The following is a 47,999-nucleotide window of genomic DNA, read 5'->3' on the forward strand; positions in this document are numbered from 1 at the left end:
GTACTGGGCGCTGCGGTCGATATGCCTCCCCCAGCGGTAGCTGGGGGAGGCATATCGACCGCAGCGCCCAGTACGAGGGCCCGCGGCGGCAGCCGCTGATGTCGCAGCCTCCGCCCTGCGATGCTCCCCCAGTTACCGCCGGAAGGTGCCCTGCACCGGACGACGCGGGGACGCACCCCACTTCCCCGATCGCCAATCTGCTGGGGTTCGTCGCCGGCCACGTCCTCTACACCGGACAGCAGACCTTGCCGCATCGGCCACACCGGGATGCTGCAACGGGCCTGGGACCGGGTGCTGGAAACCAAGCCGGTGCTGCTGGTCCTCATCGGCTCGGATCTGTCGATGATGGAGGCGCCGCTCACTCTTCGCGTGCCGACTGTTGTGCGGGGCGGCCCGGGCTGAGGGCGGCTGCGGTGGCGGTGACGTGCCCGTTGCCTGGCAGCTGCTCGCCGAGCTGCTTGGCGCTCAGGATCTTCAGCTGTCGGTCGCTTGAGTGATCGATGGGCCATCGTCCGTCCGAATGCCCACCGCCCTATCGGCTGTTTGTCCACAAGGGGTCCGTCTAAATGACCATTGATCTTGGCGGTGGTGGCACTCTGTGATGCATGGCAACTCGCAATGATCTGGTTCGGCGCCATGCCGAGAGCCTTGTCGCGGAAGCGCTCGATGACACACGCGTGGTGCTGGTCAACGGCGCCCGTCAGGCGGGGAAGTCGACCTTGACCCGCCTGACCGCCGCGCGTCGCCGCGACCCCGTCCTGCGTCTGCTCGACGACGCGGCGACCCTGCGTGCCGCGATGGACGATCCCACGGGATTCGTCGAGCACGACTCGATGATGCTCATCGATGAGATCCAGCTTGCGCCGGAACTCCTCCGTGCGATCAAGGTGGCCGTCGACCTCGATCCGACGCCGGGGCGCTTCCTGCTGACCGGATCCTCGCGGATCCTTGCCATGCGGACGCTGCCGGATGCGCTGCCCGGCCGTATGGAGGTCATCGAACTGTGGCCGTTCTCGCAAGGGGAGATCAGCGGCGGTCCGGACCGGTTCGTCGACGCGGCGTTCACTCACGGCCCCGGCCTCAGCTGCACCTCCGCTCTGCGTAAGCGCGACTATCTGGACCGCGCGGTCGTCGGCGGATTCCCCGAGGCCGTCAAGCGCACGCCCCGGCGCCGGACCGCGTTCTTCAACGCCTATCTTTCGACGCTTGTCGAACGTGATGTGCTGGAGCTCGCCAGTATCGAGCGGCACGGCGAGATCCTGAAACTCCTCGGTCTCCTTGCCGGGCGGACTGGAGGGCTGTTGGTCCCTGCGGCGCTCGCCACCGCCTCGGGTATTCCCCGCACCACGCTGGTGCGCTACCTGGAACTGCTTACCTCAGTCTTTCTGATCAAGACCATTCCGGCCTGGACCTCCGGGCTGACGGGAAGGACGGTGGGGACTGGCAAACTCGCCTTCGTCGACACCGGGATCGCCTGCCATCTGACGGGCCAGGACGCCGCCCGGCTCGCTGAGCCCGACGGCGCGGCCGGTGCCATGTTGGAGAACTTCGTCGTCATGGAGCTCGCCCGCCAGCTGACCTGGTCCGAACAGCAAGGCCGCCTCTTCCACTATCGGACCAAGGACAAGGTCGAGGTAGACGCGGTCATCGAGACGCCGCGAGGCGACGTGATCGGCATTGAGGTCAAGGCCGGGGCCACCGTGCGCACCGAGGACCTCTCGGGGCTGCGTAATCTCGCCAACCTGCTCGGGGACCGGTTCGTCGCCGGCTACGTCCTCTATACGGGACAGCAGACCTTGCCGTTCGGCGACCGGATCCGGGCTCTGCCCATGGACGCCCTGTGGCAGCTGAGCCCCTGACGGGCGGTGGGGCCGGTGGGGTGATCCAGCGATTCCATGCTTGTTGCTGGATCGGCCCTGGATGGTCCGGCCGGATTTGCCGTTTCCGCAGGTGACTGCGCTGTTCCCGACGTTCCGCTTCAATGTGTAGCGGCTGACCTATCACCACATCGCTGATCTGGCAAACATGCAGGTCAGAAAGGGTCCGACTCCTCGGAGTCGGGCCCTTAGTTTTCCCGTGCTGGGATCGTGCTGGGATTTTATGGGGACGCCGGTGCTAACCTGCGTGATGCTGCGTGGGCGGCGCCGGGTGGGCAAGTCGCGACTGGTCGAGCGGTTTGCGGAGCGCTCCGGAGCGCCCTTCTTGTTCTATGCGGCGACCGGCGCGTCCCCCAGGGATGATCTGGCACGGCTGGCCCGGGACGCCCAAGTATCGACGCTGCCGTTGGCGGGGCTGGTAGCCGCCGCGCGGCCGGAGAGCTGGGATGCCGCGTTCGACGTGCTGGCCGCGGCGCTGCCCGCCGACCGGGCGAGCGTGCTGGTCATCGACGAAGTGCCGTACCTGATGGACACCGATGGCGCCTTTGAGGGGATGCTGCAACGGGCCTGGGATCGGGTGCTGGAAACCAAACCAGTGCTGCTGGTCCTCATCGGCTCCGATCTGTCGATGATGGAGGCACTGAACAGCTACGGACGACCCTTCCATCAGCGCGGCCGGGAGATGGTGCTGGGACCGCTCAATCCCGCCGAGGTGGGGCAGATGCTCGGGCTGGATCCGGCGGAAGCCTTCGACGCCGCGCTGGTCACCGGCGGGTTGCCGCTGATCTGCGCGGAGTGGCCGCGGGGCGCGGGGCTTTGGGACTTCCTGGGCGAGGCGCTGAGTGACCCGGTCTCGGCCCTGCTGGTGTCGGCCGAGCGCTCGCTGGCTGCCGAGTTCCCTCCGCAGGCTCAGGCGCGTACGGTGCTGGCGGCCATCGGCAGTGGCGAGCGAACCTTTACCAACATCGCCCGTGCGGCCGGCGGTATCGGGGCCACGCCCCTGCAGCGAGCGCTGGAGTTGCTCACGGACAAGCGGATCGTCGCCGCGGAACTGCCCGTGTCGCTGCGTCCGTCGAAGGATCGCCGCTACCGGGTGACAGATCCCTATCTGCGGTTCTGGCTGCATCTGCTCGGCCCGTCCATGGAGGAGATCGAGCGAGGGCGGGGCGATCTGACGTTGGCGCGGATCCGGGAGAGCTGGACCAGCTGGCGTGGCCGAGCCGTCGAGCCCCTTCTCCGCGAGGCCCTGGCGCGGATACTGCCCGATGACGGGCTGCCCGCGGCCCCCGCAGTGGGCGGCTACTGGACCCGCACCAACGGCGTCGAAATCGACATCGTCGGGGCGGACCGCGCCCCTGTTGCCAAGGAGCTGCTCTTCGTCGGCTCCATCAAGTGGTTGGAGCAGTCCCCCTTCGACCGGCATGACCTGGCAGCTCTCCACCGACACCGGGCCGCCCTCACCGGCGAACCCGTTCCAGTCATGGCGGTCTCGCGCAGCGGAGTCGACTGCCCGGGCCTCGATGCCACCTACGGCCCCGGCGATTTGCTGACCGCCTGGCCGCTGTGAGCAGCGGATGGCAGTGTCGCGAATCCCGTGCCGGCTGTTTGCGGCGGCGGCGCCGCGCCGATCGGTTCAGGCCGGCTCGATGGACAGGCGGTGGCGGAAGGCGTTCGTGGGATCGTACTGGGCCTTCACCCGCTGCAGACGCCGGTAGTTGTCCTTGTAGTAGAGGTAATGCCACGGCGTGTCCGAGGTGTTCCAGGCCGGGTCCCGCAGGTCGGCGTCGGGGTAGTTGATGTACGCCCCGTCGTTGATCTCGTTCGGGACGGGGACGCCGCCCGTGTCGGCGTACACAGCCCGGTAGAAGTTCCTGACGCCCGCCTCGTACGCGTCGGCGTCCGAGGGGCTGGGCCAGACCGTCACGTACCCGATCTTGATGCGGGTCCCCCGGTGGGCGTACGCGGTGGCATCCGGGGCGACGTCTCCCACCTTGCCGCCGTACGTCGACAGGGTCATCACGCCCGATACGCGACCCGGGTCGGTCTCAGTCAGGTGCGAGAAGGCCGCCTCGATCTGGGGGCGGCTGAGCGTCTTCTTCGCGTAGGCCGACTTCATCTTCGTATAGCGGCGGCTCACGCCCTCCCCGGTGCCGATCAGCGCGGCCTGGAGCCAGGGCACTTCCTTCCTCAGCCGGGTGAGCGAGTAGGCCGCGGTGCCCGCGCTGATCGCGTCGAGGTGGTCGCGCATCAGCCGCTCGGCGTTCGACTCGGTGGAGACCTGGCCCATGATGTACGGGGCGCCCAGCACGGCCGGCATCAGGAGGAGGTCGGAGTGGAGCGCGGCGGCGGGCGAGCCCGCGTCGCTGTTGGCCTCGGCCCAGGCGCCGTGGTTCTCCATCAGCCGGGTGAACGCCGCTTTGTCGAGGTCTTCCCAGCGCCACGCCGCGCTGAACGTCAACACATGCCGCGGCGGGTTCGGCAGCAGCCGTGCCGGGTCCGAGCCGCCGGCGTCGGGGGAGCGGAACCAGTAGCGGGTCACCACCCCGAAGTTGCCGCCGCCGCCTCCGGTGTGCGCCCACCACAGGTCCCGGTGCGGGTCGCCGTCCTCGCGGGTGGCCACGACCGTGCGCACCCGCCCGCTGCCGTCCACGGTGACGACCTCGACCCCGTACAGATGGTCGACGGTGAGCCCGTGCAGTCTGCTCAGCGTGCCGAAGCCGCCGCCCTGCACATGGCCGCCCGCGCCTACCGAGGGGCACCAGCCGCCGGGGATGGTCACGCCCCAGCCCAGGTACAGCCTGCGGTACACCTCCCCGAGCGTGGCGCCCGCCTCGACCGCGAAGGCGTTCCGCTCCGGGTCGAAGTAGACAGCCGTCATTCCGGACATGTCGATGATCATCCGGATCTCGGGATTGTCGACAAAGTCCTCGAAGCAGTGCCCGCCGCTGCGCACCGCGACGCGCAGACCTCCGTGTACCGCGTCCCGCACCGCCTCCTCTACGTGCTCGGTGCTGCCCACGATGCGCACCTGATCGGGTGATCCGGTGTAGCGCGCGTTGGTGCCACGACGCACCAGCTCGTAGTAGCGCTGATCCTTGCTGCCGACCCGCACGGGGCCGAGTGGCGGCGGGCAGGTGTCCTCCTGTCCCAGCCGGTGGTGCGCCGCGCCCGCTGCCTGCGCCCCCGTCGCCCCCGCGGTCCCGGCGGCCGAGATCCCGATCCCGGTACCGACCGCCGCCGCCGAGCGCAGCACGGAACGTCTGGTCTGCTCCCGCATTGCCCACTCCCCCTTCGTCGCCCGTTTTCCGCGACTCCTATGGATTTGGATAGGGGGCCAAAGGTGCCGGAGCGCCTTTAAGCGGATCTAAAGCGCAACCGTGCAGCCGCTGGACCCCACCTCCAGGCAGCAGTTGGCAAAGTCCCGGACGACCGGATTGTCGTCGTCGGCCGGGGTCCAGGCGACGGCGGCCCGGCTCGGGCTGACTCCGGTGACGGGGCGGTAGACGACGCCGGGGCGGGCGTAAAAGCGGGCGGCGGATTCGGGGGCGAGAGCGATGCCGTAGCCGTTGGCGATGGCGTTGAGCCAGTCGTCGGGCTGGTCGGTGACGGCGCCGATGCGGACCGGGTGCCCTTCGCGTTCGTCGGCGGCCAGCCAGTAGTCGCGCCAGGGGCCCGATTCGGCGGGGGCCGCGACGAAGGGTTCGTCCCAGAGGTCTCGGAAGGGGATCACGTCGCGGGTGGCGAGAGGGTGTGCCGCGGCGAGGGCGACGCAGCGGGGTTCGGTGAACAGGGGCGTCACGCGCAGGGTGTCCTGGCCGGGGAAGGGGAGGCGCACCAGGGCGACGTCGGCCTCTCCGTCGGACAGGCCCGCTGAGGGGTTGGCCCAGGAGGCCTGCCGCATCTGGGCGCGCCAGCCCGGTCGGCGGCGGGAGAACTCGGCGACGATGGGCTGGGTCGCCTCATTGGCTCCGCTGGCCACGAAGCCGACGCGCAGCACACGGGCGGCCCGGCTCGCGGCGGCCTTCGTCTCGCGGAGGATTTGGTCCCAGCCGGCCAGCAGGGCGGGTGCCCGCTCGGCCAGGGCGCGGCCCGGTTCGGTGAGGGTCATACCGGACCGGGAGCGGGTGAACAGCGCCGTGCCGAGCTGGGTCTCCAGCTGCTTGATCTGCTTGGTCAGCGCGGGTTGGGAGACGAACAGCCGCCGGGCCGCATGGGTGAGGTTCCCTTCCTCCGCCACGGCGACGAAGTAGCGCAGCAACCGCGTGTCGATGTCCATGCCGCCAGGTTATGGAGGCGGGTATTGGACGGCGCTCCGAGCCCGGACGAGGCTGGTCGGCGGGGACAGATTGGCAGGGACGGAGAGGAAGGGGCGCGCGTGTTCAGCGTGTACGTGGCCGTCACCGTCGTCGCGATCGTGGCGAATGCCGGGATCGCGGTGGCGGATCTGGCGAAGGCGGAGTTCGTGCTCGCGAACTCGGCGGAAGTGGGTGTTCCGCGGGGCTGGATCCCCTGGCTCGCCGCGCTCAAGGCCGCTGGGGCCGCCGGGCTGCTGCTGGGGCTTGTGGGGGTCCGGTTCATCGGGGTGGCCGCCGCGGTGGGGCTGGTGCTGTTCTTCGTCGGTGCCGTCGGGGCGCATATGCGCAGGCGCGTCTTCCACAACATCGCGTTTCCCGTGGGGTATCTGGGGCTGGCTGTCGCGGCTCTCGTCCTTGGGCTTGTGCGGTAGCAGGCTGTAAGCCGGGCTGGGACAATGACATTGATGCGCGTTTCTCTGGTCCAGCTCTCGGTCTCGGACGCGGAATCAGCCGACGACCGCCGGGCACGCGCCGCCGCATTGGTCCGCGGCCGGGCGGGCGACGACGTCGTGGTACTGCCCGAGCTCTGGACGACGGGCGCCTGGGCCTACGACGACTGGCAGACCGGCGCCGAGCCCATCAGCACCGACGGGCCGACCCTGCGCGCCATGTCGGCCGCGGCCAGGTCCGCGGCCGTGTGGTTGCATGCGGGCACGGTGGTCGAGCGCGACGGCGACGGCGCGCTCTACAACACCGCGCTGGTCTTCGACCGGACGGGGGCGCTGCGCGGTGCGTACCGCAAGATCCACCGCTATGGCTTCGACACCGGCGAGGCCGCCTGGATGGCCGCCGGGCGGGATGTGGTGACGGTTCCCACCGAACTCGGCGAGCTCGGCCTCGCCACCTGCTACGACCTGCGGTTTCCCGAGCTGTTCCGGGCCCTGGTCGATGCCGGGACCGAGATCCTGGCCGTGCCCGCCGCCTGGCCGGCCGGGCGGCGCGAACAATGGCGGATCCTGGTGCGCGCCCGTGCGGTCGAGGAGCAGGCCGTCGTCCTGGCGTGCTGCGCCGCGGGGACCCACGGCGGGATGGAGCAGGCGGGCGGCAGCCTGGTGGTCGATCCATGGGGCACGGTGCTCGCCGAGGCCGGGGCCGACGAGGAGATCCTGACCGCGGAGGTCGAGATGGACGCGGTCGCGGCGATCCGCGCGGAGCTTCCGGTCCTGCGGGACCGCGTGCTCGCCATCGCGGCACCCGGGGCGGGGCGCTGAGGACGCCCTCGCCCAGGCCGCGCCGGGGCGATCGCGTTACGGCCGCTTCGGCTTGCCGTTCGCGTCACGGCTTCTTCGGCTTGCCGTTCGCGTACAGCCAGACGTCGAAGAGGTCCTTGAGGTCCTCGCCAGACTTCTTCTCGCACAGCGCGATGAACTGCGCGGTGTCGGCGTTGCCATGGCGGTGGTCCCGGGTCCAGGCGCGCAGGATGGCGAAGAAGGTCTTGTCGCCGACGGCCTCGCGCACCTTGTGCAGCACCATCGCCCCGCGCCCGTAGACGGGCGGGTCCGAGACCCGGGCGGCGCTGGGCGGGGCGGCGGGTGGGAAGTCCCAGATGCCCTCGCTCTCGTCGTCCGTGCCGTCGTAGAAGTCATCGAAGATCTCCTGGGCGGTGCGGCCGTCGTGGTCCTCCTCCCACAGCCACTCGGCGTAGGTGGCGAACCCTTCGTTGAGCCACATGTCCTTCCAGGTCCGGGGCGTCACGGAGTTGCCGAACCACTGGTGGGCGAGTTCGTGCACGATCAGCGGCTCGCTGGGCGGGGACGGGTAGAGCGGTTTGGTCTGGGTCTCCAGGGCGTAGCCGAGGTCGGGCAGGTCGGCGACGATCGCGCCGGTGGAGGAGAAGGGGTACGGGCCGAAGGTCCGGGTTCCCCAGTCGATGACGTCGGTGACCTGGTCGGGGACGTCGGCGGCCCGGTCGGCCAGTTCGGGTTCGACGGCGACGTACTGGGGGAGCGTGCCGTCGGTGGTCGTGGTGTGGATGTCGAAGTCGTCGATGGCGACGGTGGCCAGATAGCTCGCCATGGGCTCGCCGGTGTGCCAGCGGAAGGTGGTGCGGTCGCCGTGTTCGCTGCGCTGCGCCAACTCGCCGTTGGATACGGCGGTGTAGCCCTGGGGGACGGTGATGGTGATGTCGTACGCGGCCTTGTCGGAGGGATGGTGGTTCCCCGGGAACCAGGACATGGAGCCGGTGGGTTCGCCGACCGCCACGGCCCCGTCGGCCGACTTGATCCAGCCCTCCTCCGAGCCGTCCGGGTCCGTGATGGTCTTCGGCTTGCCGTCGTAGACGACCGTGGCCTTGAACGTACGGCCCTTGGGGAGGGCGGCGGAGGGGGTGAGCGTCAGCTCCGTGCCGCTGCGCGCGGTCTTCGCGGGCCGGCCGTCGACCGTGGCCTCGCGCACCCGCAGTCCGGCGAGGTCCAGGTGGAAGGAGGTCAGGGCGCGGGTGGTGCGGGCGGTGAGTTCGGCGGTGCCCTTGAGGCGGTGGGAGTCGGGGGCGTAGTCGAGGGTGAGGCGGTAACGGGATACGTCGTAGCCGCCGTTGCCGAGCTTGGGGAAGAGCGGATCGCCGACCCCTGCGGTGCCGGGCCGTGCCCCGGGGGCGTCGTCGGCGGTGTCCTTGGCCCCCGCGCCGCCGGTGCACGCGGCGCACAGCAGCAGGGCGAGGGCGGCGGGCAGTGGCCGCGGGGTGGGGCGAGTGCGCACGGCGGGCTCCTGTGGGGGGACCGGCGGATGAACGGCGGTTGACGGGCTACAGGGCTACAGGGCTACGGGGCTACAGAGCTACGGCTACAGGGTGATGAGGTGCGAACGGCGGTGTACGGGCGTGTACGGCTTTGCTCGGTGGTGTTGCGGTGATGAACGGTGGTCTTACGGCGATGCACCGTTGCCTTACGGCGATGCTCAGGCGTTGATCGTCATTGATACCGACCTTATGCGTCGTTGTCGAAGTAAACGTCTCTGAGCTGCAGTTCACCACTTCCGGTGAAGCTCTGGCCCTCAGTTGCGGATGACAACCCTCGGTTGCGAAGCTGTTGCCGATTGTCAACCACTGGGAGCGCTCGTGGCCTTTGGTGATCAGCCCGCATATCTCCGAGTCGCCGACGACCTCCGGAAGAAGATCACCACCGGCGAGCTGCCACCGCACACCCGCCTCCCCTCCCAGGCCCGGATCCGTGAGGAGTACGGGGTCTCCGACACCGTCGCCCTCGAGGCGCGCAAGGTGCTGATGGCCGAGGGACTGGTCGAGGGCCGGTCCGGCTCCGGCACCTATGTGCGCGCGCGGCCCGTCCCGCGCCGTCTGATCCGTACGGGCTTCCGCGACGGCGACCGGTCCAATCCGTTCCGCCAGGAGCAGGCCGACGACCGGATCATCGGCACCTGGGAGTCCAGCAGCGAGCGGGAGGAGGCCGGGCGGGAGATCGCCCTGCGGCTGTGTATCGCGCCCGGTGAGCGGGTCATGCGCACCCGGTATGTGTTCCGGGCCGCGGGGGACGCGGTGATGATCTCCACCTCCTGGGAGCCGCTTGCCGTCACCGGCCGCTCGCCCGTGATGATGCCCGAGGAGGGGCCGCTGGCCGGGCGTGGCGTGGTCGAGCGGATGGCCGCGATCGACATCGTGGTGGACAACGTGACGGAGGAGGTCTCCGCGCGGCCCGGCCGGGCGGAGGAGGTGCTGACGCTGGGCGGGGTGCCGGGCCACTCCGTACTCGTCATCTCCCGTACGTACTTCGCGGGCGGCCGTCCCGTCGAGACGGCCGATGTGGTGGTGCTGGCCGAGCGATACCGCGTCGCGTACCACCTTCCGGTGCGTTGACGGGCCGGGCCCATCCGCTTGCCGGACGCGCCGTTCGCCGCCGTGAGCGCCGCTACCCGCCATTCCTCAACTCCATTATTCACATAAGGATTTGAGCTGAATTTGAGCTCGTCGGAATTTGAGGTAGATTTGAGGTCCGTGCCCACTGCATTAAAACCGGCACATCGTGCTCAACTCGCGTCACTCAGCCATCCGGGCCCATTCGCGGCAGCTGGGCACGAACATTGCGGAAGAGTTGCCGCTTCCCTGGTGAGTTAAAGGCGATTACGGGTGGGATTAATAAGTCCCGTGCCCGGCTCGTAAAGATTCGGCGAAGGGCCCGCCCGGCCTGCCTTGACTTATGCTTCTCATGGATTTTACCAGCGATTGACCTGCGCTGATGCACTCCAGTGCACATCCGTGAGAGCCGGACCTCAAACTCAGCTCAAACTCGTGAGGCACCCCTTCAATTCGTATGTACGATGACGGCCGTTTGCATCAGGTACAGCTATGGGGGACGAAGGGAGTGTCAGGGACGTTGAGCAATGAACAAGGTTCCCACTCGCATTACAAAAGGTCGCTCGGAACGGTGTCGCTCACCGCGGTCGGCCTCGGTTCCATCATTGGTTCCGGCTGGCTCTTCGGTGCCGAGCGAGCCGCGTCACTGGCCGGCCCCGCCGCCATTCTCGCCTGGGTGATCGGCGCCGTGGTGGCCCTCACCATCGCCCTGACCTATTCCGAGCTCGGCTCGATGTTCCCCAAGGCCGGCGGCATGGTCCGGTACGGGCAGTACTCGCACGGCTCGCTCGCCGGCTATCTGGCCGCCTGGGCCAACTGGATCGCCATCGTCTCGGTGATCCCGGGTGAGGCCACCGCCTCCATCCAGTACATGAGCTCCTGGGACTTCGGCTGGGCGAAGCAGCTGTACGACGGGAAGGAGCTGACCGGCACCGGCGTCATCCTCGCCTCCGTCCTGCTGGTCTTCTACTTCTTCCTCAACTGGTTCGCGATCACCCTCTTCGCGAAGACCAACACCGCGATCACCGTCTTCAAGCTGGTCGTCCCGGCGCTGACCGCGGGCGCCCTGCTGCTGGCCCACTTCGACAGCGGCAACATCAGCGGCAACGGCGGCTTCACCCCCAACGGCTGGAGCTCGGTGTTCACCGCCGTCGCGGTCTCCGGCATCGTCTGGGCGTACAACGGCTTCCAGTCCCCGCTCAACATGGCGGGCGAGGCGCGCAACCCCGGCAAGTCCCTGCCCAAGGCCGTCATCAGCTCCATCCTCATCTCGCTGGTGATCTACGTGGCCCTGCAGGTCGCCTTCCTGGGCGCGGTCCCGGCCGCCGATCTGTCGCACGGCGGCTGGTCGAGCCTGTCCTTCAACTCCCCGCTCGCCGACCTGGCCACCGCCTGGGGCCTGAACTGGCTGGCGCTGCTGCTGTACGCGGACGCCTTCATCTCCCCGTCCGGCACCGGCATGATCTACGCGGCCACCACCTCCCGCATGATCCACGGCGTGCAGGAGAACGGCCATCTGCCCAAGGTCTTCGGCCGGGTCGACCCCAAGACCGGCATCCCGCGCCCGGCGCTGGTGCTCAACCTGGTGATCGCCTTCGCGTTCCTCGCGGTCTTCCGCGGCTGGGGCTCGCTCGCCGAGATCGTCTCCGTCGCGACCGTCATCTCGTACATCACCGGCCCGGTCGCCGTGATGTCACTGCGCCGCCTCTCCCCGAACCTGCCGCGCCCGGTGAAGCTGCGTGCGATGCCGATCGTCGCGCCGGTCGCGATGGTCTTCGGCTCGCTCGTCCTGTACTGGGCCCGCTGGCCGCTGACCGGCAAGGTCATCTTGATCATGGCCATCGGTCTGCCGATCTGGGCCTGGTACGAGCTGCGCAAGCCGTGGGCCGAGCTGAAGCCGCACCTCATGGGGGGCGCCTGGATGGTGTCGTACCTGCTGGTCATGGCGCTGGTCTCGTTTCTCGGCAGTAAGAAGTACGGTGGCCGCGGCGATCTGGCCGACGGCTGGGACTTCGTGATCGTGGCCGTGATCGGTCTGCTCTTCTACGCCTGGGGCGTGGGCAGCGCCTGGCGCAACCCGTCCCTGGTGCAGGCCGAGCAGGAGCTGACCGCCGCCGCCGAGGCAGAGGCTGAGGCCGAGGCCGAGGCCGAGGCCGCGGGCGAGGCGGGCGAGGCGGACGACGACCGGCGTGAGAAGGCAACCGCGGGCGTCTGACATGGTGCAGGCCGGACGAGGGTGTCGCCTCGGCGAGGCGACACCTCGACCGGCCGCGCCGCCGATGACCGGCGGCTGGCCGGATGAGTACCTCGTTGTAAGAAGGCGTATCCGGTGCGTGAAGGTTGGGCGTAGGCTCGGGCATATGCGGATCGGGAATTCCTTACCGGAGTCACAGAGGCGTGCGCGGAGGCGCGCCAGATTGGAGGGGGCGGACCGATGAGTGACAGCAATGCCGTCCTGCCATGGCTCGTCATCCGCCAGGACGACAACGGCAATCGCTATCGCGTCGGCCGTTACGCCACCAAGACCGAGGCCCAGGAAGTGGCCGACCGGCTCGACTCGCAGAGCAAGGAGCAGCTCTACGTCGTCGAGCGGACCGCGGCCTCCCGGCAGGCCCGCTGAGCGGCCCCGGCCCGCGTTCCCGCCGCCGCCTTTCCTTGTCATCGCCCGCGCCGCACCCCCGGGGGACTCCCGTAGGGTGCGGCGCATGACAGTGCGCATGGTGGTGGGCGGAGCGGTGTTCGACCAGGGGCGGCTGCTGGCCGCGCGGCGCAGCGCCCCGCCCGAGCTCGCGGGCCGCTGGGAGCTGCCCGGCGGCAAGGCGGAGCCGGGCGAGACGCCGCAGCAGACCCTCGTGCGCGAGCTGCGCGAGGAGCTGGGCGTCGAGGTGCGGCCGCTGGAGCGGCTGCCCGGTGAGTGGACCCTCAAGCCCGGGTACGTTCTCCAGGTGTGGACCGCGGAGCTGTGCTCCGGTGAGCCGCGCCCGCTGGAGGACCACGACGAGCTGCGCTGGCTGCCGCCCGACCGCGTGGACGAGGTCGACTGGCTGGACGAGGACCGTCCGGCGGTGGCCGAGGCGGTACGGCGGCTGCTGAGCGCCTAGCAGCCCGTGTCCGGTCCCGCGCTGATGTACCCGTCAAGACGGTCGACGGTACTGCCGCCCAGATATCGGGTATGTACTGATTAACCTCCCTGAATCCACACATTCCGGCGGGGCTTGGACGTGTCGGGGGAAGTGATCGGCGTGACGGACGGCACAGGAGCGGCTGGTTCCGGGCCCGGCCGGCCCGGCTCCGTCGAGTGGGTCGTCCCCGCCGAGCCCGGTGCCGTCCGGGTGGTCCGTTCCCAGGTGCGCGAGGCGCTGGAGCGCTGGGGGCTGGCGGCGCTGGGCGATATGGCGGTGTTGCTGGTGAGCGAGTTGGTCACCAATGCGCTGCGCCATGCCAGCGGCCCGATCGGCGTCCGTATGTACGCCCGTCGCGAACGCGCCGCGGGGGGCCCGGTCCTGCTGGTCGAGGTCTCCGACCCGCTCACCGATCCGCCGCGCGAGCGCGTGGCCACGCCGGAGGACGAGAGCGGCCGCGGTCTGCAGTTGGTGGCCCGCAGCGCGCTGCGCTGGGGCGCCCGGGCCGGCGCCACCGGGAAAACGGTGTGGTTCGAGCTGGCTCTGCCCGGTTAAGAGTGTGAGTGAGCGCTGATCTTGAGCGCTTGTCAAAAAGCCGGGACGGAACCTGAATGCGGGCTGAGATAGTGCTGTGATCGTGAAGACCGTACTCCGGATGGCCGAGGTGCTGGATACTCGCTATCTGAGAGCCGGTCGGAGCACCTGAGCCGGAGGGGACGGGCGCATGAGCGAGAAGCCAGCGGGGGCGGATATGCCCGAGGAGGCGGTTGGTTCGCAGATGTCGCCAAAGTCCCGTACGTCCTCATCATCACGTTCACCAATCAAGCCCGCCTTGCCTTCTTCATCTCCTGTGTCGACTTCGCGGTCTTTGCCTGTGCCGTACCGATCGCCGGAATCCTCCCTGTCCTCCGCCCCGTCGGTCTGGCAGAGCAGCCCGCCCGGCTCGATTTACGACTACATCCGGGTCGCCTCCTTCTCGCTGGGGCCCGACGGCCGGATCGCCCAGTGGAGCCGGCGCGCCACCGAGCTCCTTGGCCTCAGCCACGAAGAGGCCATCGGCAAGGACCCGGTGGAGGCGTTTGTACCGCCCGAGCTGCGCGAGGCCAGCCGCCGGACGGTCGCCGACATCCTCGACGGCAGGGAGTGGACCGGACTCGTTCCGTATCACAACCCGCAGGCGCCGCAGGCGCATGGCATCGCCGAGGTCTATGTGATGCCGGCCGAGACCGAGCACGGTGAGCGGTCCGCCCTGTGTATCGCCGTGGATGTGACGGCTCTACGGGGGCTGGAGACAGACCTCGCCGCGTCGCAGGCCGTTTTCGGTCAATCTCCGCTCGGTTTCTTTCTCTTCGGCACCGATCTGCGCATGCTTCGCGTCAACGAGCGGTTTGCCACGGTTTTCGGCCGCCCCGCCGAGGCGTATCGCGGCGCCTCCGCGTACGACCTGCTGCCGCGCGGTGAGGCCGACCGGCTCGCCGCCGCCCTGCGCCAAGTCCTCGACAGCGGGCAGTCGCTGACCGATATGCCCATCGTGGGCACCGTGCCCGGCAACCCCGAGCGGCGCCGCTGGTCCATCTCGCTGTACCGGCTGCACAGCGGCTCGGGCCGGCCCATCGGCGTCGCCGGTCTTGCCACCGATGTCACCGGCCGCCGCCGCGCCGAACAGGAAGCCGCGGGCGTACGCCGCAACCTGGCGCTGCTCAACGAGGCAGGGGCCCGAATAGGCACCTCCCTCGACCTGGAGACCACCGCGCGCGAACTGCTGGACGTGGCCGTACCGCAGTTCTGCGACCTGGCCTCCGTGGACCTCTACCAGGGGCTGCTCGTCGGCGACGAGACCCCGTCCGGACTGGCCGACGGCAGCGCTGAACTGCGCCGGGTGGCCTTCGCCAGCGCCGTCTCGGCCGGGCCGGTCGGCTTCGGGGACAGCTATCTGTCCAGTGGCGGAGCCGGTGGCGACGGAGCCGGCGGCGCCACCAAGCCCGTCCAGGTCGGCGAGGTGCACCGCTACCCCTTCAACTCGCCCAGCGCCGTGGCCCTGCGCACCGCCCGCGCCCGCGTCGTCCCCGGCCGGGACGGCGGCGAGAGCCTGGAGATGGGCACGATGCTCCAGTCCACTCTCGTGGTGCCGATGGTCGCGCGCGACACGGTCGTCGGCCTCGCCCAGTTCTCCCGCACCAAGGGCAGCGAGCCCTTCGGCGAGCGGGACACCGCCCTGGCCGTCGAGCTGGCCGCCCGCGCGGCCGTCTCCATCGACAACGCCCGCCTCTACCGCAGAGAGCACGAGCGCGCGCTGATACTCCAGCGCAGCCTGCTACCGCCCGGCGACCCGGAAGCCGCCGGGCTCGATATCGCCTGCCGCTATCTGCCGGGCAACGCGGCGACCGAGGTGGGCGGCGACTGGTTCGACGTCATCGAGCTGCCCGGCCACCGCACGGCCCTGGTGGTCGGCGATGTGATGGGCCGCGGTCTGCGCGCCGCCGTCGCCATGGGCGAGCTGCGCACCGCCGTACGGACCCTGGCGCTGCTCGACCTGGAGCCCGCCGAGGTCCTCTCCGCGCTCGACGAGATCGCCAGCGGGCTCGGCGCGCCCGGCGGCTCGAACTCCGGAGGCCGGGCGGGCTCGCGCGCCCGCCGCGGCAAGGCCGCCGACGGCTCCTCCGACCTCGCCGAGGTGTACCTCGCCACCTGCGTCTACGCCGTCTACGACCCGGTCACCCGCCGCTGTACGTTCGCCAACGCCGGCCACCCGCCCCCCGTCCTCGTCGAACCGGGCGAGTCCGCCCTGCTGATGGAGGTCCCGCCCGGGATGCCGCTGGGCGTCGGCGGCGAACCGTTCGAGGAGATCGAGGTCGAACTCCCCGACGGGGCGCTGCTGGCCCTCTACACCGACGGCCTGGTCGAGTCCCGCGACCACACCCTCGACGAGGGTCTGCAGGCCCTGCGCGCGTCCCTCAACACGCCGGACAGCGTGGTGTCCCTGGAGGACGTCTGCGACCACGTGCTGAGCACCCTGGACACCCACCACGGCGAGGACGACATCGCCCTGCTGATGGCCAGGATGCAGGGCCTGTCGGCGGAATCGGTCGGCGACTGGCAGCTGCCCAGCGAGCCCAAGTCGGTCGGCCGCGCCCGTGAACTGGCCCGGCAGCAGCTGGAGTCCTGGGGTATGGACGAGCTGGTGGACACCACCGAGCTGCTGGTGAGCGAGCTGGTCACCAACGCACTGCGGTACGGCGAGGGCGAGATCCGGCTGCGCCTGCTGCTGGACCGCACGCTGGTCTGCGAGGTCTGGGACAGCGGCCTGGTCCAGCCCCGGCGCCGCCGCGCCCGCGACACCGACGAGGGCGGGCGCGGGCTGCAGCTGGTCGGCCTGCTCAGCGCGGGCTGGGGCAGCCGGCGCACGCCGCACGGCAAGACGGTCTGGTTCGAGCTGGCGCTGCCCAACGGGCAGTCGTCGGGCCCGGACTCGGTGGAGGCGCTGCTGAGCATGTGGTGACGGGCCCGCCACCAAACGGTCAGGACCCGTCACCGAACAATCAGGACTCGCGGCGGCGGATCTTGTTGCCCAGCCAGACCAGCGGGTCGTACTTACGGTCCACCGCCCGCTCCTTGAGCGGGATCAGCGCATTGTCCGTGATCTTGATCCCCTCCGGGCAGACCTCGGTGCAGCACTTGGTGATGTTGCAGTAGCCCAGACCGTGCTCCTCCTGGGCCGTGCGCTTGCGGTCGAGTCCGGTCTCGGCCGCCCCGTCCAGCGGGTGCATATCCAGCTCGGCGACCCGCATCAGGAACCGCGGCCCGGCGAAGACCTCCTTGTTGTCCTCGAAGTCGCGCACCACATGGCAGGTGTCCTGGCACAGGAAGCACTCGATGCACTTGCGGAACTCCTGGGACCGCTCCACGTCCTCCTGCCACATCCGGTACTCGCCCGGCCCCAGGCCCTCCGGCGGTACGAAGGACGGCACCTCGCGCGCCTTCTCGTAGTTGAACGACACATCGGTCACCAGGTCCCGTACGACCGGGAAGGCGCGCAGCGGGGTGATGGTGAGCGTCTCGTCGCGGCCGAAAACCGACATCCGGGTCATGCACATCAGCCGGGGCCGCCCGTTGATCTCGGCGCTGCAGGAGCCGCACTTGCCCGCCTTGCAGTTCCAGCGGACCGCCAGGTCCGGGGCCTGGGTCGCCTGGATCCGGTGGACGATGTCCAGAACGACCTCCCCCTCGTTGACCTCGACATGGAAGTCCTTCAGACCGCCGCCTTCCACATCGCCCCGCCACACCTTGAAGTGGGCCTCGTACGCACTCACTGGGTCAGCTCCTCGTCCGTCAGGTACTTCACCAGCTCGTCCTTCTCGAACAGGCCGAGCAGATCGGGCCGGATGGGCGGGGTAAGGCGCCGCTCCAGCCGGATCTGCCCCTGCCGCGCGTCCGGGGCCGCGGGCTCGCCCGAGGGGTCGGCGAGCCGGCACACCAGGTTGACCGGCCGCCACTCGCGGTCCATCTCCGGATAGTCGTCGCGGGTGTGCCCGCCGCGGCTCTCGGTCCGCTCCAGCGCGGCGCGCGCCACGCACTCGCTGACCAGCAGCATGTTGCGCAGATCGATGGCCAGGTGCCAGCCGGGGTTGAACTGCCGGTGCCCCTCCACCCCGGCGCGCCGCGCCCGCACCCGCAGGGCGGTCAGGCGGTGCAGTGCCTCCTCCATCTCGCCGGCCTTCCTGATGATGCCCACCAGGTCGTTCATGGTCTGCTGGAGTTCCTGGTGGAGCGTGTACGGATTCTCGGCCGGAACCGTGGACCGAGGCGCCCGGCTCGACGGATCGCCGCCCTCGGCGCTGAACGGGCGCAGCGCCTCGGCCGCCGCCAGGTCGATCTGCGCGTCGTCCGGTGTCGGCAGCGCCCCCGAGGAGGCCGTCTCCTCCGCGTACCGGGCCGCGTGCAGCCCCGCGCGCCGGCCGAAGACCAGCAGGTCGGAGAGGGAGTTGCCGCCCAGCCGGTTGGAGCCGTGCATACCGCCCGCGACCTCGCCCGCGGCGAACAGGCCGGGCACTCCGGTCGCGGCCGTGGTGTCCGGGTCGACGTCCACGCCGCCCATCACGTAGTGGCAGGTCGGGCCGACCTCCATGGGCTCGGCGGTGATGTCGACGTCCGCCAGCTCCTTGAACTGGTGGTGCATGGAGGGCAGCCGCCGCTTGATGACCTCGGCGGGCATCCGGGTGGACACATCGAGGAAGACCCCGCCGTGCGGGGAGCCGCGGCCCGCTTTGACCTCGGAGTTGATGGCGCGGGCGACCTCGTCGCGGGGGAGCAGTTCGGGCGGGCGGCGGTTGTGGTCCGGGTCCTCGTACCAGCGGTCGCCCTCGTCCTCGGTCTGGGCGTACTTCTCCTTGAACACATCCGGGATGTAGCCGAACATGAAGCGCTTGCCCTCGCTGTTGCGCAGCACCCCGCCGTCGCCGCGCACCGACTCGGTCACCAGGATGCCCTTGACCGAGGGCGGCCAGACCATACCGGTGGGGTGGAACTGCACGAACTCCATGTTCACCAGCGGCGCCCCGGCCAGCAGCGCCAGCGCGTGGCCGTCGCCGGTGTACTCCCAGGAGTTGGACGTCACCTTGAAGGACTTGCCGATGCCGCCGGTGGCCAGCACCACCGCGGGGGCCTCGATGGTGAAGAAGCGGCCGGACTCGCGCTCGTACCCGAAGACTCCGGCGACCCGCTCGCCCGCCTCGTCCTTGAGGACGCGGGTGACCGTGCACTCCTGGAAGACCTTCAGCCGCGCCTCGTAGTCGCCGAACTCGGCCTTGTCCTCCTGCTGCAGGGAGACGATCTTCTGCTGGAGGGTGCGGATCAGCTCCAGGCCGGTGCGGTCGCCGACATGGGCGAGGCGCGGATATTCATGGCCGCCGAAGTTCCGCTGGGAGATCTTTCCGTCGGGGGTGCGGTCGAAGAGCGCGCCCCAGGTCTCCAGCTCCCAGACCCGGTCCGGGGCCTCCTGCGCGTGCAGCTCCGCCATCCGCCAGTGGTTGAGGAACTTTCCGCCGCGCATGGTGTCTCTGAAGTGCACCTGCCAGTTGTCGCCCTCATTGACATTGCCCATGCTGGCGGCGATGCCGCCCTCGGCCATCACGGTGTGGGCCTTGCCGAAGAGCGATTTGCAGATGACGGCGCAGCGCTTGCCCTGTTCGCGCGCTTCGATCGCGGCCCGCAGCCCGGCGCCGCCGGCGCCGATCACGACCACGTCCCACGACTGCCGTTCGACTTGGGTCATCTTGTTGGGCACCTCTCCTAGAAAAAGCGCGGGTCGTCGAAGGCGCCGCTGGCCACCAGATAGACGTAGAAGTCGGCCACGGCGACGCTCACCAGCGACGCCCAGGCCAGCTGCATATGGCGGGCGTTGAGCTTGCTGACCCAGCCCCATAGGCGGTAGCGCACCGGATGCCGGGAGAAGTGCCTGAGCCGGCCGCCGACGATATGCCGGCAGGAGTGGCAGGAGAGGGTGTACGCCCAGATCAGCGCGATGTTGACGAGCAGCACCAGGGTGCCGAGGCCCATATGGCCCCACCGGCCGTGCTCGTCGCGGAAGCCGAGCACCGTGTCGTAGCTGAGGATCCCGGCGACGATCACCGCGAAGTAGAAGAAGTAGCGGTGGATGTTCTGCAGGATCAGCGGGAAGCGGGTCTCGCCGGAGTATTTGGCGCGTGGCTCGGGGACCGCGCAGGCCGGGGGCGAGGCCCAGAAGCCCCGGTAATACGCCTTGCGGTAGTAGTAGCAGGTCAGCCGGAAGCCCAGCGGGAAGATCAGGATCAGCAGGGCGGGGGACAGGCCCCACCACGCGCCGAAGATCTCCCAGTTCGCGCCGCCCTTCATGGGCACGCAGTTCTGCGCGACGCAGGGCGAGTAGAACGGCGAGACATACGGTTCGGCGTAGTAGTCGTCTCCGGAGAAGGCCCGCCAGGTCGAGTAGACGACGAAGGCGAAAAGACCGGCGGCGGTCGCCGCGGGCGAGAGCCACCAGCGGTCGGTGCGCAGATGGCGGGCCGGGACGGCGGCGCGCGAGGGCGCGTGTACGCCGTGGGCGGTGGGGTCTTTTCCGGAGGTCGTACGGGCCTGGGGGTCGGTGCCTGTGGCCAAAAGGGACTCCGTGGTGGAGTGTGCGGGTGGGTGATGGGGCGGCACTCACGCGGCGTGAGGGGCGGGACACCTCGGGTAGGCGCCCGTATGCGTCAGCTGCCGGGTCGCCTCGTGGCGCGTCGCCTCATGGGGCGGGGCGCCTGGTGCCGGGCCGCCTCGTGGGGCGGGTCGCCTCGTATGGGCGGGTGCCGGTCACGCCGCGTGCGCGCCTCAGGGCGCGTGGCGGTCGCGCGCGCCGAGCCCCTCGTCGTCGACGTCCAGCCAGAGCGCGCTGTTGTACGGCGCGTCGGGGACCAGCACCATCTCCGGGCTCGACCGCTCGCCGGGGGCGGTCGCGCGCAGCAGGGCCAGGCTTTCGCGGAGATGGTCCGCGTCGGTACGGACGCGACGTATCTCCAGGCCTCCGGGGCCGACCGACTGTTCCAGCCGGTGGACGGAGCGGACCAGATCGTCGAGACAGCGCTGGACGGCCGTCAAGTCGTCGTTCAAGGACATGACTTGCCCTCACTTCCGCGGTTGCGGTTGGCGACGCTCATGCGACAGCGAGTGTTACGCGTCATGGTCGCGGTTGGGAAGGGATCTGCCGGGATTGGCGCGGCCACCGAAGCGAAGGCACCTTCGCGCGCGGGGGTACGCGCCCACCGGATTGACCCGCTCGGGTGATCCTTTCCCCTCCATGGCCGTCTCGGCGTGCTGTTTCCTGAAGTGTCGCTTTGAGTGAGGAGTATATGCGATGAGCGTCACAATATGCCAAATATGCACAATTCCGGCTCACCCGGCCCGTCCGGCCGAGCAGGCCCACCCCGGAGGTACCGCGCCATGTCCATCGCCAAGCGCCGCCGTGTCGTGCTGCTCGCCGCGGGAGTGCTGTTGCCGCTGCCCTGGGCGAGCGGATGCAGCTCCGGCGGTGACGACAGCTCGCCCGCCGCCGCCCGACGGGACGTGGCCACGGCCGCCCGCGACCGGGTGGCCGATACGGGGACGCTGCGCTGGGCCCTGGACGCGGCGCCCGGAACGTTCAACGCCTTCCAGACCAACGCCGACAGCGGCACCCAGCGGATCGCCGGCGCCGTCCTGCCGTCCCTGTTCACCCTGGACGGCCAAGGCCGCCCACAGCGCAACCCCGACTATCTCCAGGCCGCCGACGTGGTGGACCGCGAGCCCAAGCAGGTCGTGCGCTACAAGCTCAACCCGAAGGCGGTGTGGACCGACGGGCGCCCGCTCGGCGCCGAGGACTTCACCGCCCAGTGGAAGGCGCTGCGCGGTGCGGACGGCGCGTACTGGACGGCCCGCAACGCCGGGTACGACCGCATCGCCAAGGTCGAGCCCGGCGACGGGGAGCACGAGGTCGAGGTCACCTTCGCCAAGCCGTACGCGGACTGGCGCTCGCTGTTCACCCCGCTCTACCCGAAGAGCGTGATGAGCGGCCCGACGGCCTTCAACGACGGACGGCGCCGGGGGCTCGCGGTCAGCGCGGGACCGTTCATGATGCGCAGCATCACGGGCGGTACGAAGAGCGTCACGCTGGTGCGCAACCCCCGCTGGTGGGGCGACCGGGCCCGGCTCGACAAGCTGGTATTCAAGGCCGTACCGGTCAAGGACAGGCCCGCCGCGCTGCTGGCCGGGAAGCTCGATCTGGCCGAGGTCGACCGGGCCATGGCCGAGCGGATCCAGGACGCGGCCGAGGTGCCCAAGAAGAAGGGCAAGGCGGAGGGGAAGGCACAGAAGGCGGAGAACGGGAAGCGGGGGACGGACAAACAGGCCGCGGCCGAACCGTCGGCCCAGCACGGGGCCGAGGCCGGGACGGACCTGGCGGCGGGCGGCCGGAACGCGGCCGACGCGATGCGCGCCTGGGCGGAGGAGAACTCCTCCAAGGAGGCGCGGGCCGAGAAGGCGGCCCTGCGCAGGCTTGTCGTGCGCAGGGCCCTGGAGCCCGCGTACACCCAGCTCGCCCTCAACGGCACCAAGGGCCCCCTCGCCGACGAGCGGGTGCGCCGCGCCGTGGCCCGCGCGATCGACCGCAAGGACCTCGCGAAGCTGGTGCTGGGGCCCCTGGGGCTGCCCGCCAAGCCGCTGGGCAACCATCTGCTGATGGCCGGCCAGCAGGGCTACAAGGACCACAGCGGCGCCCTCGGCGGCAAGGACACCCACGCCGCGCAGGCCCTGCTCGCCGACGCGGGCTGGCGCGCCGCCCCGGCCTCGGCCAGGCAGAAGGCGCTCGGCGCCAAGACGGACGACCAGGGCCGCGACAGCGGGCGCGACGGCGGGAAGCGCGACGGCGGCCGGGGCGCGGGCCCCGACGCGGGCGACGCGGGCCGCTCCGGTCGCGCCCCAGCGGCCGTGGTGCGCAAGCACGGCCAGCCGCTTGAGCTGCGCTTCGTGGTGCCGACCGGCGCCGGCACCGCCCCGCTCGGCAAGGTCAGCGCGCGCATCGCGCGGATGCTGGAGGCGATCGGCGTCCGCACCAAGATCACCAAGGTTTCGGGCAGTGGCTACTTCAAGGACCACATCGCCTCCGGCAACTACGACCTCGCCCTCTACTCCTGGCCCGCCAGCGCCTACCCCGCCACCGACGCCCGCCCGATCTACGCGAAGCCGCAGCCCGCCGCCGACGGCTCGCTGGTCGTCGAGCAGAACTACACCCGGGTGGGCACGGACCAGATCGACCAGCTCTTCGACGAGGCCGTCGCTGAACTGGACTCCGGCTCCTCCCGGACCCTGGTCAGCCGCGCGGACGCGCGGATCTGGGCGGCGGCCGGGTCCATCCCGCTCTACCAGCGCCCCCAGCTGGTCGCGGCCAGGAAGACGGTGGTCAACGCGGGCGCCTTCGGCTTCGCCACCCCGCGCTACCAGGACATCGGCTTCCGCAAGTAACCCTCAGGACTGCCTCAACTCCCTTGTCCAGCAAGCCGATCGACATGAAGCATGGCGTGTGATCACGACACCGGACACACGGGGGAGGACGGTATGAGGCGCGGATTGACCACTGCGGTCGCGGCCGTAGCGATCATGGCGGGGGCCGCGGGCTGTACGTCTGGCGGCTCCTATGGGGCCGCCCGCGGCGGCACCCAGCAGCTCACGGCCGCCAAGGCGTGCGCCGACGCCACGTACACCTGGCTGAACGTCTCCCGGCGCTCGGCGCTGACCGACATGACGCCGGGCACCCACTATGACAAGGGCGACAAGGTGAGCACCCGGGACGTCAAGGAGATCGCCCGCTACACCGTGTCCGTCCGCACCAGGGGCACGGAACTGCCCGAGAAGCGGCTGATCCGCGATCTCGGCCGGCACCTGAAGCTGGGGCTCGCCGGCGACGGGGTCACGAGGGCCGACGACAGCGGGCGGACGACCAAGTACGACAGGGGAGCGTACGGAGAGCAGACCGCCGAGGCGTCCGGTCGCTATGTCACGGGTCGCGCGGTCGACCTGGTCGAGGGCGATTACCGCTACGCCTGCAAGGGCGGGACGGTCTCCTCGGGCCACGTGGTGACCTGGACCGACAGCTATGAGGTGATCGCCGTCGCCTGTGGCGAGAAGCCGGACAAGGAGGCGAGCGAGGGCGAGCGCGAGGCCGCCAGGCTGGGCTGCCGCGAGGGCGACCCCGCGCGCGCCTGAGTCCGGTCCCTCGGCCCGGTACGGGCGGGGCGGGCGTTACCGCCCCGTCCACGTACCATGGGGTGAGGCCGTGGCGTGATCTGCCCGGCAGGCGGGCGTGCCGGACCCGGCGCGCCGCCATCCACGATTCCGGGAGAAGCGCCGCAGTGCCCACGCGCCACGACATCCGTAACGTTGCCATCGTCGCCCACGTCGACCACGGCAAGACGACCCTCGTCGATGCCATGCTCAAGCAGGCCGGCGCCTTCGCCGCCCACCAGCACGTGGACGACCGGGTCATGGACTCCAACGACCTGGAGCGCGAGAAGGGCATCACCATTCTCGCCAAGAACACCGCCGTCAAGTACCACCCGGCGGACGGCGGGGACCCCGTCACCATCAACATCATCGACACCCCCGGCCACGCCGACTTCGGCGGCGAGGTCGAGCGCGGTCTGTCCATGGTCGACGCGGTGGTGCTGCTGGTGGACGCCTCCGAGGGCCCGCTGCCGCAGACCCGCTTCGTGCTGCGCAAGGCGCTGCAGGCCAAGCTGCCGGTCATTCTGTGCATCAACAAGACGGACCGCCCGGACTCCCGGATCGACGAGGTCGTCAACGAGACGTACGACCTCTTCCTGGACCTGGACGCGACCGAGGAGCAGATCGAGTTCCCGATCGTCTACGCCTGCGCCCGCGACGGCGTGGCCTCGCTGAACAAGCCGGAGGACGGCACCGTCCCGGCCGACAGCGACAGTCTCCAGCCGTTCTTCTCCACCCTCCTGGGGACCATCCCGGCCCCTGAGTACGACGCGAGCGCGCCCCTCCAGGCCCATGTCACCAACCTGGACGCGGACAACTTCCTCGGCCGTATCGCACTGCTCCGCGTCGAGCAGGGCGAGCTGAAGAAGGGGCAGACCGTCGCCTGGATCAAGCGCGACGGCTCGATCTCCAACGTCCGGATCACCGAGCTGCTGATGACCGAGGCGCTGACCCGTAAGCCCGCCGAGGTCGCCGGGCCCGGCGACATCTGCGCGGTCGCGGGCATCCCGGAGATCATGATCGGCGAGACCCTGGCCGACCCCGAGAACCCGATCGCCCTCCCGCTGATCACGGTCGACGAGCCGGCCATCTCGATGACCATCGGGACCAACACCTCGCCGCTGGTCGGCAAGGGCGGCAAGGGCCACAAGGTCACCGCCCGGATGGTCAAGGACCGGCTCGACAAGGAACTGGTCGGCAACGTCTCGCTGCGCGTACTGCCGACCGAGCGCCCGGACGCCTGGGAGGTCCAGGGCCGTGGCGAGCTGGCGCTGGCGATCCTGGTGGAGACCATGCGCCGCGAGGGTTACGAGCTGACTGTCGGCAAGCCGCAGGTGGTCACCAAGGAGATCGACGGCAAGGTCCACGAGCCGGTCGAGCGGATGACCATCGACAGCCCGGAGGAGCACCTGGGCGCCATTACTCAGCTGATGGCGTCGCGCAAGGGCCGTATGGAGACGATGACCAACCACGGCTCCGGATGGGTCCGGATGGAGTTCGTCGTCCCCTCCCGCGGTCTGATCGGCTTCCGTACGGAGTTCCTGACCGACACCCGCGGCACCGGTATCGCGCACTCCATCTTCGAGGGCCACGAGCCGTGGTTCGGCGAGCTGCGCACCCGTAACAGCGGCTCGCTGGTGGCCGACCGGTCGGGCGCGGTGACCGCCTTCGCGATGACCAATCTCCAGGAGCGCGGCACGCTGTTCGTCTCCCCGGGCACCGAGGTGTACGAGGGCATGATCGTCGGCGAGAACTCCCGCGCCGACGACATGGACGTGAACATCACCAAGGAGAAGAAGCTCACCAATATGCGGTCCTCGACGGCGGATGTGACCGAGTCCCTGGTCCCGCCGCGGCTGCTGTCGCTTGAGCAGTGCCTGGAGTTCTGCCGCGACGACGAGTGCGTCGAGGTGACCCCGGAGACGGTCCGTATCCGCAAGGTGGCGCTGGACCAGAAGGAGCGCGCCCGGTCGGCGGCCCGCGCGAAGCGGTAACGCAAAAGGACCAGTAAAAGTAATACCGGCCGATTACCTGGAGTAATCGGCCGGTATGGCGTCCTGCATATGCCAACAGCCCGGAATTCCTGCCCATGAAGGGTGGGATCCGGGCCTTTGTCATGTCAGCAAGGTGTCAGTCAAGCTCTTATCCGGCGATCATCGTCCGATTATCGGTGACTGCACTCCGCATGATGTGTTAACAGTCCGTTTCGCGTGTGTCTGTCTGCGGCAGATTTGTCCGGATTTCGAAGCTCCGCGCGTAGATCTCGTGACCAAAGCGAGACCCTTTAAGTGTGGTTTACGGGACTGTCGTGCTCAATTATTGGGTCCGTTGGGCTCGGGTCGATGGGTCACGCGCTGTGGGGAGCGCCGCCCTACGAGCACACGGGGGGTTCCGGTCCCGTTCGCTGTCAGGGGTGTCAGCGTGTCTCCGGTTGCCCCTTTCTGTAGTGACAGTGGACTCATGAGGAGGAGCCCCATGCGTGGTGCCAAGAGCGCCAAGTGGGTTGCCATAGCCGGCGTCGTCTCTCTCGCTGCCACCGCGTGCGGTGGTGGCGGCGACAAGGGCAGCGACAATGCCAACAAGAAGATCGATCCCAAGGGGATCGTCAGCTACGCCAACGGTGAGCCGCAGAACTCGCTGATGCCGGCCAACACCATGGAGGCGTACGGCAGCGTCGTCATCGACTCCCTCTTCACGGGCCTTGTCGGCTACGACAAGTCCGGCAACATCACGTACGAGAACGCCGAGTCGGTCACGCCGAACGGCGACAACAGCGTGTGGACCGTCAAGCTGAAGCCGGGGTGGACGTTCCACAACGGCGAGAAGGTCACCGCCAAGTCCTACGTGGACACATGGAACTGGGACGCCAACCCGGCCAATGGCATGCAGAACAGTGCCTGGTACCGCGACATCGAGGGTTACGACAAGGTCCACCCGGAAAAGGGCAAGGCCAAGGCCAAGACCATGTCCGGCCTGAAGGTCGTCGACGACAACACCTTCACCATCAAGCTGTCGAACCCGATCCCGTACTTCGCGTACAAGCTCGCCTACTCCTCCTTCTACCCGCTGCCCTCGGGCGCGCTGAAGGACCCGAAGGGGTTCGGCGAGAGCCCGGTCGGCAACGGTCCGTACAAGTTCAAGAGCTGGGAGCACAAGAAGTCGATCCAGGTCACCGCCTGGGACGGCTACAAGGGCGACAGTAAGCCGAAGAACGGCGGCATCAACTTCAAGGCGTACACGTCGCCGCAGGCCGCGTACAACGACCTGCGCTCGGACAACGTCGACAGCATGCCGCTGGTGCCGGACGCCGAGCTCGCGAACTACAAGCAGGACTTCGGCGACCGCGCGATCAACACCGACTTCTCCGCGCTCAACACGATCAACCCTGCCTTCTACACGAAGCAGTGGAAGAACATCGACGTCAAGGTCATCCAGGGCCTGTCGATGGCGATCGACCGCCCCACCATCGCCAAGACCACCTTCTTCGGCAACCGTGAGCCCGCCACCGGCTGGGTCGCCAAGGGCGTGAAGGGCTACCAGGCCGACGCGTGCGGTGAGTACTGCAAGTTCAACCCGGACAAGGCGAAGCAGCTCATCAAGGAAGGCGGCGGCGTCCCGGGTAACAAGATCTCGATCCAGTACAACGCCGACCAGCCGCACAAGGGCTGGGTCACCGCGGTCTGCAACAGCATCACCAAGGTGACCGGCGTGAAGTGCGTGGGCGACCCGACCACCGACTTCCAGGCCGACACCGAGATCCGTGACCAGAAGAAGGTCAAGTCGATCTACCGTTCCGGCTGGGTGCTCGACTACCCGTTCAACGGCAACTTCCTCGCCGACCTGTACGGCACGGGCGTGGACGGCAACAAGGGCGACTTCTCCGACCCGAAGTTCGACGGGCTGGTGAAGAAGGCCGACCAGGCCAAGACGGTCGACGAGTCGGCGAAGCTGTACCAGGACGCCGAGAAGGAACTGCAGAACACGATGCCCGGCATCCCCACGTTCTACAACAAGGTCAACTCGGCCTACTCGAACAACGTGAAGAAGATCGAGTTCGACCAGGCCGGCGACCCCATCCTGTGGAACGTCGAGGTCTTCAAGAAGTAAGTCGCTACGGAGCTTCACGTCCCGCAGCGGCGCCCGGCGATGCCGGGCGCCGCTGCGGGCGGCTCCGGAATGGACGGAGGCACCTATGGGGCGCTACGTCGCGAGGCGACTGCTCCAGATGATCCCGGTGTTCATCGGGACAACGCTGTTGATCTTCCTCATGGTCAACGTGCTACCTGGCGACCCTGTACGGGCGCTGTGGGGGGACAAGCCGCCGGACCCTGTACAGGTCGCGCAGATCCGGCACGACAGAGGGCTGGACCTTCCGCTGTGGCAGCAGTATCTGCACTACATGTGGGGTCTGCTCCAGGGGGACTTCGGCAGGACCATCGCCGGTAACCGGCCGGTCCTCGACGAGATCACGCGGGCGTTCCCGGTGTCGATGCGGCTCGCCGCCATGGCCTGGACCTTCGAGCTCGTCGTCGGTATCACTCTGGGCGTCATCGCCGGCATCCGGCTCGGCAAGGTCGTCGACACGGCTGTCACGCTGTTCACCCTGGTGGTCATCTCCGTCCCGATCTTCGTCATCGGTCTGGCTTGCCAGCTGTACTTCGGAAACAACCTCGGGTGGATCACACCGACCGTCCAGGACTCCACCAACTTCAGTCAGCTGATGGTCCCGGCCCTGGTGCTCGGCATGGTCGGACTCGCGTACGTGGCCCGGCTGACCCGCACCTCGATCGCGGAAAACCGGTCCGCCGACTACATCCGCACGGCCACCGCCAAGGGTCTGCCGCGCAGGCGGATCATCACGGTGCACCTGCTGCGCAACTCGCTGATCCCCGTGGTCACCTATCTCGGCACCGACATCGGCAGCCTCATGGCCGGCGCCGTCGTGACGGAGGGCATCTTCAACGTGACCGGCGTCGGCAACCTGCTCTTCGAGGCGCTGGCACGCCGCGAGGGTGCGGTCATCGTCGGCATCGTCACCGTCTTGGTGCTCGTCTATCTCCTCGCCAGCCTGCTCGTCGACCTGCTCTACGCGGTCCTGGACCCGAGGATTCGTTATGCCTGACCTCACCAAGACCTCGTCCGCGAGCGAGGAAGCCGCCGCGGTCGCCGGGTCCACGCCCGTCATCACGGATGCCGGTCCGGTGCCCGAGAAGCCGCGCAGCCTCGGCGCCGACGCCTGGCGGGGCCTGCGCCGCAACCCGCTGTTCGTGATCTCAGGGCTGCTGGTCCTGCTGATCCTGTTCGTCGCCGCGTTCCCCGGTCTGTTCACCAGCGCCAGCCCGACCATCGGCGACCCGGCCAAGCACTTCCTGGGCAAGCCGAACCTCGGCCATGTCTTCCAGGAGGACTGGTTCGGCTACGACGGCACGGGCCGCAGCCTGTACGCGCGGGTGCTCTACGGCGCTCGCAACTCGATCATCGTCGGCCTGGGCGTGACGATCCTCGTCACCATCTTCGGCGGTCTGATGGGCATGCTCGCCGGCTACTTCGGCGGGTTCTGGGACAGCCTCATCTCGCGTCTGACCGACGTGTTCTTCGGCATCCCGTTCCTGCTCGGCTCGATGGTCGTGCTCAACGCGTTCACCCACCGCACCGTCTGGGTGGTCATGGGCGCGCTGGCCTTCCTGGGCTGGACGCAGATCACCCGTGTCATGCGAGGCGCGGTCATCACGACCAAGCACGCGGACTACGTCGTGGCGGCCAGGGCCCTGGGCGCCGGCACCAGGCGGATCCTGTTCCGGCACATCCTGCCGAACGCGATCGCACCGGTGATCGTCGTCGCGACCATCTCGCTCGGCACGTACATCGTCGCCGAGTCGACGCTGTCCTATCTGGGCCTCGGGCTCAGTGACGACTCCATCTCCTGGGGCAGTGACATCTCGGACGGCACCCAGTTCATCCGTAACTTCCCGCACGTACTGCTCTTCCCGGCCGGCGCCCTGAGCATCACCGTGCTGGCGTTCATCATGATGGGTGACGCCGTGCGCGAAGCCCTCGACCCGAAGCTGCGCTGAGGGAGGCGTACGTGACCATCACCGACATAACTGCGGATGTCCCCGCCCCCCGCTCGGGCGAGGACAGCGGTGGCAAGCTGCTCGACGTGCGTGATCTGCACGTCGAGTTCCACACCCGCGACGGCATCGCCAAGGCCGTCAACGGAGTCAACTACAGCGTGGACGCGGGCGAAACCCTCGCCGTGCTCGGTGAGTCCGGCTCCGGAAAGTCCGTGACCGCGCAGGCGATCATGGGCATCCTCGATATGCCCCCCGGCAAGATCCCGCAGGGCGAGATCCTCTTCCGCGGCCAGGACATGCTGAAGATGTCCGCCGAGGAGCGCCGGAAGATCCGCGGCAACAAGATCGCGATGATCTTCCAGGACGCGCTGTCCTCCCTGAACCCGGTGCTCTCCGTCGGCTACCAGCTCGGCGAGATGTTCCGGGTCCACCAGGGCCTGTCCAAGAAGGCGGCCAAGGCCAAGGCCGTCGAGCTGATGGACCGGGTGCGCATTCCGGCGGCGAAGGAGCGCGTCAGCGACTATCCGCATCAGTTCTCCGGCGGTATGCGCCAGCGCATCATGATCGCGATGGCGCTCGCCCTGGAACCCGATCTGATCATCGCCGACGAGCCCACCACCGCCCTGGACGTGACCGTCCAGGCCCAGGTCATGGAGCTGCTCGCGGAGCTTCAGCGCGAGTACCACATGGGTCTGATCCTGATCACCCACGACCTCGGCGTCGTCGCCGACGTCGCCGACAAGATCGCGGTGATGTACGCGGGCCGGATCGTCGAGACCGCCCCCGTCCACGAGCTCTACAAGCGCCCGGCCCACCCGTACACCCGGGGTCTGCTGGACTCCATCCCGCGTCTGGACCGCAAGGGCCAGGAGCTCTACGCGATCAAGGGCCTGCCGCCCAACCTGCTCAAGATCCCGACCGGCTGCGCCTTCAACCCGCGCTGCCCCAAGGCGCAGGACATCTGCCGCACCGACGTCCCTGTGCTGGAGCCGGTCACCGAGCAGGACGGCAGCCCGCTGCCGGGCCGCGGCAGCGCGTGCCACTTCTGGAAGGAGACGATCCATGGCTGACACCGAGAAGACCCCCGAGGCCGTGGACGCCACCCCCAACGTCACCGAGGTCGAGGTCGTCAAGGCCGCCACCGAGGAAGCGGCCGTCGCCGCCATCGACGCCCCCGTCGAGCGCGGCGAGCCCATCCTCCAGGTGCGGAACCTGGTCAAGCACTTCCCGCTGACCCAGGGCATCCTCTTCAAGCGCCAGATCGGCGCGGTCAAGGCCGTCGACGGCGTCTCCTTCGACCTCTACCAGGGCGAAACCCTCGGCATCGTCGGCGAGTCCGGCTGCGGCAAGTCGACCGTCGCCAAGCTGCTGATGACCCTGGAGACCGCGACCGCGGGCGAGGTCTTCTACAAGGGCCAGGACATCACCAGGCTGTCCGGCCGTGCCCTCAAGGCCGTCCGGCGCAACATCCAGATGGTGTTCCAGGACCCGTACACCTCGCTGAACCCCCGTATGACGGTGGGCGACATCATCGGTGAGCCCTTCGAGATCCACCCCGAGGTGGCCCCCAAGGGCGACCGCCGCCGCAAGGTCCAAGACCTCCTGGACGTCGTCGGCCTCAACCCCGAGTACATCAACCGCTATCCGCACCAGTTCTCCGGCGGTCAGCGCCAGCGCATCGGCATCGCGCGCGGCCTGGCCCTCAACCCGGAGATCATCATCTGCGACGAGCCGGTCTCCGCGCTGGATGTGTCCGTCCAGGCACAGGTCATCAACCTGATGGAGAAGCTGCAGGACGAGTTCAACCTCTCCTACCTCTTCATCGCCCACGACCTGTCCATCGTGCGCCACATTTCCGACCGCGTCGGCGTGATGTACCTGGGCAAGATGGCCGAGATCGGAACCGACACCGAGATCTACGACCACCCCACCCACCCGTACACCCAGGCCCTGCTCTCCGCGGTCCCGGTCCCCGACCCGGAGTCCCGCGAGGGCCGCGAGCGCATCATCCTCGCCGGCGACGTCCCCTCCCCGGCCAACCCGCCCAGCGGCTGCCGCTTCCGGACCCGCTGCTGGAAGGCCGAGGACAAGTGCGCCAAGGAGGTCCCGCTCCTCGCCATCCCCGAGCGCTTCGCGGGCTCGGACTCGCCCGCGGCGCACGAGTCGGCGTGCCACTTCGCGGAGGAGAAGGACGTGGTCCACGCGTAGCGTTCTTCGCTTCGGCCATGACGAGGGCCGCCCGGACCGCACCGACGGTCCCGGCGGCCCTCGTGGTTGTTCAGGACCCGCCCGATTCGGGCCAATGCTGCACCCGGATGATGAAGACGGTGGTGAAGCGACGGTGCTCCTGGTACCAGACGATCAGTCGGCCCTCCGCGTGGTCGAGTAATCCCGACGCCCCGGATTCATGGACCGGTGGGTCACCGAGGTACTTGACGGAGCGGCGTCGGCCAGCCGCTGAGCAAGCCGCTCCACATCGTGCTTGATCTGGGGGTCGAGTCCGCCGACCACGTTTTCCGCGTCGGGCAGGTACTCCCAGGTCCAATCGCTCACGCGGCGACCTCGCGGCGCGCGGCGTCCAATAGCTTTCCGATCTCGGCCGAGGCACGCCGGGCATCCTCGATGCTGGGCGCCTCGGCTACGGCCGCCTCCAATTCGTGGAGCCGCCGAGCCCGTTCCGGGTAGCGCCGCAGCGCCACGAATACCCCCCAGCGGTGCAGGAAGGTGTGCATGGGGACGGTGCTGTCGGTCTGCACCGCCTCCTGCCAGGCGCGGTGGAATTCCTCCTCGAACCGCACAGCCGCGCTGAGGTCCAGGGAGCGCACGGCGACGCGCAGCGCCTGTTCGGTCAGCGGCGGCATGGGGAACAGCGGCTCGTCGCGGTCGGAGTCCTCTATGGGATGAGTGCTCACGGCGCTGTCTCCTCCGGTGTGCCGTAGGCCGTCCACGTGGGGTGATCGCTGCAGGCCAATGTTCATCCATTTTGCCCGATCGCCCGCGGCGGCGGGTTGAGCGTGAACCATACGGCTTTGCCGGTGACGCCCGCGTCCTTGTCGGTGTAGTCGTGCACGCCCCACGCGTCCGAGCAGTGCTCGACCAGAGCGAGTCCCCGGCCGTTCTCGTCGTCGCACCGGGCGCCCCACCGGCTGCGGCAGGCTGTCGCCGGAGTCCCACACGGTGACCCGGAAGTCGGGCGGCGCGGGTTCCCAGTCCATGCTGACGTACGCGTCGGTGGTGGTGTTGCGGTACGCGTTGGTCACCAGCTCGGATGCGAGGAGTTCTGCGCTGTCGACGATGCAGTCGAGGCGGGCCCCTTTGAGGACACAGCGGATGGTGGTCCGGACGACCCCCACGGCGCGGGGTCCTGCCGCCTGTCGATGCCGAGGCCGCGCCCGAGGGCCGTACGGTGAAGGACTCCCTCGGGCTCATCCAGCACATCCTGTATCCCCTGCTCTAGGAGACGTCCGCATGTCCACGCTTCAGTGGCGCAAGTCCAGCTTCAGCTCCGGGGACGGCCCCAATTGCGTGGAACTCGCCGCAGACCCCACGGGAACCCCCCACCTCCGTGAGAGCGACGACCCGGAGGTCGTCATAGCCGCGACCCCGGCCGCGCTCCGCTCGTTCCTGCGGGCGGCGAAGGCTGGGGAGTTCGACCGGATGATCTAGTGCCCGAAGACGGTCACTTCACGACGCAGACCTTGTGGCCCTCAATCCAGACCTTGTAGGTCTTGCCGTTGTGGGTGATCGTCTTGGTCTTGGCCTTCATCTCCTTACAGTGTTTGCCCGTCATGTTGGGCGAAGGCGTGGGCGATGGGGTCGCGGAAGCGGTGCTCGTGGAGGTCACTGCCACTCCACTGGCCAGCAGGGCCGCCGCAGCACCGGTGGCCAAGGTGCGTACGATCGAGTTCCGCATCACTGTCACCTTCTCAGATCGACTCTGAACTGCCTTTATTTCAATTCTTCGCTCGCTCTCGGCAAGGACGCACGTCGATCACGCGCGCGGCTGAGCGGCATTCGGCGTGGTCGGGTGCCGCTTTCGTCTCGCGCCTTCGGCGCAATGAAGGCGGGCTACGGGAAGCGGGGGGAGGGGCCGGGGCACGTCGCCGTCCGGCGGGCCGGTGGGAGTGTGGCGTCAGCCGACGGGGCGGCGCGTGAATGGCCAGCAGCGGGGGATGGCGTTCCGGTCCGGGGTCTCCCCTACCCCCTTGCAAAAAACCGTTTGATGCAGAGCAAGTAACGGAGCAAGCAGTTTTTTTAGAGGGGGTGGGGGAGGCGCCTCGGGAGGTTGGAACTCATGGGGTGGAGCAGGGCATCCACGAGGCGGCGCGGCACCGGATGCGCTCACGCGGCGCTTCATCGGCCCCGGCGGGCGAGATCAGGGCACCGGCCCGCCGGACGGCGACGATGCCCCGGCCTCTCCCCGCGCTTCCCGTAGCCCGCCTTCTCTGCGCCAAAGGCGCGAGACGAAACCCGCGGCCGCCCGAGCCGAATGCCGTCCAGCGGCGTATGGGCCCCGCGGAGGCGCCCCGCGGAGGCGCCCCGCGTCATACATCGGCGGGCGGCGTACCAACCGTGCTCGTCGCCGCACCGATTCGGCGCCGCTCGGCCCGCATCCGCAGCAGTTCCGCCGTGGCCTGGTCGGCGGGCAGAAACGCCTCCAGGTGGAGTTCGGCGAGGGTGATGTCCGTCGCGGTGGCGAAGGAGGTCAGCGTGGTGATGAGGCGTAGCTCGCCGTCCGCCGACGCCAGCCGCATGGGGACGGAGAAGCCGAGGTGGTCGGGGCCGACGGGGGTCTGGGGGACGTAGCCGGCCAGTTCCTCGGTGAACGCGTCGAGGCGGGGATCGGGGCTGCGCCGGGCCCGGGCGCGGAGGTTTTCGATGACGTGGCGGCCCCACTCGGGGAGGTTGCGGACGCGGCGGGCCATCCCGTCCGGGTGGAGCATGAGCCGGAGCATATTGACCGGGGGCGCGAGGAGTTCGGGGTCCGCCCCCTCCGTGAAGACCTCGACGGCGTCGTTGGCCGCCACCACGCGCCCGTACGGCGCGATGACGAGCGCCGGGTAGGGCAGATGGCCGTGCAGGATCTGCTCGAGGGCCGTACGGACCGGCCGTAGCGCCGACTCGTCCAGGCCCGACTCGGCGAACACGGGAGCGTAACCGGCCTTGCCGAGCAGGTCGTTGCGCTCCCGTAGGGACAGGCGGAGCGATTCGGCGAGCCGGATGAGGATCGCGCGGCCCGGCTGGGAGCGGCCGCTTTCGATGAAGCTCAGGTGGCGTTGGGTGGTGTCGGCCAGCGCGGCCAGTTCGAGCTGGCTGAGCCGGCGCGCCCGGCGCCAGCGTCTCAGGTCGGCGCCGACGCCCGATTGCTCGACGGTGCTGTTCACCCTCGTAGTTGTATCCGGAGGCCGCGGCAGGCCGCGATTCCCTCCAGGGAATTGCCGCATCGCGGGCTGCCTCGCAGGATCGCTCGGCACAACCACTGAGCGACTGCGAAGGGCCGTTTGATGAAGAGCTACCGCCTTGTTCCGGGCCATGGCCTCGCCGGGCTGACCGTCCAGGACCGGGACGAGCCCGAGCCGGGGCGTGGACAGGTCGTGGTCAGGATGCGCGCGAACTCGATCGGCTTCCGCGATCTGATGGTGCTGGCCGACAACTATCCGCTGCCGATCACGCCCGGCGTGGTGCCCGGCTGCGAGGGGGTCGGCGAGGTCGTGGCCATTGGGCAGGACGTGGGGCGGGTGAAGGCGGGCGACCGGGTGGCCGCCGCCGTCTTTCCCCGCTGGCACGACGGCCCGTTCCGGCGCGACAACGCCGCACAGCTCGGCACCATGATCGACGGTGTGCTGACCGAGTACGCGGTGCTGAGCGAGGACGGCGTCGTGCACATCCCGGAACATCTGTCGTACGAGGAGGCCGCGACGCTGCCGCTGGCGGCGGTGACCGCCTGGAACGCCCTGACCGCCGGCGGCGCGCCGCGCCCCGGCTCGACCGTGCTGACCCTCGGCTCGGGAGCCGTCTCGCTGTTCACCTTGCGGTTTGCGAAGCTGGCCGGAGCCCGGGTGATCGTGACCACGTCCAGCGCTGCCAAGGCCGAGCGGCTGAGGGCGCTCGGGGCCGATGAGGTGATCAACTACCGGGAGAGCCCGCAGTGGTGGCAGGACGTACGCGCTCTGACCGATGACCTCGGCGCCGAGCGGGTCGTCGATCCGTCGGGCCCACTGGAGCAGTCGCTGAAGTCCGTCGCGGTCAGCGGCGAGGTGGCGCTCGTCGGCCGATGGCTGTCCGGGGCCGAGGGGGCCATGCCCCTCGACCCCGCGGTCCTGTTCGGCGCGGGCGCGGTGCTGCGGCGGGTCGCCACGGGGAGCCGGGCCCATTTCACCGAGCTGAACCGGGCGGTCGCGGCGCATCGGGTGCGTCCGGTGATCGACCGGGTGTTCCCGTTCGACGAGGTGCCGGATGCCTTCCGGTACGTCCAGCCGGGCGGCGGCTTCGGGAAGGTCGTCATCAGCCACGACTGAGCCCGGCGGACGGAGGCGAGTCACCCTTCGAGGGCAGAGGTTGCGGGGAAGAAGTCGGCGCCTTGGACATACGCCATCGCCTCGGTCCACTTCGGGTCGCCGAGGCGGCGTTCCATCTCCTGCGGGGTGACGTCCTCCACCCGCGTCTGCAGCCACCACAGATTGCCCAGGGGGTCGCGTACGCGCCCGACCCGGTCGCCGAAGAAGAGGTGGGCCACCTCGGTCACGGACGTGCCGCCGGCCGCGACGGCCCTGCGGTGCGTGGCGTCGGCGTCCTCGACGTAGAGGCGCAGGAAGGCGGGCGTCGGCGGCCAGCCGGGCGGCGCGTCGAACGGCATGACGATCGAGTCGCCGATCCGTACCTCCGCGTGTCCGATCCGCCCGTCCTCACCGACGACCCGGGCGATCTCCTCGGCATCGAACGCCGCTTTCAGGTAGCCGATGAGCCCGGCCGTGTCGCGCGAGATGATCCACGGCGTGACGGTGCGGTAGCCGTCCGGGATCGGCTTTACGGTCATGTGCTTTCCTCCTGAGTTCCTGGTGCTCCTCCCGACGCTAGATGGCTTCTAGGTCAGATCCTGGCCTAGAAGGACAACTGAGGTGAACTGCGGCTCGCACACGGATGGCTGTCGTGCGGATGCGGAACGTCATCTCATGGGATGTCATATGGGCCTAAGCCGGAACTCGGACCCGCTGGCCCTCGGGAGGCACCCATGCGCATCGCCGCGCGCGCTCGGTGCCTTCGGCGTGGATCGCGGGCCGTCTGCGTGCCGGTGGGCCCCGCCCTGCCGGTTCTCGGCCTGCTGGTGCTCGCCCTGGCCGCGACCGGCTGCGGCGGCGGTGACGCACCCAAGGGCGTCGTACGGTCCTCCTGGGGCGATCCGCCGAACCCGCTGGAGCCGGCCAATATCAATGACGTCCAGGGCGGCAAGGTCCTGGACATGATCTTCCGGGGGCTCAAGCGGTACGACCCCGCGACCGGCGAGGCCAGGAACGCCCTCGCCGACCGGATCCAGTCGGCCGACCAGCGGACCTTCACCGTCACCATCAAGGACGGCTGGCGGTTCGGCAACGGCGAGAAGGTCACCGCCAAGTCCTTCGTGGATGCCTGGAACTACGGGGCGCTGCTCGACAACAAGCAGCGCAACGCCTACTTCTTCGAGTACATCCAGGGCTACGACAAGGTTCACCCGGCCACCGGCCGCCCCACCGCGAAGACGCTGTCCGGACTGCGGGTCAAGGACGAGCGGACCTTCACGGTCAAGCTCACGCAGAAATTCTCCAGCTGGCCCAAGACGCTCGGCTACAACGCCTACGCGCCGCTGCCCCGCGCCTTCTTCGACGACCACGCCGCCTGGCTGCGCAAACCCGTCGGCAACGGCCCGTACGAGGTGGTCTCGTACGCCAAGGGCTCGGTCATGAAGCTACGGGCCCGCGATGGTTACCCGGGCCCTGACAAGCCCCGCAACAAGGGCGTCGAGCTGCGCGTCTACACCGACAGCAACACCGCCTACACCGATCTGCAGGCGGGCAACCTCGACCTGGTGGACGATGTGCCGGCCGCCCAGCTGAAGTTCGTCCGCTCCGACCTCGGGAACCGGTACATCAACCAGCCCGCGGGCATCATCCAGACCCTCACCTTCCCGATGTACGACCGCCGCTGGCGCGGGCCCGGCTCGGCCAAGCTGCGGCGCGGCATCTCCATGGCGATCAACCGCCCGCAGATCACCGACCGGATCTTCCACGGCACCCGGACCCCGGCCACCGACTGGACCTCCCCGGTGCTGCGCCACCAGGGCGGCTACCGGCCGGGCCTGTGCGGTGACGCCTGCTCCTTCGACCCGGTACGGGCCAGGGCGCTGATCAAGGCGGGCGGCGGGCTGCCCGGCGGCCGGATGACCATCACGTACAACGCCGACACCGGCTCCCACAAGGACTGGGTCGACGCGGTCTGCAACAGCGTCAACAACGTGCTGCGCAGCGACCGGGCCTGCGTCGGCAGACCGGTGGGCACCTTCGCCGACTACCGCAACAAAATGACCGACAAGCGGATGGCCGGGCCGTTCCGGGCCGGCTGGCAGATGGACTATCCGCTGATCCAGAACTTCCTGCAGCCGCTGTACTACACCGACGCCTCCTCCAACGACGGCCACTGGAGCGACACCGCCTTCGACCGGCTCGTCGACCGGGCCAACGGCGAGTCCGGCGACGGAGCGGCCATCGCCGCCTTCCAGGACGCCGAGAAGATCCTCGCCACGCAGATGCCCGCCATCCCGCTGTGGTACCAGAACGGCAGCGCGGGCTACTCGTCGCGGCTCGCCGGTGTGGCCCTCAACCAGTTCAGCGTTCCGGTCTACGACCGGATCAAGGTCGGCTGAGCCATGGGCCGTCATGCGCTCCGGCGGCTGCTCCAGATGATCCCCGTGTTCCTGGGCACCACCTTCCTGATCTTCTTCATGGTGTACGCGCTGGGCGACCCCGTGGCCGCGCTCTTCGGCGACCGGGCCCCCGACCCGGCCACCGCCGCCCGCATCCGCAAGGACCTCTACCTCGACGAGCCGCTGTGGCGGCAGTACGCGCACTATATGGGGCAGGTCTTCAGCGGCCACTTCGGCACCGCCTTCGACGGCCGGCCCGTCACCGACCTGATGGCGGACGCCTTCCCCGTCACCCTCCGGCTCACCCTTGTCGCCGTGCTCTTCGAGGTGGCCCTCGGGCTCACCCTCGGCGTCGCGACCGGGCTGCGGCGCGGGCGTGGCCTGGACACCTCGGTGCTGCTGCTGACCCTGGTCGTGGTCTCCGTCCCGACCTTCGTGAGCGGCTCGGTGCTGCAGTACGTGATCGGGGTGAAGTGGGGCTGGACCACGCCCTCCGTCGCGCCGGACGCGCCGCTGGGCCAGCTGGTGCTGCCGGGCGTCGTGCTGGGCCTGGTCTCCCTCGCGTACACCACCCGGCTCACCCGCACCTCCATCGTCGAGAACGCCCGCGCCGACTATGTGCGCACCGCCGTCGCCAAGGGGCTGCCGCGCCGCCGGGTGATCGTCCGCCATCTGCTGCGGAACTCCCTGATCCCCGTGGTGACCTTCCTCGGCACCGATATCGGCGCGCTCATGGGCGGCGCCATCGTCACCGAGCGGATCTTCAACATCCACGGCGTGGGATACCAGCTCTACCAGGGCATCCTGCGCCAGAACTCCCCGACGGTCGTCGGCTTCGTGACCATCCTCGTGATCGTCTTCCTGCTGGCGAACCTGCTTGTCGACCTCCTCTACGCCGTGCTCGACCCGAGGATCCGGTATGCCTGAGCCGTTTGACACCCCCCAAGCCATCGCCCCGGCCGGCGGCGGCGCACAGGCCCTGGCCGCGACCGACACCCAGGCCCTGCGGGGCGCCCCCGCGCCCACGCCCGTGGTACCCGCGGGCAGACGCGGCCCGGGCCGCCCCGCCGGGCGGGCCGCGGCACCCCGCGGGCTGTGGTCGGACGCCTGGCGGGACCTGCGCCGCAATCCGGTCTTCCTGGTCTCCGCCCTGGTCATCGTCTTCCTCGTACTGATCGCGATCTGGCCGGAGCTGATCACGGACGGCAATCCGTACCGCGGCGATCTGTCCAAGGCGCAGGACGGCCCGGCGCCCGGCCACCCCTTCGGCTACGACCTCCAGGGCCGCGACGTCTACACCCGCACCGTCTACGGGGCCCGCGCCTCGATCGCCGTCGGCATCTGCGCCACCGCGGGCGCGGCCCTGCTCGGCAGCGTGCTGGGCGGGCTGGCCGGGTACTACGGCGGCTGGTGGGACGCGCTGCTGTCGCGGATCGCCGATGTCTTCTTCGGCATCCCGATCCTGCTGGGCGGGCTGGTCTTCCTGTCCGTGGTCACCAGCGGGTCGGTGTGGCCGGTGGTCGGCTTCATCGTGCTGCTGGGCTGGCCACAGATCTCCCGTATCGCGCGCGGCGCCGTGCTGACCGCCAAACGGCACGACTACGTGCAGGCGGCGCGGGCGCTGGGCGCGAGCGACACCCGGACGCTGCTGCGGCATATCGCGCCCAACGCCGTGGCGCCCGTGATCGTCGTCGCGACCATCGCGCTGGGCACCTACATCGCGCTGGAGGCGACGCTGTCCTTCCTCGGCGTGGGGCTCAAACCGCCGACCGTCTCCTGGGGGATCGACATCTCGTCCGCCTCCACCCAGATCCGCAACGCCCCGCACATGCTGCTGTGGCCGGCCGGGGCGCTGAGCATCACGGTGCTGGCGTTCATCATGCTCGGCGACGCGGTGCGCGACGCGCTCGATCCGAAGCTGCGCTGAGGAGCGGGGAATGAGCTGTGCCGAGGAGCAGCCCGCCGTGCCGCGGCTGCTGGACGTACGGGACCTGCGGGTCGAGTTCCGCACCCGGGACGGCGTCACCGAGGCCGTAAGCGGGGTGAGCTACGGCGTGGACGCGGGCCGGACGCTCGCGGTGCTGGGCGAGTCGGGCTCGGGCAAGTCGGTGACCGCCCAGGCGATCATGGGCATCCTCGACTCGCCGCCCGCCTTTGTGACCGGCGGGCGGATCCTCTTCCAGGGGCGGGACCTGCTGGAGCTGGGCGAGGAGGAGCGCCGCCGGGTGCGCGGCGCCCGGATGGCGATGATCTTCCAGGACGCGCTCTCCGCGCTGAACCCCGTGGTGTCGGTGGGCGCCCAGCTCGCCGAGATGTACGAGGTCCACCAGGGCCTGTCGCGCCGCGCCGCGCGCGCCAGGGCCGTCGAGCTGATGGACCGGGTGCGCATTCCGGCGGCGAAGGAGCGGGCGGGCGACTATCCGCACCAGTTCTCCGGCGGTATGCGCCAGCGCATCATGATCGCCATGGCGCTGGCGCTGGAGCCCGACCTGATCATCGCGGACGAGCCGACCACCGCGCTGGATGTCACCGTCCAGGCCCAGGTGATGGACCTGCTCGCGGAGTTGCGGCGCGAGTACGACATGGGTCTGATCCTGATCACCCACGACCTGGGCGTGGTCGCCGATGTCGCCGACACCATCGTGGTGATGTACGCGGGCCGGATCGTCGAGACCGCGCCCGTACGCGACCTCTACCGCCGCCCGGCCCATCCGTACACCCGCGGGCTGCTGGACTCGGTGCCGCGCCTGGACGGGGACAGGGGCCGCGAGCTGTACGCGATCAAGGGCCTGCCGCCCGGCCCGGCGGACCTCCCGCCCGGCTGCCCCTTCACCCCGCGCTGCCCCCGCGCCCAGGACATCTGCCGCACCGAACGGCCGCCGCTGTACGAGGTGGCGTACGGGGACGCCGCGTACGGGGACGCGCCCGCGAAGCGGACCAGCGCCTGCCACTTCTGGAAGGACGAGCTCGATGCCCGCGACGCCATCGCAGCCCCCTGAGCCCGCCGCCGAGCCGGGCGAGCCCGTCTTGGAGGTGCGCGACCTGGCCAAGCTCTACCCGCTCACCCAAGGCGTCGTCTTCAAGCGCCAGGTCGGCGCGGTCAAGGCCGTCGACGGCGTCTCCTTCGAACTGCGGCGCGGCGAAACCCTGGGCGTCGTCGGCGAGTCCGGCTGCGGCAAGTCCACCCTCGCCCGGCTGCTGGTCAACCTGGAGCGGCCGACCGCGGGGGAGGTCCGCTACCGGGGCGAGGACATCACCAAGCTGTCGGGGCGGGCGCTGAAGGCCGTGCGGCGGAATATCCAGATGGTGTTCCAGGACCCGTACACCTCGCTGAATCCGCGGATGACGGTGGGCGACATCATTGGTGAGCCCTTCGAGATCCACCCGGAGGTGGCCCCGAAGGGCGACCGCCGCCGCAAGGTGCAGGAGCTGCTGGATGTGGTCGGGCTCAATCCCGAGTACATCAACCGCTATCCGCACCAGTTCTCCGGCGGTCAGCGCCAGCGCATCGGCATCGCGCGCGGGCTGGCCCTCAACCCGGAGATCATCATCTGCGACGAGCCGGTCTCCGCGCTGGATGTGTCGGTGCAGGCCCAGGTCGTCAATCTGCTGGCGCGGCTCCAGGAGGAGTTCGCCCTCTCCTACCTCTTCATCGCCCACGACCTGTCCGTCGTCCGCCATATCTCCGACCGGGTGGCGGTGATGTATCTGGGCCGCTTCGCCGAACTCGGCACCGGCACCGAGATCTACGACCATCCGACCCACCCGTACACCCAGGCCCTGCTGTCCGCGGTCCCGGTGCCCGACCCGGAGTCCCGCGAGGGCCGTGAGCGCATCCTCCTGGCCGGAGACGTGCCCTCCCCGGCCAACCCGCCCTCCGGCTGCCGCTTCCGCACCCGCTGCTGGAAGGCCGAGGACCGCTGCGCGGTGGAAGTGCCCCCGCTCGCGGTGCCCCCGGCCTTCCAGGCCCCGGGCGGCCCGGCCGCACACCCCTCGGCCTGCCACTTCGCCGGGGCGGTGTGACCGAGGGACGGACTACGCCTCGGGCGCGTCCCCGAAGTCCGGGATGTCCAGCCTGACGCCGCCCTGGAGCGCGGACTCGTGCGCGACGATGCCCGGCAGGGTGTAGCGGGCCGCGACCCAGGCGTTCACGGACGGCAGCGTGCGGGTGTTGACCGCGGTCACGAAGTCGTCCACCAGGAAGTGGTGGCTGCCCTCGTGGCCGTTGTGCAGGTGGTCGAACTCCCTCGGCAGCCGTGACCGGTCATGCACCGGCGCGGAACCCGAGGTGAAGGCTGCCCGCAGGGCCGGTGCGATGTGCTCCAGCGACGGGTCGTCGGGCGCCAGCGTGGGCTTGGGCTCCAGCAGCTCGGTGATGTCCTTCACCCCCTCCTTGTCCTGCCAGAAGCTGACGGTGGCGAGCTGCTCCATGCTGGCGTCCGTACCGAAGAACCGGAATCGTGATTCCCGGATGTGTGAGGGATAGCCGACTCGCCGGAACTCGTTCGTACGGAACGAGCCGCCGCCCGCCACCTCGAACAGCGCGGTGGCATTGGAGAAGTCGTTCCCGAACTGGCTGATCTCCCGGTCGAACACGCCGTCCCCGCGGTCGTCCTTGACCCCGACCGCGGACACGCTCACCGCATGCGTCTGCCAGGCGCCGAGCACCCCGCCGACGGAGTGTGTCGGGTAGAGCAGCGGCGGATAGCTGGCGGTCGCCTTCCAGTTCTCGCCGCCGCTGTACTGGTAGGCCTCGTAGAAGCCGAGATCCATGTCGTGGACGTAGTCGCCCTCGGCGTAGAAGAGCCGTCCGAAGGCGCCCTCGGCGATCTGGTCGCGGGCATGGACGGTCGCCGGGTTGTACTGGCTGGTCTCGCCCATCATGTAGGTCAGACCGGTGGCGCGTACGGCCTCGATGATGGCCGCTATCTCCTCGGTGCTGATCGCCATGGGGACGGCGGAGTAGACGTGCTTGCCCGCGTTCAGGCCCTGGAGCACCAGCGGACCGTGTGTCCAGCGCTGGGTGAAGATGGCGACCGCGTCCACCGCCTTCGACTCCAGCATCGCCTCGTACGAGGGGAAGGTGCCTGCCAGCCCCTGTGCGGCGGCGAGCTGTTCCGCGCGTTCGGGCAGCAGATCGGTGACGTAGATGTCGCTCACGCCGGGATGGGCCTGGAACAGCGTGGCGAACTGGCCGGAGAACTGGCCGGCGCCGACGATGCCGAGCGAGAAAGACATGTGGGGGTTGCCCTTTCGGTGGTCGAGGATCAACGGGGGCCTCACTGGCCGAGGATGAAGTTGATCTGGTCGTTGGTTTTGCCGAGGCCGCTCACGGGTGCGTCGTTGGCGTAGACGTCCTGCATGGCGGGGTGCATCAGCGCGTACACATCCGCGGCGTAGTCGGTGATCGGGAAGGAGAAGGTGGTGAAGTCCTTCTTGTCGGCGACCGGCCTGGTGAAGGCGGTGACGTCGATGCCCTTCTTCTTGTAAGCGGCGACCGCGGCGTTCGTGCCTTCGGGAGTGGCGGGAAAGACGATGCCGTAGGTGCCGACCGTCTTCTGGCACTCGTTCGAGGCCAGATACTTCACCCACTTCTTCGCGCCCCGCTTGTTGCGGGCGTTCTTGGTGATCGAGTCGGCGAGGCCGTTCATCATCGTCGCCCGCTTGCCGGTCGGGCCGACGGGGGTGAAGGCGGTGCTGACCTTCACGCCCTTGAGGCCGTCGTACGTGGAGATCATCCAGGCGCCGTCGAAGGCGGTCGCCGCCCTGCCCGAGCCCATCTGGGCGTTGGGCGGGTTCGCGCCCTCGCTGTAGGCGGTGAACGGGGCGAGATAGCCCTTCTTCACCAGCCCGAAGTACCACGTGATGACCGACTGGAAGGTCTTGCTGTCGTACTGGTACTTCGTGCCCCACCGTTTCTTGTCGGTGTAGGTCCAGCCGGCGGAGGCGGTGAAGTTGCTCCACTGGGTCTGCCCGTCGCTGTCGCCTGCCCCTCCGGTGGCCAGGCCATACACCTTGACATGGTGCTTGTCGAAGCCCGGTTCGTCGCCGCGCTTGCCGTACTTGTCGATGGTGAGGTGGGCGATGGCCTTCTCGAAGGTGCCGCCGTCCTTCGGGTTCCAGGAGAGGCTGTTCAGCTCTTCGGCGGTCAGCCCGGCCGCGTGAGCCATCTTCTTGTTGTAGAACAGCGCGACGGTGTCCCAGTCCTTCGGGGAGCCGTAGCGGTGGCCGTCCTGGCCGACCCAGCTGGACGCCAGCCCCGACTGGTAGTCGGACTCGTTGATGCCGAGGTCGTCCAGCGGTTGAAGCACGTCGAGGTCGGCGAACTGCCCGAACTTCTGGATGTGGTCGGTGAACACGTCCGGCTGTGTGCCCGCGATGAAGCTCGCGGTGAGCTTGGTCCAGTAGTCCCCCCAGCCCATCTGCGTGATTTTGACATGGAGGCCCGGGTTCTGCTTTTCGAAGCCCTCGGCACAGGCCTGGTAGGCGGGCAACTGGCTGGAGTCCCAGAGCCAGTACGTCACCGTGTTCCCGGACGACCCGGCCGAATCGCCCTTCGCGCAGCCTGTCAGCAGGGACAGCGTGAGCGCCCCGGCCAGCGCCACCACCTTACGAATTCGCATCACTGTCCCCTTACTTGATCCCGGTGAAGCCGATGGAGTTGACGATGCGGCGCGCGAACAGGCCGAAGAGCACCAGCATCGGGAGTGCGGCGATGAGAGTCGCCGCCATCAGGCCGGACCAGTCGGTGCCGGTCTGCGGCGTCTGCGCGCGGAAAATGGCCAACGCCACGGTGAGCACCCGGGAGCTGTCGCTGTAGGACACCAGCAACGGCCAGAAGTAGTCGTTCCAGGAGGTGATGTACGTCAGCACGGCCAGGGTGAGGATCGGGGTGGACGCCATGGGCAGCATCACCCGGAAGAAGACGCGGACCTTGCCGGCGCCGTCGAGGAGCGCGGCCTCCTCGACCTCGCGGGGCACGTTCATGAAGAACTGCCGCAGGAAGAACACCGCGAACGGGGTCATGAACATGGTCGGCAGGGCGATCCCGAGCAGCGTGTCCACCAGCCCGAGTTGCTTGATGAGCACGAAGTTCGGCAGCAGGGTGAAGATCGCGGGTACCATCAGCCCGGCCAGGAAGAGGCCGAACACCTTGTCCCGGCCCCGCCACCGCAGGCGTGCGAAGGCGTACGCGGCCATGGACGAGAAGAAGACCTGGCAGACGGCGATCAGCGTGGAGACGATCACCGAGTTCAACAGATAGCGCCAGAACGCCAGCCCGCCGCCCGAGCCGCCCTGGGCGATCGCCTCCTCGGTGGACTGCAGGCCCAGGGCGCGTGCGAAGCCGCCGCCGGTGAGGTCCACGGGTAGCGGGTCGCCGGGGTGGGCGACGAGCGCGCTGTTGGTGGACAGCGCGGTGCGCAGGATCCAGTAGAAGGGCAGCAGGGTGATGAGCACGATCGCGGCCATCACAGTCCAGGCCAGGGCCCGCCCGAGGGAGGGCCTGCGCCGGACGCGCCGTACGGTGGTGGTCGTTGCCACGGCAGCCATGTCGGATCTCTCTCTTCCGTCAGCCGAGGTCGGTCTGGCCGGCCCGGGTGATCCGGTACTGGATGACGGTGATCGCGCTGAGGACGGCCAACAGGGCGACGGACATCGCCGAGGCGTAGCCGAACTGGAAGCGGCCGAAGGCGGAGCCGTAGATGTAGTACTGGAGCACGTTGGTGGCGTTGGCGGGACCGCCCGAGGTCGTCACGGCGACCGTGTCGAAGACCTGGAACGAACCGATCACCGTCATGATCAGGACGACCGCCAGCACCGGGCGCAGCAGCGGCATGGTGATCCGCCAGAACATGCGCCATTCGCTCGCGCCGTCGACCTTGGCCGCCTCGTACATGTCGTTCGGGATCGCCTGGAGACCGGCGAAGAGCAGGAGCGCGGTGTAGCCGACGTGCCGCCATACGTTGATCAGGGCGATGGTGGGGATCGCCCAGGTCTCGTCGGCCAGGAACGGGACGCGGTCGAGGCCCAGGCTCTGGATGATCTCGTTGCCTATGCCGAGCTGGTTGTCGAGCATCCACAGCCAGACAACGCCCGCGACCACGTTCGACATGAGGTACGGGGCCAGCACGATCCCGCGCAGCACCGCCGACTGCGTCAGCCGCTGCAGCAGCACCGCGATCACCAGCGCCGACACCGTCTGGACGCCGATGTTGATGACCACGTACTCGACGGTGACCTTGAGCGAGTCCCAGAAGATCGGGTCGTGGACCATGCGTATGTAGTTGTCCAAGCCGACCCACTTGGCCGGGGTGAGCAGGTTGAAGCGGGTGAAACTCAGATAGATGCCGCGCAGCGTCGGCCAGAGCAGGAAGACCAGAAAGCCCAGCAGGGCGGGGGCGATGAAGAGGGCCGCGAGGGCTCCGTCTCCGCGCTCCCGGACCTTGCGGGCTTTGCGTTTCGCTGTGACTCCCTCGGCGCCGCGCAACGGCAGACGCGAAGGAGGGCTGCTGGCGGCGACGGTCATCGGAGACTCCCTCGTCTACGGCGTCCTCGAGCTGAGGGCACTTACTTTTGACTCAAAAGAATCCATGCGTCAAGAGTCGCGCTTCCTCCGAGTTCGGCCTCCTGGGCGTAGTAGAGTGAAGCCATTACTTTCTTAATGAAAAAATTCTTGTGGGAGTCCGACCCTCATGACCACACTTGGGGCGAGTTGGCCGCCGCTGAGCCCCGGTGAACGCGCGGTGGCGATCGAGGTGCTGGTGCACGGCCCGCTGTCACGCAGCGAGATCGCCCGCCGGCTGAATCTCTCGGCGGGCAGCCTCACCCGGCTGACCAAGCCGCTGATCGAGTCGGGTCTGCTGATCGAGTCGGCCGAGGACACAATGCTCGCGGAGGTACGGCTGGGGCGGCCCTCACAGCCACTGGACGTCGTCCCCGAGTCCCGGTACTTCCTCGGGTTCAAGATCACCGGGGACCGGGTGTACGGGGTCGTCACCACCCTGCGCAGCGACGTCGTGGCCCGTTACGAACGGCCGCTGACCACACATGACCCCGCCGAGGTGGCCGACCTGCTGCATGAGATGACGGTCGAGCCGGCTCG

43 protein-coding genes are annotated in these 47,999 nt (G+C 69.1%); 27 read left to right on the forward strand and 16 right to left on the reverse strand.

Features of this window, described 5'->3' with window-relative positions; all coding sequences use genetic code 11:
- Positions 1-267 precede the first annotated feature (267 nt).
- The 3 genes from CCN51_RS59120 (at position 268) to CCN51_RS03405 (ending at position 3,444) form a co-directional block, all read left to right on the forward strand.
- Complete coding sequence (locus CCN51_RS59120) at positions 268-402, forward strand: hypothetical protein (RefSeq protein WP_014176746.1); 135 nt, start codon at positions 268-270, stop codon at positions 400-402.
- A 203-nt stretch (positions 403-605) separates the two neighbouring features.
- Entirely contained in the window at positions 606-1,859 is a 1,254-nt protein-coding gene (locus CCN51_RS03400) for an ATP-binding protein (protein ID WP_055413942.1), read from the forward strand.
- Positions 1,860-2,100: 241 nt separating this feature from the next.
- Entirely contained in the window at positions 2,101-3,444 is a 1,344-nt protein-coding gene (locus tag CCN51_RS03405; RefSeq protein WP_245881570.1) for an ATP-binding protein, read from the forward strand.
- A gap of 66 nt (positions 3,445-3,510) precedes the next feature.
- On the opposite strand, the gene CCN51_RS03410 is transcribed toward CCN51_RS03405, so the two are convergent.
- Together CCN51_RS03410 and CCN51_RS03415 are read right to left on the reverse strand one after the other, a co-directional pair.
- Positions 3,511-5,154 (reverse strand): FAD-binding oxidoreductase, encoded by a 1,644-nt coding sequence (locus CCN51_RS03410; RefSeq protein WP_014176743.1) that lies wholly within the window; start codon positions 5,152-5,154, stop codon positions 3,511-3,513.
- Between the two features lie 87 nt (positions 5,155-5,241).
- On the reverse strand, positions 5,242-6,153 hold the full coding sequence (locus CCN51_RS03415) for a LysR family transcriptional regulator (protein WP_014176742.1): 912 nt from the start codon (positions 6,151-6,153) through the stop codon (positions 5,242-5,244).
- Between the two features lie 99 nt (positions 6,154-6,252).
- Between CCN51_RS03415 and CCN51_RS03420 the strand changes: the two genes are divergently transcribed.
- On the forward strand, positions 6,253-6,603 hold the full coding sequence (locus CCN51_RS03420) for a DoxX family protein (RefSeq protein ID WP_014176741.1): 351 nt from the start codon (positions 6,253-6,255) through the stop codon (positions 6,601-6,603).
- Between the two features lie 33 nt (positions 6,604-6,636).
- On the forward strand, positions 6,637-7,443 hold the full coding sequence (locus tag CCN51_RS03425) for a nitrilase-related carbon-nitrogen hydrolase (RefSeq protein ID WP_014176740.1): 807 nt from the start codon (positions 6,637-6,639) through the stop codon (positions 7,441-7,443).
- 64 nt (positions 7,444-7,507) lie between these two features.
- On the opposite strand, the gene CCN51_RS03430 is transcribed toward CCN51_RS03425, so the two are convergent.
- Positions 7,508-8,929 carry a M1 family metallopeptidase gene (locus tag CCN51_RS03430; protein WP_014176739.1) on the reverse strand — a complete coding sequence of 474 codons (1,422 nt, stop codon included), beginning with the start codon at positions 8,927-8,929 and terminating at the stop codon, positions 7,508-7,510.
- 358 nt (positions 8,930-9,287) lie between these two features.
- On the opposite strand from CCN51_RS03430, the gene CCN51_RS03435 reads away from it, so the two are divergent.
- From CCN51_RS03435 to CCN51_RS03460, 6 genes are all read left to right on the forward strand, one after another.
- On the forward strand, positions 9,288-10,040 hold the full coding sequence (locus CCN51_RS03435) for a GntR family transcriptional regulator (protein WP_014176738.1): 753 nt from the start codon (positions 9,288-9,290) through the stop codon (positions 10,038-10,040).
- A 517-nt stretch (positions 10,041-10,557) separates the two neighbouring features.
- Entirely contained in the window at positions 10,558-12,252 is a 1,695-nt protein-coding gene (locus CCN51_RS03440) for an APC family permease (protein WP_086859241.1), read from the forward strand.
- A gap of 219 nt (positions 12,253-12,471) precedes the next feature.
- On the forward strand, positions 12,472-12,657 hold the full coding sequence (locus tag CCN51_RS03445) for an SPOR domain-containing protein (protein WP_014176736.1): 186 nt from the start codon (positions 12,472-12,474) through the stop codon (positions 12,655-12,657).
- A gap of 85 nt (positions 12,658-12,742) precedes the next feature.
- Complete coding sequence (locus tag CCN51_RS03450) at positions 12,743-13,138, forward strand: (deoxy)nucleoside triphosphate pyrophosphohydrolase (RefSeq protein WP_043486881.1); 396 nt, start codon at positions 12,743-12,745, stop codon at positions 13,136-13,138.
- Positions 13,139-13,270: 132 nt separating this feature from the next.
- Positions 13,271-13,714 (forward strand): ATP-binding protein, encoded by a 444-nt coding sequence (locus tag CCN51_RS03455; RefSeq protein WP_014176734.1) that lies wholly within the window; start codon positions 13,271-13,273, stop codon positions 13,712-13,714.
- Positions 13,715-13,883: 169 nt separating this feature from the next.
- Positions 13,884-16,658: a SpoIIE family protein phosphatase gene (locus CCN51_RS03460; RefSeq protein WP_043486879.1), complete on the forward strand. Its 2,775-nt coding sequence runs from the start codon at positions 13,884-13,886 to the stop codon at positions 16,656-16,658.
- Between the two features lie 40 nt (positions 16,659-16,698).
- On the opposite strand, the gene CCN51_RS03465 is transcribed toward CCN51_RS03460, so the two are convergent.
- From CCN51_RS03465 to CCN51_RS03480, 4 genes are all read right to left on the reverse strand, one after another.
- Positions 16,699-17,469, reverse strand: coding sequence for a succinate dehydrogenase/fumarate reductase iron-sulfur subunit (locus tag CCN51_RS03465; protein WP_014176732.1), 771 nt, complete (start codon positions 17,467-17,469; stop codon positions 16,699-16,701).
- On the reverse strand, positions 17,466-19,430 hold the full coding sequence (locus CCN51_RS03470; RefSeq protein WP_014176731.1) for a fumarate reductase/succinate dehydrogenase flavoprotein subunit: 1,965 nt from the start codon (positions 19,428-19,430) through the stop codon (positions 17,466-17,468). The genes CCN51_RS03465 and CCN51_RS03470 overlap by 4 nt, the downstream gene beginning before the upstream one ends.
- Before the next feature lie 17 nt (positions 19,431-19,447).
- Positions 19,448-20,293: a hypothetical protein gene (locus CCN51_RS03475; RefSeq protein ID WP_014176730.1), complete on the reverse strand. Its 846-nt coding sequence runs from the start codon at positions 20,291-20,293 to the stop codon at positions 19,448-19,450.
- Positions 20,294-20,503: 210 nt separating this feature from the next.
- On the reverse strand, positions 20,504-20,788 hold the full coding sequence (locus CCN51_RS03480) for a hypothetical protein (RefSeq protein ID WP_014176729.1): 285 nt from the start codon (positions 20,786-20,788) through the stop codon (positions 20,504-20,506).
- A 324-nt stretch (positions 20,789-21,112) separates the two neighbouring features.
- Between CCN51_RS03480 and CCN51_RS03485 the strand changes: the two genes are divergently transcribed.
- From CCN51_RS03485 to CCN51_RS03520, 8 genes are all read left to right on the forward strand, one after another.
- Positions 21,113-23,167: an ABC transporter family substrate-binding protein gene (locus CCN51_RS03485; RefSeq protein ID WP_014176728.1), complete on the forward strand. Its 2,055-nt coding sequence runs from the start codon at positions 21,113-21,115 to the stop codon at positions 23,165-23,167.
- Between the two features lie 93 nt (positions 23,168-23,260).
- The gene (locus CCN51_RS03490) at positions 23,261-23,908 is read left to right on the forward strand and encodes a hypothetical protein (RefSeq protein ID WP_143675717.1); all 648 of its coding nucleotides are present in this window, start codon (positions 23,261-23,263) and stop codon (positions 23,906-23,908) included.
- A gap of 146 nt (positions 23,909-24,054) precedes the next feature.
- The gene (gene typA, locus CCN51_RS03495; protein WP_014176726.1) at positions 24,055-25,920 is read left to right on the forward strand and encodes a translational GTPase TypA; all 1,866 of its coding nucleotides are present in this window, start codon (positions 24,055-24,057) and stop codon (positions 25,918-25,920) included.
- Between the two features lie 481 nt (positions 25,921-26,401).
- On the forward strand, positions 26,402-28,033 hold the full coding sequence (locus CCN51_RS03500; RefSeq protein WP_014176725.1) for a peptide ABC transporter substrate-binding protein: 1,632 nt from the start codon (positions 26,402-26,404) through the stop codon (positions 28,031-28,033).
- A gap of 85 nt (positions 28,034-28,118) precedes the next feature.
- The gene (locus CCN51_RS03505; protein WP_014176724.1) at positions 28,119-29,048 is read left to right on the forward strand and encodes an ABC transporter permease; all 930 of its coding nucleotides are present in this window, start codon (positions 28,119-28,121) and stop codon (positions 29,046-29,048) included.
- Positions 29,041-30,000 (forward strand): ABC transporter permease, encoded by a 960-nt coding sequence (locus CCN51_RS03510; protein WP_014176723.1) that lies wholly within the window; start codon positions 29,041-29,043, stop codon positions 29,998-30,000. The genes CCN51_RS03505 and CCN51_RS03510 overlap by 8 nt, the downstream gene beginning before the upstream one ends.
- 11 nt (positions 30,001-30,011) lie before the next feature.
- The gene (locus tag CCN51_RS03515) at positions 30,012-31,070 is read left to right on the forward strand and encodes an ABC transporter ATP-binding protein (RefSeq protein ID WP_014176722.1); all 1,059 of its coding nucleotides are present in this window, start codon (positions 30,012-30,014) and stop codon (positions 31,068-31,070) included.
- Entirely contained in the window at positions 31,063-32,208 is a 1,146-nt protein-coding gene (locus CCN51_RS03520; RefSeq protein WP_086859244.1) for an ABC transporter ATP-binding protein, read from the forward strand. Before CCN51_RS03515 ends, CCN51_RS03520 begins: the two co-directional genes overlap by 8 nt.
- 153 nt (positions 32,209-32,361) lie before the next feature.
- Here CCN51_RS03520 and CCN51_RS03525 read toward each other — a convergent pair whose 3' ends face one another.
- Entirely contained in the window at positions 32,362-32,553 is a 192-nt protein-coding gene (locus tag CCN51_RS03525) for a hypothetical protein (protein ID WP_014176720.1), read from the reverse strand.
- Positions 32,550-32,912, reverse strand: coding sequence for a hypothetical protein (locus CCN51_RS03530; RefSeq protein WP_014176719.1), 363 nt, complete (start codon positions 32,910-32,912; stop codon positions 32,550-32,552). Before CCN51_RS03530 ends, CCN51_RS03525 begins: the two co-directional genes overlap by 4 nt.
- Before the next feature lie 556 nt (positions 32,913-33,468).
- Between CCN51_RS03530 and CCN51_RS03540 the strand changes: the two genes are divergently transcribed.
- A complete protein-coding gene (locus tag CCN51_RS03540; RefSeq protein WP_014176717.1) occupies positions 33,469-33,666 on the forward strand; it encodes a DUF397 domain-containing protein in 198 nt (65 codons plus the stop codon).
- 13 nt (positions 33,667-33,679) lie between these two features.
- Here CCN51_RS03540 and CCN51_RS03545 read toward each other — a convergent pair whose 3' ends face one another.
- Both CCN51_RS03545 and CCN51_RS03550 read right to left on the reverse strand, forming a co-directional pair.
- Positions 33,680-33,913, reverse strand: a complete 234-nt coding sequence (locus tag CCN51_RS03545; RefSeq protein WP_014176716.1) for a hypothetical protein — start codon at positions 33,911-33,913, stop codon at positions 33,680-33,682.
- 631 nt (positions 33,914-34,544) lie between these two features.
- A complete protein-coding gene (locus CCN51_RS03550) occupies positions 34,545-35,384 on the reverse strand; it encodes an MmyB family transcriptional regulator (RefSeq protein ID WP_014176715.1) in 840 nt (279 codons plus the stop codon).
- A gap of 120 nt (positions 35,385-35,504) precedes the next feature.
- On the opposite strand from CCN51_RS03550, the gene CCN51_RS03555 reads away from it, so the two are divergent.
- Positions 35,505-36,518 carry a zinc-dependent alcohol dehydrogenase family protein gene (locus CCN51_RS03555; protein ID WP_014176714.1) on the forward strand — a complete coding sequence of 338 codons (1,014 nt, stop codon included), beginning with the start codon at positions 35,505-35,507 and terminating at the stop codon, positions 36,516-36,518.
- 20 nt (positions 36,519-36,538) lie between these two features.
- Here the strand turns inward: CCN51_RS03555 and CCN51_RS03560 are convergent, their stop codons facing one another.
- Complete coding sequence (locus CCN51_RS03560) at positions 36,539-37,036, reverse strand: VOC family protein (protein ID WP_014176713.1); 498 nt, start codon at positions 37,034-37,036, stop codon at positions 36,539-36,541.
- A gap of 195 nt (positions 37,037-37,231) precedes the next feature.
- On the opposite strand from CCN51_RS03560, the gene CCN51_RS03565 reads away from it, so the two are divergent.
- Genes CCN51_RS03565 through CCN51_RS03585 form a run of 5 tightly spaced genes read left to right on the forward strand, consistent with a single transcriptional unit; the run spans position 37,232 to position 42,919 of the window.
- Positions 37,232-38,896: a peptide ABC transporter substrate-binding protein gene (locus CCN51_RS03565; RefSeq protein WP_055413939.1), complete on the forward strand. Its 1,665-nt coding sequence runs from the start codon at positions 37,232-37,234 to the stop codon at positions 38,894-38,896.
- A 3-nt stretch (positions 38,897-38,899) separates the two neighbouring features.
- Positions 38,900-39,823 carry an ABC transporter permease gene (locus CCN51_RS03570; RefSeq protein ID WP_014176711.1) on the forward strand — a complete coding sequence of 308 codons (924 nt, stop codon included), beginning with the start codon at positions 38,900-38,902 and terminating at the stop codon, positions 39,821-39,823.
- On the forward strand, positions 39,816-40,823 hold the full coding sequence (locus CCN51_RS03575; protein ID WP_014176710.1) for an ABC transporter permease: 1,008 nt from the start codon (positions 39,816-39,818) through the stop codon (positions 40,821-40,823). Before CCN51_RS03570 ends, CCN51_RS03575 begins: the two co-directional genes overlap by 8 nt.
- A 10-nt stretch (positions 40,824-40,833) precedes the next feature.
- Positions 40,834-41,895, forward strand: a complete 1,062-nt coding sequence (locus CCN51_RS03580; RefSeq protein WP_086859246.1) for an ABC transporter ATP-binding protein — start codon at positions 40,834-40,836, stop codon at positions 41,893-41,895.
- Positions 41,867-42,919 (forward strand): ABC transporter ATP-binding protein, encoded by a 1,053-nt coding sequence (locus CCN51_RS03585; protein ID WP_014176708.1) that lies wholly within the window; start codon positions 41,867-41,869, stop codon positions 42,917-42,919. Before CCN51_RS03580 ends, CCN51_RS03585 begins: the two co-directional genes overlap by 29 nt.
- A gap of 12 nt (positions 42,920-42,931) precedes the next feature.
- Here the strand turns inward: CCN51_RS03585 and CCN51_RS03590 are convergent, their stop codons facing one another.
- Genes CCN51_RS03590 through CCN51_RS03605 form a run of 4 tightly spaced genes read right to left on the reverse strand, consistent with a single transcriptional unit; the run spans position 42,932 to position 47,423 of the window.
- Positions 42,932-44,134, reverse strand: coding sequence for a Gfo/Idh/MocA family protein (locus CCN51_RS03590; RefSeq protein WP_014176707.1), 1,203 nt, complete (start codon positions 44,132-44,134; stop codon positions 42,932-42,934).
- A gap of 41 nt (positions 44,135-44,175) precedes the next feature.
- Positions 44,176-45,519, reverse strand: coding sequence for an ABC transporter substrate-binding protein (locus CCN51_RS03595; RefSeq protein WP_193383716.1), 1,344 nt, complete (start codon positions 45,517-45,519; stop codon positions 44,176-44,178).
- 10 nt (positions 45,520-45,529) lie between these two features.
- Positions 45,530-46,447 carry a carbohydrate ABC transporter permease gene (locus CCN51_RS03600; protein ID WP_014176705.1) on the reverse strand — a complete coding sequence of 306 codons (918 nt, stop codon included), beginning with the start codon at positions 46,445-46,447 and terminating at the stop codon, positions 45,530-45,532.
- 19 nt (positions 46,448-46,466) lie between these two features.
- Positions 46,467-47,423 (reverse strand): carbohydrate ABC transporter permease, encoded by a 957-nt coding sequence (locus CCN51_RS03605; RefSeq protein WP_014176704.1) that lies wholly within the window; start codon positions 47,421-47,423, stop codon positions 46,467-46,469.
- Positions 47,424-47,589: 166 nt separating this feature from the next.
- Here CCN51_RS03605 and CCN51_RS03610 point away from each other — a divergent pair.
- Positions 47,590-47,999 (forward strand): winged helix-turn-helix transcriptional regulator (locus CCN51_RS03610; RefSeq protein WP_143675718.1); only part of this gene is annotated, 410 nt, incomplete at its 3' end.

Source organism: Streptomyces milbemycinicus (assembly GCF_002154605.1).
Taxonomy (GTDB): domain Bacteria; phylum Actinomycetota; class Actinomycetes; order Streptomycetales; family Streptomycetaceae; genus Streptomyces; species Streptomyces milbemycinicus.

Bases quoted from the DNA above. Each gene is read 5' to 3' on its own strand.
- CCN51_RS59120 (WP_014176746.1), top strand. From the start codon at position 268: ATGCTGCAACGGGCCTGGGACCGGGTGCTGGAAACCAAGCCGGTGCTG.
- CCN51_RS03400 (WP_055413942.1), top strand. From the start codon at position 606: ATGGCAACTCGCAATGATCTGGTTCGGCGCCATGCCGAGAGCCTTGTC.
- CCN51_RS03405 (WP_245881570.1), top strand. From the start codon at position 2,101: ATGGGGACGCCGGTGCTAACCTGCGTGATGCTGCGTGGGCGGCGCCGG.
- CCN51_RS03410 (WP_014176743.1), bottom strand. From the start codon at position 5,154: ATGCGGGAGCAGACCAGACGTTCCGTGCTGCGCTCGGCGGCGGCGGTC.
- CCN51_RS03415 (WP_014176742.1), bottom strand. From the start codon at position 6,153: ATGGACATCGACACGCGGTTGCTGCGCTACTTCGTCGCCGTGGCGGAG.
- CCN51_RS03425 (WP_014176740.1), top strand. From the start codon at position 6,637: ATGCGCGTTTCTCTGGTCCAGCTCTCGGTCTCGGACGCGGAATCAGCC.
- CCN51_RS03445 (WP_014176736.1), top strand. From the start codon at position 12,472: ATGAGTGACAGCAATGCCGTCCTGCCATGGCTCGTCATCCGCCAGGAC.
- CCN51_RS03450 (WP_043486881.1), top strand. From the start codon at position 12,743: ATGACAGTGCGCATGGTGGTGGGCGGAGCGGTGTTCGACCAGGGGCGG.
- CCN51_RS03460 (WP_043486879.1), top strand. From the start codon at position 13,884: ATGAGCGAGAAGCCAGCGGGGGCGGATATGCCCGAGGAGGCGGTTGGT.
- CCN51_RS03470 (WP_014176731.1), bottom strand. From the start codon at position 19,430: ATGACCCAAGTCGAACGGCAGTCGTGGGACGTGGTCGTGATCGGCGCC.
- CCN51_RS03480 (WP_014176729.1), bottom strand. From the start codon at position 20,788: ATGTCCTTGAACGACGACTTGACGGCCGTCCAGCGCTGTCTCGACGAT.
- CCN51_RS03485 (WP_014176728.1), top strand. From the start codon at position 21,113: ATGTCCATCGCCAAGCGCCGCCGTGTCGTGCTGCTCGCCGCGGGAGTG.
- CCN51_RS03490 (WP_143675717.1), top strand. From the start codon at position 23,261: ATGAGGCGCGGATTGACCACTGCGGTCGCGGCCGTAGCGATCATGGCG.
- CCN51_RS03500 (WP_014176725.1), top strand. From the start codon at position 26,402: ATGCGTGGTGCCAAGAGCGCCAAGTGGGTTGCCATAGCCGGCGTCGTC.
- CCN51_RS03505 (WP_014176724.1), top strand. From the start codon at position 28,119: ATGGGGCGCTACGTCGCGAGGCGACTGCTCCAGATGATCCCGGTGTTC.
- CCN51_RS03510 (WP_014176723.1), top strand. From the start codon at position 29,041: ATGCCTGACCTCACCAAGACCTCGTCCGCGAGCGAGGAAGCCGCCGCG.
- CCN51_RS03520 (WP_086859244.1), top strand. From the start codon at position 31,063: ATGGCTGACACCGAGAAGACCCCCGAGGCCGTGGACGCCACCCCCAAC.
- CCN51_RS03540 (WP_014176717.1), top strand. From the start codon at position 33,469: ATGTCCACGCTTCAGTGGCGCAAGTCCAGCTTCAGCTCCGGGGACGGC.
- CCN51_RS03545 (WP_014176716.1), bottom strand. From the start codon at position 33,913: ATGCGGAACTCGATCGTACGCACCTTGGCCACCGGTGCTGCGGCGGCC.
- CCN51_RS03555 (WP_014176714.1), top strand. From the start codon at position 35,505: ATGAAGAGCTACCGCCTTGTTCCGGGCCATGGCCTCGCCGGGCTGACC.
- CCN51_RS03560 (WP_014176713.1), bottom strand. From the start codon at position 37,036: ATGACCGTAAAGCCGATCCCGGACGGCTACCGCACCGTCACGCCGTGG.
- CCN51_RS03565 (WP_055413939.1), top strand. From the start codon at position 37,232: ATGCGCATCGCCGCGCGCGCTCGGTGCCTTCGGCGTGGATCGCGGGCC.
- CCN51_RS03570 (WP_014176711.1), top strand. From the start codon at position 38,900: ATGGGCCGTCATGCGCTCCGGCGGCTGCTCCAGATGATCCCCGTGTTC.
- CCN51_RS03575 (WP_014176710.1), top strand. From the start codon at position 39,816: ATGCCTGAGCCGTTTGACACCCCCCAAGCCATCGCCCCGGCCGGCGGC.
- CCN51_RS03580 (WP_086859246.1), top strand. From the start codon at position 40,834: ATGAGCTGTGCCGAGGAGCAGCCCGCCGTGCCGCGGCTGCTGGACGTA.
- CCN51_RS03585 (WP_014176708.1), top strand. From the start codon at position 41,867: ATGCCCGCGACGCCATCGCAGCCCCCTGAGCCCGCCGCCGAGCCGGGC.
- CCN51_RS03590 (WP_014176707.1), bottom strand. From the start codon at position 44,134: ATGTCTTTCTCGCTCGGCATCGTCGGCGCCGGCCAGTTCTCCGGCCAG.
- CCN51_RS03595 (WP_193383716.1), bottom strand. From the start codon at position 45,519: ATGCGAATTCGTAAGGTGGTGGCGCTGGCCGGGGCGCTCACGCTGTCC.
- CCN51_RS03600 (WP_014176705.1), bottom strand. From the start codon at position 46,447: ATGGCTGCCGTGGCAACGACCACCACCGTACGGCGCGTCCGGCGCAGG.
- CCN51_RS03605 (WP_014176704.1), bottom strand. From the start codon at position 47,423: ATGACCGTCGCCGCCAGCAGCCCTCCTTCGCGTCTGCCGTTGCGCGGC.